56 protein-coding genes are annotated in these 55,496 nt (G+C 63.7%); 21 read left to right on the forward strand and 35 right to left on the reverse strand.

Annotated elements, in window-relative coordinates:
* Positions 1-228 precede the first annotated feature (228 nt).
* Complete coding sequence (gene ilvD, locus NKI70_RS23660; protein ID WP_352698252.1) at positions 229-2,073, reverse strand: dihydroxy-acid dehydratase; 1,845 nt, start codon at positions 2,071-2,073, stop codon at positions 229-231.
* Between the two features lie 288 nt (positions 2,074-2,361).
* Here ilvD and NKI70_RS23665 point away from each other — a divergent pair, with 288 nt between their 5' ends.
* Positions 2,362-2,835, forward strand: coding sequence for a VOC family protein (locus NKI70_RS23665; protein WP_023676360.1), 474 nt, complete (start codon positions 2,362-2,364; stop codon positions 2,833-2,835).
* A gap of 169 nt (positions 2,836-3,004) precedes the next feature.
* Here NKI70_RS23665 and NKI70_RS23670 read toward each other — a convergent pair whose 3' ends face one another.
* The 4 genes from NKI70_RS23670 to NKI70_RS23685 form a co-directional block, all read right to left on the reverse strand.
* Positions 3,005-4,603, reverse strand: coding sequence for a peptide chain release factor 3 (locus NKI70_RS23670; protein ID WP_502893745.1), 1,599 nt, complete (start codon positions 4,601-4,603; stop codon positions 3,005-3,007).
* Positions 4,604-4,686: 83 nt separating this feature from the next.
* The gene (locus tag NKI70_RS23675) at positions 4,687-5,049 is read right to left on the reverse strand and encodes a hypothetical protein (RefSeq protein WP_352458662.1); all 363 of its coding nucleotides are present in this window, start codon (positions 5,047-5,049) and stop codon (positions 4,687-4,689) included.
* Positions 5,050-5,315: 266 nt separating this feature from the next.
* Positions 5,316-6,224, reverse strand: coding sequence for a haloalkane dehalogenase (locus NKI70_RS23680; RefSeq protein ID WP_352698248.1), 909 nt, complete (start codon positions 6,222-6,224; stop codon positions 5,316-5,318).
* Between the two features lie 4 nt (positions 6,225-6,228).
* Positions 6,229-6,819, reverse strand: coding sequence for a TetR family transcriptional regulator C-terminal domain-containing protein (locus tag NKI70_RS23685; protein WP_352570213.1), 591 nt, complete (start codon positions 6,817-6,819; stop codon positions 6,229-6,231).
* Positions 6,820-6,936: 117 nt separating this feature from the next.
* Between NKI70_RS23685 and NKI70_RS23690 the strand changes: the two genes are divergently transcribed.
* On the forward strand, positions 6,937-8,013 hold the full coding sequence (locus tag NKI70_RS23690) for an NAD(P)/FAD-dependent oxidoreductase (RefSeq protein ID WP_352698246.1): 1,077 nt from the start codon (positions 6,937-6,939) through the stop codon (positions 8,011-8,013).
* Here NKI70_RS23690 and NKI70_RS23695 read toward each other — a convergent pair.
* Positions 8,007-9,380, reverse strand: a complete 1,374-nt coding sequence (locus NKI70_RS23695) for an amidase (RefSeq protein WP_352698244.1) — start codon at positions 9,378-9,380, stop codon at positions 8,007-8,009. The genes NKI70_RS23690 and NKI70_RS23695 overlap by 7 nt on opposite strands.
* Positions 9,381-9,551: 171 nt before the next feature.
* Positions 9,552-9,767 (reverse strand): DUF6356 family protein, encoded by a 216-nt coding sequence (locus tag NKI70_RS23700; protein WP_352469961.1) that lies wholly within the window; start codon positions 9,765-9,767, stop codon positions 9,552-9,554.
* A gap of 115 nt (positions 9,768-9,882) precedes the next feature.
* On the opposite strand from NKI70_RS23700, the gene NKI70_RS23705 reads away from it, so the two are divergent.
* From NKI70_RS23705 to NKI70_RS23715, 3 genes are all read left to right on the forward strand, one after another.
* On the forward strand, positions 9,883-10,353 hold the full coding sequence (locus tag NKI70_RS23705; protein ID WP_023676368.1) for an Lrp/AsnC family transcriptional regulator: 471 nt from the start codon (positions 9,883-9,885) through the stop codon (positions 10,351-10,353).
* Between the two features lie 84 nt (positions 10,354-10,437).
* A complete protein-coding gene (dut, locus tag NKI70_RS23710) occupies positions 10,438-10,923 on the forward strand; it encodes a dUTP diphosphatase (protein ID WP_023717930.1) in 486 nt (161 codons plus the stop codon).
* The gene (locus NKI70_RS23715; RefSeq protein ID WP_352570216.1) at positions 10,923-11,579 is read left to right on the forward strand and encodes an HAD family hydrolase; all 657 of its coding nucleotides are present in this window, start codon (positions 10,923-10,925) and stop codon (positions 11,577-11,579) included. Before dut ends, NKI70_RS23715 begins: the two co-directional genes overlap by 1 nt.
* A 33-nt stretch (positions 11,580-11,612) precedes the next feature.
* Here the strand turns inward: NKI70_RS23715 and NKI70_RS23720 are convergent, their stop codons facing one another.
* Positions 11,613-12,197: a TetR/AcrR family transcriptional regulator gene (locus tag NKI70_RS23720; protein ID WP_352698242.1), complete on the reverse strand. Its 585-nt coding sequence runs from the start codon at positions 12,195-12,197 to the stop codon at positions 11,613-11,615.
* 82 nt (positions 12,198-12,279) lie between these two features.
* Here NKI70_RS23720 and NKI70_RS23725 point away from each other — a divergent pair, with 82 nt between their 5' ends.
* From NKI70_RS23725 to NKI70_RS23740, 4 genes are all read left to right on the forward strand, one after another.
* Positions 12,280-12,690 (forward strand): SRPBCC family protein, encoded by a 411-nt coding sequence (locus NKI70_RS23725; protein WP_352570218.1) that lies wholly within the window; start codon positions 12,280-12,282, stop codon positions 12,688-12,690.
* 77 nt (positions 12,691-12,767) lie between these two features.
* On the forward strand, positions 12,768-13,625 hold the full coding sequence (locus NKI70_RS23730) for a hypothetical protein (RefSeq protein WP_352698240.1): 858 nt from the start codon (positions 12,768-12,770) through the stop codon (positions 13,623-13,625).
* 77 nt (positions 13,626-13,702) lie between these two features.
* On the forward strand, positions 13,703-14,506 hold the full coding sequence (locus NKI70_RS23735) for an isocitrate lyase/PEP mutase family protein (RefSeq protein WP_023676373.1): 804 nt from the start codon (positions 13,703-13,705) through the stop codon (positions 14,504-14,506).
* A gap of 14 nt (positions 14,507-14,520) precedes the next feature.
* Positions 14,521-15,519 carry a proline racemase family protein gene (locus NKI70_RS23740; RefSeq protein WP_352698239.1) on the forward strand — a complete coding sequence of 333 codons (999 nt, stop codon included), beginning with the start codon at positions 14,521-14,523 and terminating at the stop codon, positions 15,517-15,519.
* On the opposite strand, the gene NKI70_RS23745 is transcribed toward NKI70_RS23740, so the two are convergent.
* Positions 15,450-16,211, reverse strand: a complete 762-nt coding sequence (locus tag NKI70_RS23745) for a sulfate transporter family protein (protein ID WP_352591194.1) — start codon at positions 16,209-16,211, stop codon at positions 15,450-15,452. The genes NKI70_RS23740 and NKI70_RS23745 overlap by 70 nt on opposite strands.
* Before the next feature lie 213 nt (positions 16,212-16,424).
* Here NKI70_RS23745 and NKI70_RS23750 point away from each other — a divergent pair, with 213 nt between their 5' ends.
* Positions 16,425-17,417, forward strand: coding sequence for an adenosine kinase (locus tag NKI70_RS23750; protein WP_352698235.1), 993 nt, complete (start codon positions 16,425-16,427; stop codon positions 17,415-17,417).
* Positions 17,418-17,600: 183 nt separating this feature from the next.
* Here NKI70_RS23750 and NKI70_RS23755 read toward each other — a convergent pair whose 3' ends face one another.
* Positions 17,601-19,880, reverse strand: coding sequence for an NADP-dependent malic enzyme (locus tag NKI70_RS23755; protein ID WP_352448507.1), 2,280 nt, complete (start codon positions 19,878-19,880; stop codon positions 17,601-17,603).
* 203 nt (positions 19,881-20,083) lie between these two features.
* On the opposite strand from NKI70_RS23755, the gene mutS reads away from it, so the two are divergent.
* Entirely contained in the window at positions 20,084-22,774 is a 2,691-nt protein-coding gene (gene mutS, locus NKI70_RS23760) for a DNA mismatch repair protein MutS (protein WP_352698261.1), read from the forward strand.
* 96 nt (positions 22,775-22,870) lie between these two features.
* Here the strand turns inward: mutS and NKI70_RS23765 are convergent, their stop codons facing one another.
* From NKI70_RS23765 to NKI70_RS23775, 3 genes are all read right to left on the reverse strand, one after another.
* A complete protein-coding gene (locus NKI70_RS23765; protein ID WP_352698234.1) occupies positions 22,871-23,716 on the reverse strand; it encodes an aldo/keto reductase in 846 nt (281 codons plus the stop codon).
* A 109-nt stretch (positions 23,717-23,825) separates the two neighbouring features.
* A complete protein-coding gene (gene copM / locus NKI70_RS23770) occupies positions 23,826-24,212 on the reverse strand; it encodes a CopM family metallochaperone (protein WP_352577460.1) in 387 nt (128 codons plus the stop codon).
* Between the two features lie 43 nt (positions 24,213-24,255).
* Positions 24,256-26,760 (reverse strand): heavy metal translocating P-type ATPase, encoded by a 2,505-nt coding sequence (locus tag NKI70_RS23775; protein ID WP_352698231.1) that lies wholly within the window; start codon positions 26,758-26,760, stop codon positions 24,256-24,258.
* A 225-nt stretch (positions 26,761-26,985) separates the two neighbouring features.
* On the opposite strand from NKI70_RS23775, the gene NKI70_RS23780 reads away from it, so the two are divergent.
* Both NKI70_RS23780 and murJ read left to right on the forward strand, forming a co-directional pair.
* Entirely contained in the window at positions 26,986-29,784 is a 2,799-nt protein-coding gene (locus NKI70_RS23780; RefSeq protein WP_352724953.1) for a [protein-PII] uridylyltransferase, read from the forward strand.
* 46 nt (positions 29,785-29,830) lie between these two features.
* Positions 29,831-31,429 (forward strand): murein biosynthesis integral membrane protein MurJ, encoded by a 1,599-nt coding sequence (gene murJ, locus NKI70_RS23785; protein ID WP_352570229.1) that lies wholly within the window; start codon positions 29,831-29,833, stop codon positions 31,427-31,429.
* On the opposite strand, the gene NKI70_RS23790 is transcribed toward murJ, so the two are convergent.
* Positions 31,404-31,808 carry a type II toxin-antitoxin system VapC family toxin gene (locus NKI70_RS23790; protein ID WP_352698229.1) on the reverse strand — a complete coding sequence of 135 codons (405 nt, stop codon included), beginning with the start codon at positions 31,806-31,808 and terminating at the stop codon, positions 31,404-31,406. The genes murJ and NKI70_RS23790 overlap by 26 nt on opposite strands.
* Positions 31,808-32,053 (reverse strand): type II toxin-antitoxin system VapB family antitoxin, encoded by a 246-nt coding sequence (locus NKI70_RS23795; RefSeq protein WP_023676383.1) that lies wholly within the window; start codon positions 32,051-32,053, stop codon positions 31,808-31,810. Before NKI70_RS23795 ends, NKI70_RS23790 begins: the two co-directional genes overlap by 1 nt.
* Before the next feature lie 365 nt (positions 32,054-32,418).
* Between NKI70_RS23795 and trpS the strand changes: the two genes are divergently transcribed.
* The 3 genes from trpS to NKI70_RS23810 all read left to right on the forward strand — a co-directional run bounded on the left by trpS (position 32,419) and on the right by NKI70_RS23810 (position 34,887).
* Complete coding sequence (trpS, locus tag NKI70_RS23800; protein WP_023676384.1) at positions 32,419-33,501, forward strand: tryptophan--tRNA ligase; 1,083 nt, start codon at positions 32,419-32,421, stop codon at positions 33,499-33,501.
* A 186-nt stretch (positions 33,502-33,687) separates the two neighbouring features.
* Positions 33,688-34,179, forward strand: coding sequence for a universal stress protein (locus NKI70_RS23805; RefSeq protein WP_023717912.1), 492 nt, complete (start codon positions 33,688-33,690; stop codon positions 34,177-34,179).
* 138 nt (positions 34,180-34,317) lie between these two features.
* Positions 34,318-34,887 (forward strand): NifU family protein, encoded by a 570-nt coding sequence (locus tag NKI70_RS23810; RefSeq protein WP_023676386.1) that lies wholly within the window; start codon positions 34,318-34,320, stop codon positions 34,885-34,887.
* A 110-nt stretch (positions 34,888-34,997) separates the two neighbouring features.
* Here the strand turns inward: NKI70_RS23810 and NKI70_RS23815 are convergent, their stop codons facing one another.
* From NKI70_RS23815 to NKI70_RS23830, 4 genes are all read right to left on the reverse strand, one after another.
* Positions 34,998-35,615 carry a L,D-transpeptidase gene (locus tag NKI70_RS23815; protein WP_352591300.1) on the reverse strand — a complete coding sequence of 206 codons (618 nt, stop codon included), beginning with the start codon at positions 35,613-35,615 and terminating at the stop codon, positions 34,998-35,000.
* A 338-nt stretch (positions 35,616-35,953) separates the two neighbouring features.
* Complete coding sequence (locus tag NKI70_RS23820) at positions 35,954-36,079, reverse strand: hypothetical protein (protein ID WP_023676388.1); 126 nt, start codon at positions 36,077-36,079, stop codon at positions 35,954-35,956.
* The gene (locus NKI70_RS23825) at positions 36,080-36,208 is read right to left on the reverse strand and encodes a hypothetical protein (protein ID WP_023676389.1); all 129 of its coding nucleotides are present in this window, start codon (positions 36,206-36,208) and stop codon (positions 36,080-36,082) included. It lies immediately after the preceding gene.
* A gap of 159 nt (positions 36,209-36,367) precedes the next feature.
* Entirely contained in the window at positions 36,368-36,694 is a 327-nt protein-coding gene (locus NKI70_RS23830; protein ID WP_352476054.1) for a GYD domain-containing protein, read from the reverse strand.
* Between the two features lie 149 nt (positions 36,695-36,843).
* Between NKI70_RS23830 and NKI70_RS23835 the strand changes: the two genes are divergently transcribed.
* A complete protein-coding gene (locus tag NKI70_RS23835; protein WP_352570234.1) occupies positions 36,844-37,143 on the forward strand; it encodes a DUF1330 domain-containing protein in 300 nt (99 codons plus the stop codon).
* Positions 37,144-37,857: 714 nt separating this feature from the next.
* On the opposite strand, the gene NKI70_RS23840 is transcribed toward NKI70_RS23835, so the two are convergent.
* From NKI70_RS23840 to NKI70_RS23860, 5 genes are read right to left on the reverse strand one after another with little or no spacing between them, the layout of a single operon-like run.
* Positions 37,858-38,184 carry a hypothetical protein gene (locus tag NKI70_RS23840; RefSeq protein ID WP_352724954.1) on the reverse strand — a complete coding sequence of 109 codons (327 nt, stop codon included), beginning with the start codon at positions 38,182-38,184 and terminating at the stop codon, positions 37,858-37,860.
* A complete protein-coding gene (locus tag NKI70_RS23845; RefSeq protein WP_352724955.1) occupies positions 38,181-38,339 on the reverse strand; it encodes a hypothetical protein in 159 nt (52 codons plus the stop codon). Before NKI70_RS23845 ends, NKI70_RS23840 begins: the two co-directional genes overlap by 4 nt.
* Positions 38,336-38,857, reverse strand: a complete 522-nt coding sequence (locus NKI70_RS23850) for a type II toxin-antitoxin system VapC family toxin (protein WP_352724956.1) — start codon at positions 38,855-38,857, stop codon at positions 38,336-38,338. The genes NKI70_RS23845 and NKI70_RS23850 overlap by 4 nt, the downstream gene beginning before the upstream one ends.
* Positions 38,844-39,650, reverse strand: a complete 807-nt coding sequence (locus NKI70_RS23855) for a hypothetical protein (RefSeq protein ID WP_352724957.1) — start codon at positions 39,648-39,650, stop codon at positions 38,844-38,846. Before NKI70_RS23855 ends, NKI70_RS23850 begins: the two co-directional genes overlap by 14 nt.
* A 32-nt stretch (positions 39,651-39,682) precedes the next feature.
* Positions 39,683-40,615 carry an IS1595 family transposase gene (locus tag NKI70_RS23860; protein WP_352724958.1) on the reverse strand — a complete coding sequence of 311 codons (933 nt, stop codon included), beginning with the start codon at positions 40,613-40,615 and terminating at the stop codon, positions 39,683-39,685.
* A gap of 114 nt (positions 40,616-40,729) precedes the next feature.
* On the opposite strand from NKI70_RS23860, the gene NKI70_RS23865 reads away from it, so the two are divergent.
* Positions 40,730-41,230, forward strand: a complete 501-nt coding sequence (locus NKI70_RS23865) for an MmcB family DNA repair protein (protein ID WP_023676393.1) — start codon at positions 40,730-40,732, stop codon at positions 41,228-41,230.
* Positions 41,231-41,331: 101 nt separating this feature from the next.
* On the opposite strand, the gene NKI70_RS23870 is transcribed toward NKI70_RS23865, so the two are convergent.
* From NKI70_RS23870 to NKI70_RS23915, 10 genes are all read right to left on the reverse strand, one after another.
* Positions 41,332-41,463, reverse strand: a complete 132-nt coding sequence (locus NKI70_RS23870) for a hypothetical protein (RefSeq protein ID WP_352724959.1) — start codon at positions 41,461-41,463, stop codon at positions 41,332-41,334.
* Between the two features lie 185 nt (positions 41,464-41,648).
* Positions 41,649-42,011 (reverse strand): nuclear transport factor 2 family protein, encoded by a 363-nt coding sequence (locus NKI70_RS23875; RefSeq protein WP_352448516.1) that lies wholly within the window; start codon positions 42,009-42,011, stop codon positions 41,649-41,651.
* A gap of 85 nt (positions 42,012-42,096) precedes the next feature.
* Complete coding sequence (locus NKI70_RS23880) at positions 42,097-42,570, reverse strand: carboxymuconolactone decarboxylase family protein (protein WP_352724960.1); 474 nt, start codon at positions 42,568-42,570, stop codon at positions 42,097-42,099.
* A 111-nt stretch (positions 42,571-42,681) separates the two neighbouring features.
* On the reverse strand, positions 42,682-44,235 hold the full coding sequence (locus NKI70_RS23885) for an alpha/beta fold hydrolase (RefSeq protein WP_352724961.1): 1,554 nt from the start codon (positions 44,233-44,235) through the stop codon (positions 42,682-42,684).
* A gap of 105 nt (positions 44,236-44,340) precedes the next feature.
* Positions 44,341-44,649, reverse strand: a complete 309-nt coding sequence (locus NKI70_RS23890) for a formate dehydrogenase subunit delta (protein WP_352570237.1) — start codon at positions 44,647-44,649, stop codon at positions 44,341-44,343.
* The gene (gene fdhD, locus NKI70_RS23895) at positions 44,639-45,466 is read right to left on the reverse strand and encodes a formate dehydrogenase accessory sulfurtransferase FdhD (protein WP_502896638.1); all 828 of its coding nucleotides are present in this window, start codon (positions 45,464-45,466) and stop codon (positions 44,639-44,641) included. Before fdhD ends, NKI70_RS23890 begins: the two co-directional genes overlap by 11 nt.
* A gap of 202 nt (positions 45,467-45,668) precedes the next feature.
* The gene (gene fdhF / locus NKI70_RS23900; RefSeq protein ID WP_023676803.1) at positions 45,669-48,581 is read right to left on the reverse strand and encodes a formate dehydrogenase subunit alpha; all 2,913 of its coding nucleotides are present in this window, start codon (positions 48,579-48,581) and stop codon (positions 45,669-45,671) included.
* 12 nt (positions 48,582-48,593) lie between these two features.
* The gene (locus NKI70_RS23905) at positions 48,594-50,150 is read right to left on the reverse strand and encodes a formate dehydrogenase beta subunit (RefSeq protein ID WP_352698228.1); all 1,557 of its coding nucleotides are present in this window, start codon (positions 50,148-50,150) and stop codon (positions 48,594-48,596) included.
* Positions 50,147-50,626 (reverse strand): formate dehydrogenase subunit gamma, encoded by a 480-nt coding sequence (locus NKI70_RS23910; protein ID WP_352698226.1) that lies wholly within the window; start codon positions 50,624-50,626, stop codon positions 50,147-50,149. The genes NKI70_RS23905 and NKI70_RS23910 overlap by 4 nt, the downstream gene beginning before the upstream one ends.
* A gap of 133 nt (positions 50,627-50,759) precedes the next feature.
* The gene (locus NKI70_RS23915; protein WP_352698224.1) at positions 50,760-51,659 is read right to left on the reverse strand and encodes a LysR family transcriptional regulator; all 900 of its coding nucleotides are present in this window, start codon (positions 51,657-51,659) and stop codon (positions 50,760-50,762) included.
* 193 nt (positions 51,660-51,852) lie between these two features.
* Here NKI70_RS23915 and NKI70_RS23920 point away from each other — a divergent pair, with 193 nt between their 5' ends.
* The gene (locus NKI70_RS23920; RefSeq protein WP_352698222.1) at positions 51,853-52,494 is read left to right on the forward strand and encodes a DUF47 family protein; all 642 of its coding nucleotides are present in this window, start codon (positions 51,853-51,855) and stop codon (positions 52,492-52,494) included.
* Positions 52,494-53,498: an inorganic phosphate transporter gene (locus tag NKI70_RS23925; RefSeq protein ID WP_352698221.1), complete on the forward strand. Its 1,005-nt coding sequence runs from the start codon at positions 52,494-52,496 to the stop codon at positions 53,496-53,498. Before NKI70_RS23920 ends, NKI70_RS23925 begins: the two co-directional genes overlap by 1 nt.
* A 38-nt stretch (positions 53,499-53,536) precedes the next feature.
* On the opposite strand, the gene NKI70_RS23930 is transcribed toward NKI70_RS23925, so the two are convergent.
* The gene (locus tag NKI70_RS23930) at positions 53,537-53,914 is read right to left on the reverse strand and encodes a VOC family protein (RefSeq protein WP_352698219.1); all 378 of its coding nucleotides are present in this window, start codon (positions 53,912-53,914) and stop codon (positions 53,537-53,539) included.
* Positions 53,915-54,108: 194 nt separating this feature from the next.
* Between NKI70_RS23930 and NKI70_RS23935 the strand changes: the two genes are divergently transcribed.
* The gene (locus NKI70_RS23935) at positions 54,109-55,293 is read left to right on the forward strand and encodes an Mrp/NBP35 family ATP-binding protein (protein WP_352698217.1); all 1,185 of its coding nucleotides are present in this window, start codon (positions 54,109-54,111) and stop codon (positions 55,291-55,293) included.
* Positions 55,294-55,496 lie beyond the last annotated feature (203 nt).

The raw sequence follows: 55,496 nt of genomic DNA on the forward strand, positions 1-55,496 counted from the left end.
TGGCATCCCGAACCCCCTCGCGCAAAAGCGCAAAACTGTTCGCGATGTCCTCGCACATCTGTTCGCGATGTCCCCAGTCCAAACACCCTTGTGGGAGAAGGTAGCCGCGAAGCGGCCGGATGAGGGGTGTTCCAGCTTGGCGCCGACGACACTCCGTCCAGCACCCCTCAACCGTCTTGGCGCTGCGCGCCAATCCACCTTCTCCCAGAAGGGGAGAAGGAAAAGCCTCTATTCCGGCACGTACCGCACCGCCCCCTTGGCGGCACTTGTCGCCATCGCCGCATAGGCGCGCAAGGCCGTCGTCACCTTGCGCTTGCGCTTTTCTTCGGGCTTCCAGGCAGCCGTTCCCCTGGCCTCCATCGCGGCGCGACGGGCGATGAGTTCGGAGTCGTCGACAGCAAGCCTGATGGTGCGGTTGGGGATATCGATCTCGATCGTGTCGCCTTCCCTGACCAGCCCGATCAGACCGCCTTCCGCGGCTTCCGGCGAGACATGGCCGATCGACAGGCCGGAGGTGCCGCCGGAAAAACGACCGTCGGTGATCAGTGCGCAGGCTTTGCCGAGGCCTTTCGACTTCAAATAGCTGGTCGGGTAGAGCATTTCCTGCATGCCGGGTCCGCCGCGTGGCCCTTCATAGCGGATGACGACGACATCGCCGGCCTTGATCTCGTTCGACAGGATCGCCTTGACGCTGGCGTCCTGGCTTTCGAACACTCTTGCCGGACCGGTGAATTTCAGGATCGATTCATCGACGCCCGCCGTCTTCACGATGCAGCCATCGAGTGCCAGATTGCCTTTCAGCACGGCAAGGCCGCCATCCCTGGAGAAAGGATGTTCGGCCGAGCGGATGACGCCCTTCTCGCGGTCGAGATCGAGATCGTCCCAGCGGCGGTCCTGGCTGAACGCGACTTGCGTCGGCACGCCGCCGGGTGCCGCCAGGAAGAAATCGCGGACATTCTGGCTGGTGGTGCGCGAAATATCCCAATGATCGAGCGCTTCGCCGAGGCTTGCGGTGTGCACCGTCGGCAGGTCGCGGTTGATCAGCCCGGCGCTATCCAGCTGGCCGAGGATGGCCATGATGCCGCCGGCGCGGTGGACATCCTCCATGTGGACGTCGGCCTTGGCCGGCGCCACTTTGCAAAGCACCGGCACCCGCCGCGACAGCCGGTCGATGTCCTCCATGGTGAAGTCGACCTCGCCCTCATGTGCCGCGGCGAGGATGTGCAGCACGGTGTTGGTCGAGCCGCCCATGGCGATGTCGAGTGTCATGGCGTTCTCGAAGGCGCCCTTCGAGGCGATGCTGCGCGGCAGCGCGGTGTCGTCGTCCTGCTCGTAATAGCGCTGGGCAAGATCGACGATCAGGTGGCCGGCCTCGACGAACAAGCGCTTGCGGTCGGCATGCGTCGCCAGCGTCGAACCATTGCCGGGCAAGGACAGGCCGAGCGCCTCGGTCAGGCAGTTCATCGAATTGGCGGTGAACATGCCGGAGCAGGAACCGCAGGTCGGACAGGCCGAGCGTTCGATGGTCCTGACGTCCTCGTCGGACACCTTGTCGTCGGCGGCCGCGACCATAGCGTCGACCAGATCAAGCGCCTGGCTCTTGCCGGCGAGCACCACCTTGCCGGCCTCCATCGGCCCGCCGGAGACGAAGACGGTCGGGATGTTGAGGCGCAGCGACGCCATCAGCATGCCGGGCGTGATCTTGTCGCAATTCGAGATGCAGACCATCGCGTCGGCGCAGTGCGCGTTGACCATGTATTCGACCGAGTCGGCGATCAATTCGCGCGACGGCAGCGAATAGAGCATGCCGTCATGGCCCATGGCGATGCCGTCATCGACCGCAATGGTGTTGAACTCCTTGGCGACGCCGCCGGCTTTTTCGATCTCGCGGGCAACCAGCTGGCCGAGATCCTTCAAATGGACATGGCCCGGCACGAATTGGGTGAAGGAATTGACCACGGCAATGATCGGCTTGCCGAAATCCGAATCCTTCATGCCGGTAGCGCGCCACAGGCCGCGGGCGCCGGCCATGTTGCGGCCATGGGTGGTGGTGCGGGAACGGTAGGCGGGCATTGAACTGTCCTTGCTGTCTGCGTCGCGCCCAAAGGTGCGGAAAACCGGAATTGAGCCGCAGGCCTTATAGACGGCACACTCTGGTCTGGCCACAATTTTGCGCTGCGCCAGGGTGCGGAACGAGCGGCCAGCCAAAGACGCAGCCGGTCCAGGCCGTAAAAAAGTCAGAAGTGCTGTCGGATCGTGTTTTGCTCGAGCGTCCTTGAGCAGACGGCGGGACCGGGCATCAATTGCCAGCCGGCCGTTTTGCGAGTGAAACAAGCCAAAACCAGCCCGAGGAGCAAGAGAATGCAAAAGATCACCCCCTGCCTGTGGTTCGACGACCAGGCCGAGGAGGCCATGAACCATTACATCTCCATCTTCAAGAATTCGAAGGTGCTGAGCGTGATGCGCTGGCCCAAGGGCAGCGGCGATAATGAGGGCAAGGTGCTGATGGTCTCATTCGAGCTCGACGGCGTTCAGTTCCAGGCGCTCAACGGCGGCCCGCAATTCAAGTTCACCCAGGCAGTCTCGCTCTCCATCGACTGCAAGACGCAGGAAGAGGTCGACTATTTCTGGGACAGGCTCATCGCGGGCGGTGGCCAGCCCAGCCAGTGCAGCTGGCTGAAGGACAAATTCGGCCTCTCCTGGCAGGTCGTTCCCGAACAGCTGCCCAGGCTGCTGCTGGACCCCGACACGGAAAAGGCCGGCCGCGTGATGCAGGCGATGATGCAGATGAGCAAGATCGACATCGCCAAGATCGAAGAGGCAGCGAAAGGGTGAACGAACGCGATCTTTCCTTCTCCCCCTGTGGGAGAAGGTGGATCGGCGCGAAGCGCCGAGACGGTTGAGGGGTGCTGGACGGAATGAGACGTTGGTGTTTCCTGGAACACCCCTCATCCGTCGCCTTCGGCGACACCTTCTCCCACAAAGGGAGAAGGGAAGGGGCGCATCAAGCCGCTCTGTCGCGGACCTGATAATCCTTGACCGCGGTGAAGCGGATCGCCTTCCAGCGCTCGGCCTCGTAGTTGAGCGAGAAGGCGTGCTGGGCGAGGAACACCGGATCGTTGTCGAGATCGCGCGCGATGTCGCCGCGATGCGCCTCGATGAAGCGCTGGAGTTCGGCCCTGTCGTCGGCCGATATCCAGCGGCAGACGGAAAAGCGCGACATCTCGAAATCGACCGGCAGTGTGTATTCGAAGTTTAGCCGCTCCTTCAAGACGTCGAGCTGCAGGGCGCCGACGACGCCGACGATGGCTGGCGAGCCGTCCTCCGGCGAGAACAATTGCACGACGCCTTCCTCGGCCATCTGGTGCAGCGCTTCCTTGAGCTTCTTGGCTTTCATGGCATCGCCGAGGCGAACGCGGCGCAGGATTTCAGGCGCGAAATTCGGCACGCCGCGAAACAGGATCTCCTCGCCTTCGGTCAGCGTGTCGCCGATGCGCAGCGTGCCGTGGTTGGGGATGCCGACGACATCGCCGGCGAACGCCTCGTCGGCCGTGACGCGGGTGCGGGCGAAGAAGAATTGCGGTGCCGACAGGCTCATCGGTTTTCCCGTGCGCACCAGCTTGGCCTTCATGCCGCGCTCGAGCTTGCCGGAGCAGACGCGGACGAAAGCGATGCGGTCGCGATGGTTGGGGTCCATATTGGCCTGGATCTTGAAGACGAAGGAGGTCATCTTGTCCTCGGTCGCCTCGACCTTGCGGCTGTCGGCCTCCTGCGCGCGCGGCGGCGGCCCGTAGGCGCCGAGCGCCTCGATCAGATCGCGCACGCCGTAATTGCGCAGCGCCGAACCGAAATAGACCGGCGTCAAATGGCCCTCGCGGAAGGCATCGAGGTCGAGCGGGCGACAGGCCGCGCGCGCCAGCTCCAGCTCCTCGATGAAGGCCTCCCGCTCGTTCTCCGGCAACAGGCCGGCAACGCGGTTGGAATCGGGACCGTTGACCGGCGTGCGCTCCTTTTCGGCGTCGCCCTTGCGCACCGCGTTCAGCGCCAGATGGTAGGTCCCGGAAAAGGTCTTGCCGCGGCCGATCGGCCAGGTGATCGGCGCTGTATCCAGTGCCAGCTTCTGCTCGATCTCATCGAGGATGTCGAATGGGTCTCGGCTTTCGCGGTCCATTTTGTTGACGAAGGTGATGATCGGGATGTCGCGCAGCCGGCAGACCTCGAACAGTTTCAGCGTGCGCGGCTCGATGCCCTTGGCGGCGTCGATCACCATGACCGCGCTGTCGACCGCCGACAGCGTGCGATAGGTGTCGTCGGCGAAATCCTCGTGGCCGGGCGTGTCGAGCAGGTTGAAGACGGTGTCCTCGTATTCGAAGGTCATCACCGAGGTGACCACCGAAATGCCGCGCTCGCGTTCGATCTTCATCCAGTCCGAGCGGGTCTGGATGCGGTCCTTCTTGGCCTTGACCTCGCCGGCAAGCTGGATGGCGCCGCCGAACAAAAGCAGTTTTTCGGTGAGCGTCGTCTTGCCGGCGTCGGGGTGGGCAATGATCGCGAAAGTGCGGCGGCGCGATACCGCTTGTTCGATGTCTTCAGCCAATTTCATGGAATCCTGTCTGTGGCGCGGGCTTCTAGCAGCGCTTTTCCGGCCTGTCGAACGGAAACACCGCTGATACCCCGGCAGCAGGTTCAGTCTCTGACGATAGCCGCCTGCGTGACCGAGCCAGCGTCATCCAGGCGCATAACCAGCCATTCAGAGTCGATCGAAAAAAATCCTCTTTCCGAACCAAGAATATAAACCAGACTCCAGTCCTCGAAATAGTCCGTCTTCGGCGGCTCGCCGAGCATGGCAACAACTTCTGCCCGCGATTTCCCAACCAACGCCCCGGTCAGCACCAAACCGTCAGCAATGCGATGGCGCTTATGCAAAGGATCCAGCCAGTTGTCGTCCTGCCACCAAGATCGAACGATCGGCAGCGGGCCGAAGAAGACGGCATAAACAATGGCGGCTCCGGCTGCAGCAAAAACCAGCCCTTTTATCCAGCGGCGCAAATGACCCTCATGTGATTGAGCTGAACGTTTCCATCGAGGCGATCGTCATCGACCCGCTTCGAGAGCGGTCCCGGCAACGCTCTTGGCAAGTCTGTAGCATGGTGGCAATGAGGGCAAGAAGTCCTGGGCGTTTGAAGGTACACGGCCGCGAGCAAGAACATCATCGTCATTGGATCCGGCATCATTGGCGCCTCCATCGCTTGGCACCGGCAGAGCTAAGCTGTCGACCTCTCCGCCGGCCGCGGCCGCCGGTTCACGTCCCGACGTCAGGCCGCATGGCTCTCGAACGCTATCTCGGGAACCCACTCGGCAATTGCGGCGCCGATCTTGTCGGCATGGTCCTCCTGCAGATAGTGCGCACCGGGTCCGAGATCGATCAGGCGGCAGTTCTTCAGCCCAGCCGCGAAGCCCCGTGCCGCCTGCGGCGAGACGAGGGCGCCGGGATCGCCTGAGAAAAGCAGCTTCGGGTAGGAGGATGCCCGGAGCGCCCGATGGTCGTGCTCACTGATGGCGGCGACATCAGCGGGCTGGCCTTCGATCGGCAGGTCGCGCGGCAGCCGCAGGATCGGCTTGCGCGATTGCGGCGTCGGGAACGGCACCCGGTAGGCGGCCATTTCCTCATCGCTCATCGTGCGCAGCACAGCGGCCGGCAGCACCTTTTCGACGAAGACGTTGTCTTCCAGAACAAGCTTCTCACCGATGCCCGGCGTGCGCATTGCCTTGAACAATTCGCGCGCCTGTGGACGCTGGTGAAAATCGTCCCAGCTCTCGAAGGGGCGGATGAACTCCATGAAGGCGAGGCCGAGGATCCGCTGCGGCCGCCGTGCGGCGAGATGGAAGGCGAGCGCGGTGCCCCAGTCCTGCGCGACGACAACCATGTCGGTGATGCCAAGCGTCTCGATGAAGGTGTCGAGATACCGGACGTGGTCGAAGAAGCGATAGTCGATGTCCGGCTTGCCGGACTGGCCATAGCCGATCAGGTCGGGCGCTATGCAGCGGCCGAACGGCGCCACATGCGGGATGATGTCGCGCCAGATGTAGGACGACGTCGGGTTGCCGTGCAGCAAGAGTACCGTCGGGCCAACCGTGCCTGCCTCGACATAGGAGATGGTGGAATCGAGCACCGCGACTTGCGAGCGTGGCAACATTGTGCGCTTTTCGAGTTTCGGGTTCATCGGATCAGCTCCTTTTTGCGAAGACTGTTTTGAAGACGATATTCTTGAAACGCTCGAGCGGTTCGGGACTGCGCTCCACCTTCATGCGCAGCATCGCGCCTTGCCAGGAACTCAACAGGAAATCGGCGAGGTCCTCGGCATCGAACGCGTCGGTGATGTCGCCAGCCGCCTGGCCCTCGGCGATGCATTCGGCAAAGGGCTTACGCCAGCGTTCGAAAATGGCGACGAGTTGCAGCCTCAGCGCCTCGCTGTGAGCCGCCGTCTCGAGGCTGAGATTGCCGATCATGCAGCCCCGTGCCCAATCATGCGCCTCCAGCTTCGACGTGATGATTTCGAGATAGCGGCGCAAGCGCCCGACCGGGGGCGTGCCGTCCCGAGCAAGGGCCTGCTCCACCAAACCGCTCACATAGGCGAAATAGCGGTCCAGCACCTCGCCGGTGAACGCCTCCTTGGAGACAAAATGATTGGTGAAGGACCCCGGGCGGGCATCGGCCGCGGCGACGATGTCGCGTACGCCGGCGGACGAATAGCCGGAATTCCAGATGGTGTTGAAACCGGCGTCGAGAAGTTTTTCGCGAAGTGAATGTCTAGCCATGCCGGTATAATACGTACGTACGTATTAAAGTCAAGAAGCATATTTTATACCGCGCGCTCTTGGCAGAACCCACGGGCAATGGCATCGCAGTGGTGGCGTTGGAACGAGGAGTGAAGCATGACAGCGGCGAAACAAGTCATCGTCATCGGCGCCGGCATCATCGGCGCCTCCATCGCCTGGCACCTGACCAGGGCCGGAGCAAAGGTGACGGTCATTGCCGGCAGCGGCGCCGGCGGCGTCGCGACACCGAATTCCTTTGCCTGGATCAATGCCAGCTGGGGCAATCCGGAGGTCTATTTCCGCCTACGCATTCGGTCGATGGCCGAATGGACGCGGCTGGCGAACGAGGTGCCCGGCATCCCGTTGCAGTGGTGCGGTGGCTTGTGGTGGGACCTGCCACGTCCCGAGCTTGAGGCCTATGCGGCCGAGCACTCCGCATGGGGCTGCGGCATCGAGCGTGTCGACCGTGCCGGAGCGGCGCGTATCGAGCCCAATCTGGCCGAACTTCCCGATTTCGCCCTTTATGTCGCCGAGGAAGGTGTCGCCGAGCCGGTCGCCGCCACGCAAGCACTGCTGGCCGACGCCGAACGGCGCGGCGCGCGAATTGTAGCCGAGACGACCGTCACCGCTCTGGTGCAAGCCAACGGCAGGATTGCCGGCGTCGATACATCCGGCGGGCGGATTGCTGCCGACGAGGTGGTGATCGCGGCCGGAGCCGGCTCTCCGGCACTAGCGGCAACAGCCGGGATAGAACTGCCGATCGAGACGCCACCCGGCCTGATCGTGCATTCGCGCCCCTACGAAAAGCTGCTCAACGGCCTGGTGATCGGCGACCGCCTGCATATGCGCCAGACGGCGGAAGGCCGCATCATCGCGGGCTCGGATTTCGGCGGCGCCGATCCCGGCATGGATGCTGCGGCCACCGCCCGCGACCTGTTTGCGGCGATGAAGGCGATGCTGCGCGGCGCGGATGAGCTGGAACTCGATTTCCACACCATTGGCTATCGGCCGACGCCGGTCGATGGCTTTCCGATCATTGGCCGCGCCGAAGGCACGAGCGGCGTCTACGTCGCGGTCATGCATTCCGGCATCACGCTGGCACCGGCCGTCGGCCTGTTCGCCGCCCGCGAAATCCTCGATGGCGAGCGCGATCCGCTGCTTGATCCCTACGGGCTGGGGCGGTTTACTCAATAACCGGGCGGACGGCGAAAGCCGCCGGCCAGCGGCTCGATTGCCCTGGCGATCCCGAGCAGGCGCGACTCCGACCAGCGTTTGCCAACAAGCTGTAGTCCGATGGGCAGGCCATTGCTGTCCTGTCCGCAGGGCAGCGACAGTGCGGGGTGGCCGCTGTAATTGAACACCGCGCCATAGGCCGGCAGCATCCAGTAGGTTTGCTTCTCGCCGTCGACCTCGATCGACGTTCCCGGATCGCAATGCGGGAAGGCGGTGGCCATGGCGACCGGGCACAGCAAGGCGTCGCAGCCGTCGAAGAACCGTTCCCACGCCAGGATGGAGCGGTCGCGGCGGGCGAGCGCCTCGAACCAGCGCGAGACCGGTGTCGGCTTCTCCCGCGGTTCGGGCTGGGCCGCCTCCAGCATCATGCCGATCAGCGCGCCGCCTTGCTCCAGATCGTCGTGCAGGTCGAGCTTCGGCAATTTGGCCTCCTCGACGATCGCGCCTGCCGCCTGAAGCTCCTTTGCCAGGCTTTCGACCGCAGCCCTGATCTCGCCTGCCACCGGAAAACCTGGGAAGGACGGCGCGAAGGCAATGCGCAGCGTCGTCAGATCCAGCTCCGGCATGTCTTCGACCGGTACCGGCGCAAGGTCGGTATCGCTTCCATCCGGCCCGGCAATAAGGCGGTAGATCAGTACCAGGTCTTCGACGCTGCGTGCCATCGGTCCGAGGCAGGAGATCAGCCTCACGCTGCGCGGCGCCCCGCCTGGATCGGGGAAGGCGCCGGCGAGCGAGACGCGGTGCTCGGTCGGCTTGAGGCCGCAGACGCCGCAAAAGGCAGCGGGCAGCCGGATCGAATCCTGCATGTCGGTGCCGACCTCGAACGGCGTCATTCCGGTGCCGAGCGCCGCCGCCGCACCGCCACTGGAGCCGCCGGCGGTGCGCTGGAGATTCCAGGGATTGCCGGTGCGGCCGAACAGCGGATTGCTCGACTGCCAGTCACCGAGCATTGTCGCCACGTTCGTCTTGCCCACCAGTATGCCGCCTGCCGCCTTCAGCCAGGCAACGACCGGACTGTCTGCCCTCGGGGCAAAGTCGGCGAAAGCCGGGAAGCCGACAGTGGTTCTCATGCCCGCTGTTTCGTGCGTGTCCTTCAGTGTGAACGGCACGCCGTGTAGCGGCCCAAGGGCCTCGCCGCGCGCCTGGGCTTCGTCGGCCTTGCCAGCGCGTTGCCGCGCACCGTCCCGATCGAGGGTTACGACTGCGTTGACCGCCTCATTGTGCCTGTCAATCTGCGCCAGATGCTCGTCCAGCACCTCTATTGCGGAAACCGTACGGTCGCGGATGGCCGCGGCCAGATTGGTGGTCGAGGAAAAGACGATATCCATGGTGAATGCTCCGGGCTATCGCGCCGCGCTCCTCAAAATGGCGGATTGGCGCGTGGATGCAAGCCTGGCTCGACATTTCGACGATGGCGGCGCTTGATCGGGATTGCGCTGCGGGGCCCGTTGAGGGGCGGCCCTGTCCAGCGGCCTCGCCGCGCTCGGCGCCTCTACGGCCTACCGTCCCCTGTTGTGCGTCCGCTCATAGAGCTCACGGATGATGCCGCTTGCCGTGGTCTCGAACAGAAACGGCAAGAAAGCATGAACGAGCGCGGCAAACGCCGCCATGAACAATCGCGACGAGAACCATGCGGCGAAAGCCATATGGCCGAAATAGCTCTCGCCGACCGCGGCCGGGTGAGAGGTGAAAAGTCTTGCGAGCCGTGCCGTCATGTCGATCCCTCCTGCCGGCATGAAGAGCCGGCGATGAGTATACTGGCATGGGTGTTCGGTTCATCGGTCTCAAATTGTCCTTGTGAAAGGCTGAATTTTGGGACAAACATCCCACATGGCGCCGGAAATCGACGAAATAGACCGGAGATTGCTGGCCGAGCTGCAACGCGACGGCACGCTGTCCGTCGACCAGCTCTCGGCAAGAATATCGCTGTCGCGCAATGCCTGCTGGCGCCGGGTGAAGCGGCTGGAGGAAGACGGCGTCATCACCGGCCGGGTGGCGCTGGTCGACGCCGACAAGCTTGGGCTCGGCCTTTCGGTGTTCATCCTGATCCGCACCTCGAACCACGATCCCGACTGGCTGCAAAGATTCCGAGCGGCGGTGACCGGCTTTGCCGAGATCACCGGCGCCTACCGCATGTCCGGCGATCTCGACTATGTCCTGCGCGCCCGCGTTGCCGATGTGAAGGCCTATGACCGGCTCTACCAGCGGCTGATCGCCAAGGTGGCGCTGTCGGACGTTTCGGCCTCCTTCGTCATGGAGGAGATCAAGGAGACCACGGTCGTTCCGATGGAACTGCGCTGAAGCGGAACTGTGCTGAAAGAAAGCCGTTGATAGCATTGCCGCCGAGTTGACTGAACCGGCGTTCGCGACGATAGGATCAGCCTCATGCGCGCAGCACTTTATCCCACCTCCGTCATCGGTCCGGCTGTCGGCTTCGTCAGGCTGCCGCATGGCGAGGGCTTGCCGCTTCCGGCCTATGAAAGCTCGGGCGCCGCCGGCATGGACCTGCGCGCCGCCGTCCCGGACGACAGGCCGCTTTTGATCCTGCCGGGAAAGCGTGCGCTGGTGCCGACCGGGCTGGTCCTGGAAATTCCGGAGGGCGTCGAAGGCCAGGTCCGGCCGCGTTCGGGCCTCGCCTTCAAGCACGGGCTCACCTGCCTCAACACGCCGGGCACCATCGACAGCGACTATCGCGGCGAGGTCAAGGTGCTGCTGATCAATCTCGGCGACGAGGATTTCGCGGTGACGCGCGGCATGCGGATCGCCCAGATCGTCTTCGCCCCGGTGACGCAGGCGACCGTCGAGGAGCGCACATTGGCTGGCGGCACAACGCGCGGCTCGGGCGGCTTCGGATCGACCGGCACGGCCTGATGAAAATACCCAAGCTCGTCATCTTCGATTGCGACGGGGTTCTGGTCGACACCGAGAACCTGGCCAATCGGCGCCTCGCCGAATGGCTGACCGCGGCCGGCTTTCCGGCCAGCTTCGAATATTGCCGCAAGAATTTCTCCGGCCGCAGCATGGTCTCGGTGCAGAAGGAAGTTGAGGCGACCGGCGTCAGCCTCGGCGCCGATTTCGTCGAGCGCTGGAACGCCGGCCTGCCGGACCTGTTCGCGCATGGCGTCGAGGCCATCCCCAACGTTCGCGAGTTCATCGAAACCGTGCACGCCGCCGGCATCGCCACCTGTGTCGCCTCGTCGGCACGGGTGTCCAAAATGCACATCACGCTCGGCCAGACCGGGCTGCTGCCGCTTTTCGAGCATGCGCTGTTCAGCTCGACCATGGTCTCGCGTGGCAAGCCGTTCCCCGACCTCTTCCTGCATGCGGCAGCGACGATGGGCTTCGCGCCCGCCGACTGCATCGTCATCGAGGACAGCGTCGCCGGCACGGCAGCCGGCATCGCCGCCGGCATGCGCGTCTATTCCTACCACGGCGACCCGCTTTCCGACCGCGATGGACTGATCGAAGCCGGAGGCATCCTGTTCGACGACATGCGTAAACTGGCCGGGCTGGTGCCGATCCACTGATCGCCTTTGCGCAGGCTGCATGCGCGCCAGATCTCAGACCGGGCGCGGCGCCCCAAGTACTCGGTCGACCGTGTCGCGTATGAGAGTGCGCAGATTGGCCGGCCTGTCGAGATGACTGACGACAAGCAGGCCGTCGGCCGCCACTGTTAGCGCGTCCGCGGTGCGGTCCGGATCGGGATTTGCGTCAGCGATCAGCAGATCCCTGAGGATGCCCCACTTCCAGTGACGATGCTTATCGATTGCCTCGCGAACCGGGCTCCTCGGGTCGGGGTATTCGGCCGCGGCATTTTGGAACGGGCAGCCGCGGTAGCCCGGCTGATCCGCCGCATCGGCAATGAGATCGAATACGGCAAGGATCATCAGGCGAGGTGGCCGCCGGCCAAGGCTCGCGATTGCCGCCCGTCCTCCCTTGCTGATCTCCTCGATATAGGCGCGGACGAGGTCGTCCTTGGCCGCGAAGTGATGATAGAACGTCGCCTTCGCAACGCCGGCCTCGGCGATGATGCGGTCGATGCCGACTGCACGGACCCCCTCCAGAGAAAACAGCGCGGTCGCCGTTTCGAGGATGCGGCGGCGCGCAAGACTTTCGGGACGATCGTTGATTCGGGCTGCGGACATGCCTTGACCGTATAGCAGACAGGTCTGTATACATCCATATGTATACAGACAGGTCTACCTGTTAACGAAGGGAAGGCGAAACATGGCTTCGATAGTCAGGGAAATCATCGTAGATGCTTCACCGGAAAGCGTATGGGCGACGGTGGGCGACTTCGCCGGCGGCGCCCAACGGATAGCCCCAGGCGTTTTCGTCGATTGCCGGGTGGATGAGGGCGACGTACGGGTCCTTACTTTCGCCGACGGCAAGATCGTGCGAGAGCGGCTCATCGCCCGCGACGAGCAGGGCCGGCGGATCGTGTGGGGATGGCTCGGCGACGAGGTCACTCACGATAACACCTCCATGCAGGTCTTTGCCGAGGGCGAGGGCCGGAGCCGCCTGGTCTGGATTCACGATACTCTGCCCGACGAACTCGGCACGTGGCTCGCAGCCGCCATGGATCAGCTGGTGCCGGTTTTCCAGCAGACCCTGGCGAGCCAAGCCAAACCAACATAGTGAGGCAACGCCAAGTGTTTCCTCTTGGCCGCAAAATGCTATAGCTTGCGCGCGCCCGACATAACGAGCGCGCGCGCATGACCTTCTCCCTGCTTCGTTTCATCGTTGCTTGCCTGCTGCTGCCCTGTCTTTGGACGACGGCCAGCGCGGAGGCCGTCAGCTTCCCGGAGCTCGGCAGCGCTGTCCCCGGCCACGGCGATGTCACCTATCTCGATCTCGCCAGGATGGTCATTCCCGATCTGGCCGCGGACAAGGCCGGCTTTTTCCGGGGTTCGATGCCGATCGAGATGCGCCACATCGCTGGACCGGACTACGACGGCTCGCCGCCGGCGACGTCGGGTCTTTCCAGCGCCGACGTGCTCGACATCAAGGCCGGCGGCAAGGACCGGCTGGCGATGCTGCTCGACCTCGGCGACTCGCCTGACAGCGCCGAGGGTTATGCAGTGCTGGCACTCTACGACATCACCGGCAAGCCGGCCTTGCTCGACGCGGTCAATGTTGCCGTCGACCGCAGCACCTACTTTCGCGATCCGGGCAAGCTGTCGATCGGGCCCGGCGATGACGTCATCATCACCACGAGCACGCATTTCAATTCGAGCCAGGGCTATGTGATCGCGCCGCTGGTCATGGTCCGCAACGACAGGTTCGAGCTGATCGACATGATCTATACGTTCGACGAAAACCTCTGCACCAACCGAAGGACGCAGAATGCGGCCTTCCAGGCGATTGCCGACGGCCAGCCCTATGCAGCCATCAAGGTTACGGTGACCGACGCGACAGTGCCGGGCGATGAAAGCTGCGACGGCCAGCCGCCGCCAGAGGCGTCTTCGCGCGACATTTCCGTCACCTATCATTGGGACAAAAACGCTTCGCGTTACGTCAAGGATTCCGATGCGCTGGACCGATTGGCAGGAGAGAACGCCAAACGCTTCTGAGCCAACCGCATTTGTTTGCCCGGCGCGTTCCGCCGGGCTAGAATTTGCCTCACATTCTGCACTGGAGGGGAGCATCCATGGACAAGGGCAAGATTTTTCGCGACCTGCATACATCGATCTTCGTTATGGCCAATTCATGGGACGTCGGCACGACCAAGCTCTTGGCCTCGTTCGGCTTCAAGGCGCTGGCCACGACCAGCGCCGGCTTTGCCTTTTCGCGCGGCCTGCCGGACGGCGCGGTGACGTTCGAGGCGATGATCCATCATTGCCGTGAAGTGTCAGCGGCGACCGGGCTGCCGGTTTCGGCGGACCTCGAAAAGGGCAAGGGCGACAGCGCGACAAGTGCCGGCGAGACCATCTTCGCCGCCGAGGCGGCTGGCCTCGCCGGCTGCTCGATCGAGGACCATACCGGCGAGCCCGCCAAGCCGATCTATGATTTTTCGCATGCCGTCGATCGCGTCGCGGCGGCGGCGGAAGCGGCACGGGCACTGAAACGCGATTTCGTTTTCACCGCGCGGGCCGAGAATTTCCTGTGGGGCAAGCCCGATCTCGACGACACGATCAAGCGGCTGCAGGCCTTCGAGAAAGCCGGTGCCGACGTGCTCTATGCACCGGGCCTGGGCGACATCGAGATGGTGCGAACCGTCTGCTCGGCGCTGACCAAGCCCGTGAACGTCATGGCTAGGCCCGGCTTCACCATCGCCGATCTTGCCATGGCTGGGGTAAAGCGCATCTCGCTCGGCCCATGGCTGACCAATTTTGCTTTCGGCATGCTGGAGACCGCGGCGCGCGAGATCCAGCAGGATGGCACCTTCGGCTTCACCCGCGCCGCCATGCCGTTCGGCAAGCTGCAGGCGCTGTTTGCCAAATCTTCCGCCTAGGCGGGGCCCGGCGAATGACGCTCACCGTCGTCGACATGCACACCGGCGGCGAGCCGCTGCGGATCGTCACCGGCGGCTACCCCGACATTCCCAAGGGCACGATCCTCGAAAAGCGTGCCTATGTGCGCGACCATCTCGATCATCTCAGAAAGATCCTGATGTTCGAGCCGCGCGGCCATTACGACATGTATGGCGCGCTGCTGGTGGAGCCCGACCTGCCGGGCGCCGACCTCGCGGTGCTGTTCATGCACAATGAGGGCTATTCGACGATGTGCGGCCACGCCATCGTCGCGCTCGGCCGCTACGCCGTCGACGAGCGGCTGGTGGCGCCACGCGAGCCGATGACGACCGTCAATATCGAGGCGCCATGCGGGCTGATTTCGGCTGCGGTCGAGGTAAGGGACGGCAAGGCCGGCGCGGTGTCCTTCGAAAGCGTGCCGGCGTTTCTGTTCGCCGGCAACCAGCGGATCGAGCTGCCGGGCTATGGTCCGGTCGGCTTCGACATCGCCTATGGCGGCGCCTTCTATGCACTGGCCGACTGCCGCCAGTTCGGGCTGGAATTCGGCCAGAACCGGGTGCGCGATTTCGTCGATGCAGCGACCGCGCTGACCAATAAGCTCAAGGCCGAATTGCCGCTGTCGCATCCCGACCATGCCGATCTCGCCTTTCTCTACGGCACCATCCTGACCGACGGACAGGATGCGTTCTCCGATACGCCGACCAAAAACATCTGCGTTTTCGCCGAGGCGGAGGTCGACCGTTCGCCGACCGGCTCCGGCGTCACCGCGCGGCTGGCGGCCATGCACGCCAAGGGCCAAATCGAGATTGGCCGGACGCGGCTGTTCGAGAGCATCGCCGGCTCGCGCTTTTCCGGCGCCGTCGTACGCACGGCCACAGCCGGGCCGCATGACGCCATCATCGCCCGCGTCGGCGGCCGCGCCTATTACTCAGGGCGGGCCGAATTCATCGTCGAGGACGACGACGAACTGGGCAGGGGTTTTCTGCTGAGATAGCTCCCTTCCCGTGCCGAGATCGCCTTGTGCAGGTGCACCATCATGACGGCGGCGAACAGCGGCGTCAGAAGATTGAGTAGCGGCACGGCGAGGAAAGCGGCGACCACCAGCCCGGCCAGGAACACGGTGATGGAGTGCTTTCTGCGCAGCGCCTTGGCCTCGGCCTCCGGGCGAAAGCGCATGGCGGCGAATTCGAAGAACTCGCGTCCGAGCAGATACCCATTGACGATGAAGAAAGCGGCGATGTTCACGCCCGGCACCAAGAGCAGCAGCAGGGCGACGATGTTGCCGAGGATAACGACGCCGAAAAATCGGATCGCCAGCACCAGCGAGCGCAACGCCGGCACGGCGCGGCCGGGCGGGTCGTTTGGATAATCCGTGCGCTCGACCACTTCGGCGACGTCGTCGAGGAACAGGCCGGCGATGATCGCCGTCACCGGCGCGATGAGCAGCGCCAAGCCCAGCGCAAGGCCGATGCCTGCGACGACGGCGCCCAGCCATCCGGCCCAGGAGGGTAGGGCGGGGAGCCATGCATCGATCCACGGCCAGGCCAGCCATTCGAACAAGCTCTTGATCCCGAACCAAAGCGCCGCCAGCGCCAGCAAGGTCAGCCCCAGCGTCTTCAGGAACACAGAACGGAATTCGGGCGAGAACAGCCGGCTCAAGGCGGCACGGGCGGCGTCGAGGATCACGGCGTTTCCAATTCCATGTCAAACGAGGCCCATGGGCGATATTTCGGGATAGGCGGAGACAGGTCGCGAGACAAGCGCAAACCGCGCGATACGAAGCATGCGTTCTGCCCGGATTTATAACTCGCGGCCTAGGCAAAGCCGCATCAAACCGCTAGACCCGCCCGCGCCCGGCGTGGCAGAAAGCCGGTGGGTTTTTGGCGGAGACATGAATTGATGCCGGACTATGACGTGCTTTGTGTCGGAAATGCCATCGTCGACATCATCGCCCAGTGCGACGAGGCGTTCCTGGAGACGAACGGCATCATCAAGGGCGCGATGAATTTGATCGACACGAGGCGCGCCGAACTGCTCTACAGCCGCATGGGCCCGGCCATCGAAGCCTCGGGCGGCAGCGCCGGCAACACGGCGGCGGGCGTCGCCTCCTTCGGCGGCCGCGCCGCTTTCTTCGGCAAGGTCTCCAACGACGCGCTCGGCGAAATCTACGCGCATGACATCCATGCCCAGGGCGTCGCCTTCGACACCCGGCCGCTCAGCGGCGAGCCACCGACGGCGCGCTCGATGATCTTCGTCACGCCGGACGGCGAGCGCTCGATGAACACCTATCTCGGCGCTTGCGTGGAGCTCGGCCCGGAGGACGTCGAGGCCGACAAGGCGTCGGGCGCCGCCGTCACCTATTTCGAAGGCTATCTGTGGGACCCGCCGCGCGCCAAGGAGGCGATCCGGCAGACGGCGAAACTCGCCCACGCCGCCGGGCGCGAAGTGTCGATGACATTGTCGGACTCGTTCTGCGTCGACCGCTACCGCGACGAGTTCCTCGATCTCATGCGCTCCGGCACCGTCGACATCGTCTTTGCCAACAGCCACGAGATTAAGTCGCTCTACCAGACCGCTTCCTTCGACGAGGCGCTGGCGCAGATCCGCAAGGATTGCAAGATCGCCGCCGTCACCCGCTCGGAAAAGGGCTCGGTGATCGTGCGCGGCGACGAGACCGTCACCATCGAGGCGACCAGGATCCGCGAACTGGTCGACACGACCGGCGCCGGCGACCTCTACGCCGCCGGCTTCCTCTATGGCTACACGCAAGGCCGCAGCCTGAAGCAGTGCGGCGATCTCGGCTCGCTGGCGGCCGGGCTGGTCATCCAGCAGATAGGCCCAAGGCCACGGCAGAATTTGCGCAGAGAGGCCGAGCAGGCCGGGCTGCTGTAGCGGCATCTCTTCCTTCTCCCCCTGTGGGAGAAGGTGGATCGGCGCGCAGCGCCGAGACGGTTGAGGGGTGCTGGACGGAGTGCTGCCGGTGCCAAGCTGGAGCACCCCTCATCCGACCGAGCTTCGCTCGGCCACCTTCTCCCACAGGGGGAGAAGGAAAGAGGTGCTGCCGCTACGCGCTCCTCAAGCCCCCGCGCTATACGCCGCGATCGCCGCCATATTCACGATGTCGCTGTCCTTGGCATTCAGCGAGACGATCTGAACCGGCTTGTTCAGGCCGACCAGCAGCGGGCCGATGACGGTCGAGCCGCCGAGCTCCTGCAGCATCTTGGTCGAGATGGAGGCCGAGTGGAAGGCCGGCATGATCAGCACATTGGCCGGGCCGGTCAGCCTGATGAACGGGTACTGCGCCATGGCGCGGGCGTTGAGCGCCACGTCGGCGGCCATCTCGCCGTCATACTCGAAATCGACGCGGCGCTTGTCGAGGATGCGCACCGCTTCCTGGACGCGCTCGGAGCGTTCGCCCTGCGGATGGCCGAAGGTCGAATAGGCGAGCATGGCGAGCCTCGGCTCGTAGCCCATGCGGCGGGCGAAGCCGGCGGCCTCCTCGGCGATGTCGGCGATCTCGACGGCATCAGGCATGTCGTGCACCGCGGTGTCGGCAACGAGGACGGTGCGACCCCGCGCGAGCACGATCGACACGCCGATGACGCAGTGGCCGGGCCTTGCGTCGATGACGCGGCGGATGTCGTCGAGCGCCGTCGAATAGTTACGGGTAACGCCGGTGACGATGCCGTCGGCATCGCCCAGCGCCACCATGCAGGCGGCGAAATGGTTGCGGTCGTTGTTGATCAGCCGCTGGCAGTCGCGGAACAGAAAGCCTTTGCGCTGCATGCGCTCGTAGAGATAGTCGGTGTAGACCGAGTTGCGCCGCGACAGCCGCGCATTGATGATCTCGATGCCTTGCTTGCCGAGATCGATGCCGGCATTCCTGGCGTTTTCCTTGATGATGTCGTCGCGGCCGAGCAGGATGGCGGTGCCGAGCCGCTGGTTCACATAGGAGACGGCGGCGCGCATCACCTGCTCCTCCTCGCCCTCGGCAAAGACGATGCGCTTGGGCTGGCGGCGGACGCGGTCGTAGATGCGCTGCAGCGTCGAGGCGATCGGGTCGCGGCGGGCGGAAAGCTCCTGCGCGTAGCGGTCGAGATCGAGGATCGGCTTGCGCGCGACGCCGGAGTCCATCGCCGCTTTGGCCACCGCGATCGGAATGGCCGAGATCAGGCGCGGGTCGAACGGCACCGGGATGATGTAGTTGGGGCCGAATTTCGGCCGCATGCCCTGATAGGCGGCGGCGACGTCGTCGGGCACGTCCTGGCGCGCCAGTTCGGCGAGCGCTTTGGCCGCGGCGATCTTCATGTCGTCATTGATGGTGGTCGCCCGCACATCGAGCGCGCCGCGGAAGATGTAGGGGAAGCCAAGCACGTTGTTGACCTGGTTGGGATAGTCGGACCGTCCCGTCGCCATGATGGCGTCGGTGCGGATCTCGGCGACCTCCTCAGGCGTGATCTCGGGGTCGGGATTGGCCATGGCGAAGATGATCGGGTTCTTGGCCATCGACTGCACCATTTTGGTGGTCAGCGTGCCTTTGGCCGAGAGGCCGAGGAACACGTCGGCGCCGTCCAGCGCCTCGGCCAGCGAGCGCGCGCCGGTTTTCACGGCATGCGCCGATTTCCACTGGTTCATGCCTTCGGTGCGGCCCTGGAAGACGACGCCCTTGGTGTCGCAAAGGATGATATTCTCAGGCGCAAAGCCCATCGCCTTCATCAATTCGATGCAGGCGATGCCGGCAGCACCGGCGCCGTTGCAGACCATTTTCGTGGTCTTCATGTCGCGGCCGGTGATTTCCAGCGCGTTGATCAGGCCGGCAGCCGAGATGATGGCGGTGCCGTGCTGGTCGTCATGGAAGACCGGTATGTCCATCAGCTCGCGCAGCCGCTGCTCGATGATGAAGCATTCCGGTGCCTTGATGTCCTCGAGGTTGATGCCGCCGAAGGAGGGTCCAAGGAAACGCACGCAGTTGATGAATTCGTCGGCATCCTCGGTGTCGACCTCGAGGTCGATGGAATCGACATCGGCGAAGCGCTTGAACAGCACCGCCTTGCCTTCCATCACCGGCTTCGATGCCAGCGCGCCGAGATTGCCGAGGCCGAGGATGGCGGTGCCGTTGGAGATGACGGCGACCATGTTGCCGCGAACCGTGTAGTCGAAGGCGCGGCTCGGGTCCTCGGCGATGGCGAGAACCGGAACCGCGACGCCCGGCGAATAGGCGAGGCTGAGATCGCGCTGCGTCGCCATCGGTTTTGTGGCGACGATCTCCAGCTTGCCCGGACGCCCCATGGCGTGGAATTCCAGCGCCTCCTGGGCGCTGACGGAGGGCCCGTTGCTCTCGGTTTTCTTGGCCATGGTACTTTTGGTTTCCTCGCCCGTACGGCACCGCTTGAGATGGGTGCGCATGCTTTCTTTTGTGGAAGGTTCGGGATTAAGGCTACACTTCGCCGCTGTAAACCGCCAAGCATGGCTTGGAAAATTTTGGAAGCAGCTTCTTGAACGACGAGACGCCCATTCGAAGCGACAACGCCACGCCGGCCTTCGCGCCGGCGACGCCGATGATGGAGCAGTATATCGAGATCAAGGCGGCGAACCCGGATTCGCTGCTGTTCTACCGCATGGGCGATTTCTACGAACTGTTCTTCGACGATGCCGAGAAGGCAAGCCGGGCGCTCGGCATCGTGCTGACCAAGCGCGGCAGGCACCAGGGGCTCGACATCCCGATGTGCGGCGTACCGGTGCATGCCGCCGACGATTATCTGCAGAAGCTGATCGGCCAGGGGTTCCGCGTCGCTGTCTGCGAGCAGATCGAGGATCCGGCGGAGGCCAAGAAGCGCGGCGGCAAATCGGTGGTGCGCCGCGACGTGGTGCGGCTGGTAACGCCCGGCACCATCACCGAAGACAAATTGCTGGCGCCGTCGGAATCGAGTTTTCTGATGGCGCTCGGACGGGTCAAGGGCGGCAGCAGCGATACAAGAGGCGGGGAGCGCGGAAGCGCGACAGGGAACCAAGGAAGTTTCGCCCTAGCCTGGATCGAGATCTCGACCGGTGTCTTCCGCGTCGCCGAGACAACCGCCGACCGGCTGCTCGCCGATGTCTTCCGCGTCGATCCGCGCGAGCTGATCGTCGCCGAACCGGTGTTTTACGACCCGGAGCTGAAACCGGTCTTCGACGTGCTCGGCCGCGTCGCCAGCCCGCAGCCGCCGTCGCTGTTCGATTCGGCTTCGGCCGCCGGCCGCATCGCCCGCTTTTTCGAGGTGGCAACGCCGGATAGTTTCGGCACGTTTTCGCGCGCCGAACTGTCGGCGATCTCAGGCGTCATCGCCTATGTCGAGAAGACGCAGAAGGCCGAGCGGCCGCCGCTGTCGCGGCCGCAGCGCGAGGAGCAGGGTTCGACGCTGTTCATCGACCCGGCGACGCGCGCCAATCTGGAGCTGCTGCGCACGCTGTCCGGCAGCCGCGACGGGTCGCTGTTCAAGGCGATCGACCGCACGGTGACCGGCGGCGGCGCAAGGCTGCTCGCCGACCGCTTGATGGCGCCGCTGACCGACCCGGCGGCCATCGCCGCAAGGCTGGACTCGGTGTCGTTCTTCCGCTCCGAAACGCGCCTCTGCCAGGCGGTGCGGGCAAGCCTGAAGAGCGTCGCCGACATGCCGCGGGCACTGTCCAGGCTGGCGCTCAACCGCGGCGGTCCGCGCGACCTCGGCGCGCTGCGCGCCGGTTTCGAAGCGGCCGGCGCCATCGCCGAACTGTTCGGCCAAACCGCCTTGCCGGGCGAACTGGCCGCGGCGTTGGGAGCTATCAAGGCACTGCCCAGTGAACTGGCGACGCATCTGGCACAGGCGCTCAGCGACGAGCTGCCGTTGCTCAGGCGCGACGGCGGCTTCGTCCGCGGCGGCTACCACGCCGAACTCGACGAGATGCGGGCACTGCGCGACGAGTCGCGAAAGGTGATCGCCGGGCTGGAGCGTTCGCTGATCGACGAGACCGGCATCCGCTCGCTGAAGATCAGGCACAACAATGTGCTGGGCTATTATATCGAAGTCACCGCTAACCACCATGCGCTGATGACCGGCAGCGACGGCGCCAAGGCGCGCTTCATCCATCGCCAGACCATGGCCAACGCCATGCGCTTCACCACCACGGAACTCGCCGAACTGGAAACCAAGATCGCCAACGCCGCCGACCGGGCGCTGGCGATCGAGCTTGCCGCTTTCGAGGCGCTGACGGCGGAAGTGGTCGGCCAGGCCGACACGATCCGTGCCGGCGCCGAAGCGCTCGCCGTGCTCGACGTTTCGGCCGCACTTGCCTTGCTTTCCGAGAGCGAGGCCTGGTGCCGGCCGCTGGTCGATGCGAGCCTTGCCTTCGAGATTTCGGGTGGACGTCATCCGGTGGTCGAACAGGCGCTGCGGCGTTCCGGCGAAGGCCCGTTCGTCGCCAATGATTGCGATCTGTCGCCGCAAGGCGATGCCAAGGCCGGCGCGATCTGGCTGCTGACCGGCCCCAATATGGGCGGCAAATCGACCTTCCTCAGGCAAAACGCGCTGATCGCCATCCTCGCCCAGACCGGCTCCTTCGTGCCGGCGGCATCAGCCCATATCGGCGTCGTCGACCGGCTGTTTTCGCGGGTCGGCGCCTCCGACGATCTGGCGCGCGGCCGCTCCACCTTCATGGTCGAGATGGTCGAGACGGCGGCGATCCTCAACCAGGCAGGCGAACGCGCACTGGTCATCCTCGACGAGATCGGCCGCGGCACCGCCACTTTCGACGGCCTGTCGATTGCCTGGGCGGCGGTCGAATATTTGCACGAGAAAAACCGCTGCCGCTCGATCTTCGCCACGCATTTCCACGAGATGACGGCGCTGGCCGGAAAATTGCCGCGGCTCTCCAACGTCACCATGCGGGTCAAGGAATGGGAGGGCGACGTGGTCTTCCTGCACGAGGTCGGCAAGGGTGCGGCCGACCGTTCCTACGGCGTCCAAGTAGCGCGGCTGGCCGGCCTGCCAGAGGCCGTCGTCGGCCGGGCCAAGGAAGTGCTGCACCAGCTTGAAGCAGGCGAGGTCTCGGGCAAGGCCAACCGTCTGGTCGACGACCTGCCGCTGTTTTCCGTGGCAGCGAAGCGGGAGGCGTCGAAGCCGGTGAAGAGTGATGGGCTGGGTTTGGCGCTAGCGGAGATCAATCCCGACGAGATGACGCCAAGGGAAGCGCTGGAGGCGCTGTACCGGCTGAAGGGGATGGTTGGGAAGTAGTGCTCGTCCGATAGCGCTCTACGGCACCCCCCTCTGTCCTGCCGGACAGAGGGGGTGTGACGGAACGCTGCTTTGGCTTGCCTTCCGCCCCACCCCTCAAATCATCGCCAGGCCCGACTTCCGCCTCGGCGGTGGGAAGGCGCGGTCAATTTCGGCGAAATCTTCGCTCGTGAGCTCAATCTCCAACGCCGCGACATTCTGCCGGATATGCTCCGGGCGGCTGGCCTTCGGAATGGCGATCACGCCCTCCTGCGCCATCACCCATGCAAGTGCGATCTGCGCCGGCGTCGCACCGTGGCGGGCGGCGATGGCATCTAACCTGGCGTTGCGCGCCAATACCCCCTGATCGACCGGCGAATAGGCCATCAGCGGCATGCCGCGTTGCCGGCTCCACGGGGCGAGGTCGAACTCGACGCCGCGCTGCGACAGATTGTAGAGCACCTGGTTGGTCTGGACGTTGCCGCCGGCCGGCAACCGGACCAGCTCCTCCATCTCGCCGGTATCGAAATTGCTGACGCCCCAATGGCGGATCTTGCCGGCCGCCTTCAACGCTTCGAACGCCTCTACCGTTTCCATCAAAGGCACGCTGCCCGGCCAATGCAAGAGATAGAGATCAATGCGGTCGGTGGCGAGATGCCTCAGGCTGTTCTCGCAGGCCCGTTTCACGCCGGCGCGTGAGGCATTGGACGGCAGCACCTTGGAGACCAGGAAAACCTCGTCGCGGCGCCCGGCGATGGCCTCCGCCACCACCTCCTCGGCGCCGCCGCTGGCATACATTTCGGCGGTGTCGATCAGCGTCATGCCGAGATCCAGCCCGAGCTTCAGGGCATTGGCCTCGTCGCCACGGCGGCGAGCGTCTTCGCCCATCTTCCAGGTGCCCTGGCCGAGCACCGGCACAGCTTCGCCGCAGGGCAGGGAGGTCGTTCTTATCGTCGATGGCATGGCATGCTCCAGTCCGAGGCCCGGATAGCACCATAGCCGCCAAGGGAAATCCAGGCGAAGCAGAAATCCAGGTGAAGCCTCTCGCCCGGATTCCTCGACAGCGTGACGCCTACTTCGCCGGATGGGAGGCAAGCCAGTCCTGCATCTGCTTGATCTCGGCTTGCTGCGCGGCGATCACCGCTTCCGCCAGCTTGCGGATTTCCGGATCCTTGCCATTGGCGAGCTCGATCTTGGCCATGTCGATGGCCGCCTGGTGATGCGGGATCATGCCGCGGGCGAAATCGACATCGGCATTGCCGGAATATTCGATTGCCATCATGTCGGTATGCATCTTGTCCATCGCCGCCTTGTAGCCCTCGCTCGAGGGGCTCTGCGCGCCCATTGCGCCCATCTCGTGCTTCATCTCCTCGGCTTGTGCCGGAACACTTTCGAGGAAAACGGCAAGCAGCATTCCTGCCGCCATCATCAGCAGCACGATCTTCTTGGCCAAGGTCATTCATCGTCTCCTTTTTTGAACAGGGTCTATCTGGAAGTTTTACTCAGAGTTTCAACGTCCTGAGCCGCAATGCGTTGGCGATCACCGAAACCGAAGACAGGCTCATCGCCGCCGCCGCGAGCATCGGCGACAGCAGCGTGCCGGTGAGCGGATAAAGCACGCCGGCAGCAACCGGCACGCCGAGCACATTGTAGAGGAAAGCGAAAAACAGGTTCTGGCGGATGTTGCGGATCGTCGCGCGGGCGAGCGTCCTCGCCCTGACGATGCCGTTGAGATCGCCCTTGACCAGCGTAATTCCCGCACTTTCGACCGCAACATCGGCGCCTGTGCCCATCGCGATGCCGACATCGGCGGCGGCAAGTGCGGGCGCATCGTTGACGCCGTCGCCGGCCATGGCAACGCCGGCACCGCCGGCGCGCAATTCCTCGACCAGCGCGTTCTTCTGTTCGGGCAAGAGCCCGGCACGCACCTCGTCGATGCCAAGCTTGGCTGCGATGGCCTTGGCAGTACGCTCGTTGTCGCCGGTCGCCATGACGATCTTCAGCCCGCTGTAATGCAGTGCCTTGATCGCCTCGGCGGTGGTCGCCTTGATCGGGTCGGCGACGGCGACGAGGCCGGCGAGCCGGTTGCCGACAGCAACGAACATCGCGGTCTTGCCGTCGGCCTGCAGCGCCTCGGCGCTGGCCAGGACCGCCGCCGTGTCGATGCCGAGATCGGCCATCATCGCGGCATTGCCGAGCGCCACCTTCTGCCCCGAGACCGTGCCGGAAACGCCCTTGCCGGTGACGGCCTCGAAACCGCTCGCGTCGGGGACCTTCACGCCGCGTTCGCGGGCGCCGTCGACGATCGCCTCGGCCAGCGAATGCTCCGAGCCTTTTTCCAGCCCGGCGGCGAGCGCCAGCAGATCGTCTTGCGCCATGCCTTCGACCGCGATGACGTCGGTCAGCCGCGGCCGGCCTTCGGTCAGCGTTCCCGTCTTGTCGACGATCAGCGTGTCGACCGAGGCAAAGCGTTCGAGCGCCGCCGCTTCTTTGATCAGCACGCCGGCATGCGCGCCGCGCCCGGTGGCGGTCATGATCGACATTGGCGTGGCAAGGCCGAGCGCACACGGACAGGCGATGATCAGCACCGAGACCGCCGAGACGATGGCAAACACCAGGCTGGGTTCCGGTCCGACGATCGCCCAGGCGACGAACGCTATGATTGCGACCAGCACGACGGCCGGGACGAAGTAGAACGAGACGCGGTCGGCCAACCCCTGGATCGGCGCGCGCGAACGCTGCGCCTTGGCGACCAGCTCGACGATGCGCGCCAGCGTCGTCTCGGCACCGATCCTTTCGGCGCGCATGATCAGCGAACCGTTCCTGTTCAGCGTGCCGCCGGTGAGGTTGTCGCCTTCGGTCTTCTCGACCGGCAGCGGCTCGCCTGTGATCATCGATTCATCGATGGAAGAGCGTCCTTCGAGCACAATGCCGTCGACCGGCACGGCGTCACCGGGGCGGATGCGCAAGCGGTCGCCGGCCTTGACCGTATCGAGCGGCACGTCGTTTTCAGAACCGTCCGCACCGATCAGCCGCGCCGTCTTCGGCGCCAGGTCGAGCAGCGCACGGATCGCCGACCCGGTTTTCTCGCGGGCGCGCAATTCCAGCACCTGGCCGAGGAACACCAGCGCAACGATCACCGCCGCCGCCTCGAAATAGACCGGCACGGTGCCGTCATGGCCGCGGAACTGGTGCGGAAAGAGGCCTGGAAACAGCGTGGCGACGACGCTGTAGAGATAGGCGGCACCGACGCCGAGCGAAATCAGCGTCCACATATTGGGGCTGCGGTTGAGGACCGAGTCCCAGCCGCGGTGGAAGAACGGGAATGCCGCCCACAGCACCACCGGGCTGGCCAGCGCCAGCTCCAGCCAGACCTTCGCGCGGTCGTCGATGAAGGCCTGAAACGTCAGGCCGAGCATCGGCGCCATGGCGATGAGCAGCAACGGCACGGACAGCACCGCGCTCACCCAAAAGCGCCTGGTGAAGTCGACCAGTTCCGGGTTAGGTCCCTCGTCGCCGGTCGGCACGCCCATCGGCTCCAGCGCCATGCCGCAGATCGGGCAGGAGCCGGGCTTGTCGCGGATGATTTCCGGATGCATCGGGCAAGTGTATTGCGTGCCCTTGGGCATCGGCTGCGGCGCCGGCCTGTCGCCGAGATATTTTGCCGGCTCGGCTTCGAATTTCGCCTGGCAAGCGGCCGAGCAGAAATAGAAGCCCCGGCCCTCGTGCCGCAAAAAGTGCTTGGCCGTGGCGCGATCGACGCTCATGCCGCAGACGGGATCGGTTGCGGTCAGGTATTTTTCCGGCTCGGCGACGAATTTCGCGCGGCAGCTCTCGCTGCAGAAATGATAGCGATGGCCGTCATGCTCGGCCATCGGCTTGCCGGCAGCCGGATCGACGGTCATGCCGCAGACCGGATCGCGGACGACGGCGTCCGCAGCAGAGGAGACGCCCTTTGCCGAGCAGCAGCTGCCATGGGCGTGATGATGGTGATCGGAATGCGTCATGCCGAAAGCCCCTGTAGTTCGGTGTTGCGGCGGAGGTAGTGCTTCCAGTAACTGGAAGGTCAAGGGCTGTTTCGATTTTTCGCGCCTAAGCCCTAACCGAACCGGCCGCGGGCGCGAGATGATCGTCCTGTCGGCGGCCGTGGAGAACGCGTCCGTCCGCCCCATACCCAGCGCCGCGAAAACGCGCTATAGACGCCGCCGAAACGGCGAGGCCGAACGGCATTTATGGCAAGAATATCCCTGAAGCTCGAGGAACTGATCGACGGCGAAGCCTTGCGCCGCGAGATGACCGAACTGACCGAGGCGTCGGCAGGCGACGGCTCCGGCAAGGCCGCGCGCAGCGGCGTTCTCAAGCTTCTCAAAAGCCGGCTCGCCGACGGCCGCACGGTCGCCGAACGCATGCTGATGGACGATGGCAGCGGTACCGCCTGCGCCGCCCGGCTGTCGCATCTGATGGATGAGATCATCCGCGCGCTCTACGACTTCGCCGCCACCCATGTCTATCGCGTCAAAAACCCGTCATCGGCCGAGCGCATGGCGGTCGTGGCCGTCGGCGGCTATGGCCGTGGCACGCTGGCGCCCGGGTCCGACATCGACCTGCTGTTCCTGCTGCCCTACAAGCAGACGCCATGGGGCGAGCAGATCGTCGAATACATGCTCTACATGCTGTGGGACCTCGGGCTGAAGGTCGGCCACGCCACCCGCAACATCGACGAGTGCCTCAGGCTGTCGCGCACCGACATCACCATCCGCACCTCGATCCTGGAGGCGCGCTTCCTGTGGGGCGAGCAAAAGCTCTATGACGAGCTTTTGCAGCGCTTCGACCACGAGGTGGTGCGCACCACCGGCCCCGAATATGTCCAGGCCAAGCTCGCCGAACGCGACGAGCGCCACGCCAAGGCCGGCGAGAGCCGTTACCTGGTCGAACCCAACGTCAAGGACGGCAAGGGCGGCCTGCGCGACCTGCAGACGCTGTTCTGGATCGCCAAATATTTCTACCGCGTGCGCACCGGCGAGGAACTGGTCGACAAGGGCGTCTTCACCGACGCCGAATACAGGGAATTCCAGAAGGCCGAGGATTTCCTGTGGGCGGTGCGCTGCCATATGCATTTCCTCACCGGCAAGGCCGAGGAGCGGCTGCATTTCGACATCCAGCGCGACATTGCCGAGCGGCTGGGTTACACCACCCATCCCGGCCTGTCGGCGGTCGAACGCTTCATGAAGCACTACTTCCTCGTCGCCAAGGATGTCGGCGACCTAACCCGCATTTTCTGCGCCGCGCTGGAAGAAGAGCAGGCCAAGCATGTGCCGGGCTTCAACCGCATCTTCCTCACCTTTTCGCGCCGCAAGCGCAAGCTCGCCGGCACGGCCGATTTCATCGTCGACAACCACCGCATCAACATTGCCGACGACGAGGTGTTCGAGCGCGATCCGGTCAACCTGCTCAGGCTGTTCTGGTTTGCCGACAAGCATGGCCTGGAATTCCACCCCGATGCGCTGAAGCTGTTGACCCGTTCGCTCGGCCTCGTCGGCAAGGCGCTCAGGCGCGACGAGGAGGCCAACCGGCTGTTCCTCGATATCTTGACCTCGGACCGCAATGCCGAGCTCAATCTGCGGCGCATGAACGAGGCCGGACTGCTGGCAAAGCTGATCCCGGACTTCGGCAAGATCGTCGCCATGATGCAGTTCTCGATGTACCACCACTACACCGTGGACGAGCATTTGATCCGCTGCATCGGGGTGCTGGCCGAGATCGAGCGCGGCGACGGGGAAAAGATCCATCCACTCGCCCACTCGCTGATGCCGGGGCTGAAGAAGAGCCGCGAGGCGCTCTATGTCGCGGTGCTGCTGCACGACATCGCCAAGGGCAGGCCGGAGGACCATTCGCAAGCCGGCGCCAGGATCGCCCGGCGCATCTGCCCGCATATGGGGCTCTCGCCGGCCGACACCGAAACGGTCGCCTGGCTGGTCGAGAACCACCTCGTCATGTCGATGACGGCGCAGACCCGCGACCTCAACGACCGCAAGACGATCGAGGATTTTGCCGCCATCGTGCAGTCGGTCGAACGGCTGAAGATGCTGCTGGTGCTTACCGTCTGCGATATCCGTGGCGTCGGGCCTGGGGTCTGGAACGGTTGGAAAGGCCAGCTGCTGCGCACCCTCTACTACGAGACCGAGCTTTTGTTGACCGGCGGGTTTTCGGAGGTGTCGCGCGCCAAGCGGACGGCGGCGGCGCGCGAGCAACTGGCCGAGGCGCTTGCCGACTGGCCGGAAAAGGCCCGCAAGCGTTATGTCGGCCAGCACTACGAGAACTATCTGCTGGCGGTCGATCTTCCCGACCAGCTCCGCCATGCCGAATTCATCCGCGAGGCCGATCACGCCGGCAAGAAGCTCGCCACCATGGTGAAAACCCACCAGTTCGAGGCGGTGACCGAGATCACCGTGCTGGCGCAGGACCATCCGCGCCTGCTCTCGGTGATTGCCGGCGCCTGCGCGGCGGCCGGCGGCAACATCGTCGACGCGCAGATCTTCACCACCTCGGACGGCCGCGCGCTCGACACCATCCTGATCTCGAGGGAGTTCGACCTCGATGAGGACGAGCGCCGCCGTGCCGAGCGCGTCGGCCGGCTGATCGAGGACGTGCTGTCGGGCAAGAGCTGGCTGCCCGAAATGATCGAGAAGCGGACCAAGCCGCGGCGCGGCGCCAGGGTTTTCCGTATTCCGCCACGCGCCGAGATCCGCAACACGCTGTCGAACCGTTTCTCGGTGATCGAGGTCGAGGGGCTGGACAGGCCGGGCCTTCTGTCGGAGATCACCGGCATGTTGTCGGACCTGTCGCTCGACATCGCCTCGGCCCACATCACCACCTTCGGCGAAAAGGTCATTGACACGTTCTACGTCACCGATCTCACCGGCCAGAAGATCGACAGCCCGTCGCGCACCGCGACTATCCGCAACAGGCTGATCGCGGTGCTCGAGGGCACGGCGTCCGAGCGCGGCAAGACCAAAACGGCCGCCGAGTGACTGTTACCTTCCATTTGCCCCAATCGCACAGGCAGTCTTCAAGCGCATGAGCCTTGTCAAGAAATTCGCCACGGTCGCTTCCGGCACGCTGATGAGCCGCGCCCTCGGTTTCGGCCGCGAGATGCTGATGGCTGCCGCACTCGGCACCGGGCCGATCGCCGACGCCTTCAACGCCGCCTTCCAGTTTCCCAACACCTTTCGCCGGCTGTTCGCCGAAGGCGCCTTCAATGCCGCCTTCGTGCCGCTGTTCGCCAAGGAGATCGAGACGCACGGCACCGACGGCGCCAAGCGCTTTTCCGAAGAGGTGTTCGGCGTCTTGTTCACGGCGCTTCTGGCGCTGACCATCGCCATGGAACTGGCGATGCCGTTGATCGTGCGCTATCTGGTGGCGCCGGGCTTTGCCGACACGCCGGGAAAATTCGAGACGACGGTGGCGCTGGCGACCGTCATGTTCCCCTACCTGATCTGCATGTCGCTCGGCGCCATGATGGCCGGCATGCTGAATTCGCTGCGCCGCTATTTCGCCGCTGCGGTGGCGCCGGTGTTCCTCAACGTCATCCTTATCGCCGTGCTCGCCTATGCCTGGTACAAGGGTTCGGACGCCCGCACCGTCGGTTTCGGGCTGGCCTGGGGCGTGCTGGCGGCCGGCTTGGTGCAGCTGGCGATCGTCTGGGCGGCGGTGCGCCATGCCGGCATTTCGATCGGCTTCCGGCGGCCGAAGATGACGCCGAACGTCAAGCGGCTGCTGATCCTGGCGCTGCCGGCGGCGATCACCGGCGGCATCACCCAGATCAACCAGCTGATCGGCACGGCGATCGCGTCGGCGCAGGACAGCGCGGTGTCGTCGCTGGCCTATGCCGACCGCGTCTACCAGCTGCCGCTGGGCGTCGTCGGCGTCGCCGTCGCCATCGTGCTGTTGCCGGAACTGTCGCGGGCGCTGAAATCAGGCAATCTGGTCGAGGCCGCCAATCTGCAGAACCGCTCGGTCGAGTTTACCCTTTTCATGACCTTGCCGGCGGCGGCCGCGCTGCTGGTCATGTCCGAGCCGATCGTGCGGCTGGTCTATGAGCGCGGCGCCTTTGCCGCCAACAATTCGACGCCGACGGTCGCGGCAATCCTGGCGATCTTCGGCCTCGGCCTGCCGGCCTTCGTGCTGATCAAGGCGTTCACCCCCGGCTATTTCGCCCGCGAGGACACGCGCACGCCGATGATTTTCGCCGCCATCTCGGTGGCGGTTAACATTACGACGGCGCTGACGCTGTTTCCGACCATGGGCGCGCCCGGCATTGCCGTTGCCTCCGCCGTCGCAGGCTGGGTCAATGCGGCGATGCTGCTCGCCGTGCTGATCCGGCGCGGCCATTGGGGCCGCGACGTGCCGCTCATGAAACGCATCCCGCGGCTGGTGCTGTCGGCGGCGGTGATGGCCGCGGCGCTCTATTTTGCCGAACACTGGTTCGCCGCAAGTCTCGGCTCCGGCTCGCCGCTGGTGATCAAGGCGGTAACCCTGCTTGCGCTCGTCGCCGGCGGGGCGCTGCTTTACTTCGTCACCGCCTTCGCCACCGGCGGCGCCGATTTCGGCATGATCCGCCGCAATATCGGGCGCAAGGGCTCCCAGCCGGTCAAGCAACAGTCTCCAGATCCGTGAAGCGGAATTCGTCCGCCGTCGAAAGCATCGGAACGGCGTAGTAGCGCGCGCAAGCGTAATGGAAACAGTCGGCCATGTTGAGGCGGCCAGCGTTGTTGCGAAACCGCGATGCAGCCTCAACAGCCAGAGATGCCGCGTCAGAGGCAGGCGGAAGCTCCCGCAAGGTGATTCCACGCTCTTCGAGAAAACGGCTGACTATCTTGAAGCTTGTGGCGATCGGTACGGCCAGCTTTTCCGATCGCGAAAGCGCCATCGCGGCTTCCCAAACCGCGATCGCCGACGTGAACGGAGCCGACGCCTTCATGACCGCCTGCGCGCAGCGCGGGGCTTCGGTCTCGTTGCTCAGTATTGCAACGATAGCGGCTGCATCGATGAACATCAGTCTTCGCCGGACAATTCGTCGTAGACCGAGCGCGGCAGCGGCTTGCGCGCCTGCTCGCTCAGCTCAATCCCGAACTCGGCCCGGAGCCGTGCCGCCGTTTCCAGCGGCGTCTCGCGATTGCGTCGGCGCTCCAGAGCTTCGCGCATGGCGATCACGATTGCCTCGGTGATGCCGACACCTTCAAGCCTGGCAAAAGCCCGCGTCAGGCTGTCCGCTTCCTTGTTGTTGATGTTGATCGTCATTGTTTTGCTTCCGCTGTGTAGAAAATATTATGTAGCTATCTACATCAATCCGTCAATGTGACCCTAAGCAAAACGAAGCGATTGCCGAGGCGAGCTATTTTGTTCTTGCTTTGTGCCGACAGCTATGCTACTAATTTCGGTGTGGTGCTGATTGGCGCCGAAGACCCGCCGCAAGGCGGGTTTTTGTTTCTGGTCGGCGCCATCCCCCTCAAACAGCCTCCTGCGGCGTCTTGCTCGGCCGAAGCCAAAGCCTGCGCGCCCAGTCAATACCCCCTCTTGATCGCCTCCTCGCTCTCGTCCATAAGCGCGCCGTCGCAAGACTTTCGCCGCGCGCGAAACGGCCCTCCACAAGCCAGGGAAACACTATGACCGACCTCAACCAGCCCGCCTTCAAGCCGCTCGTCTTTTCCGGCGTCCAGCCAACCGGCAATCTGCATCTCGGCAATTATCTCGGCGCCATCAAGAAATTTGTCGCCCTGCAGGACACCTCCGACTGCATCTATTGCGTCGTCGACCTGCATTCGCTGACCGCACAGCTCGTCTATGAGGATCTTCAGGACCAGACGCGTTCGATCACCGCGGCGTTTCTCGCCTCCGGCATCGACCCGACCAAGCACATCGTCTTCAACCAGTCGCGGGTGATGCAGCACGCCGAGCTTGCCTGGATCTTCAACTGCGTGGCGCGCATCGGTTGGATGAACCGCATGACGCAGTTCAAGGACAAGGCCGGCAAGGACCGCGAGAACGCCTCGCTCGGCCTGCTTGCCTATCCCTCCCTGATGGCCGCCGACATCCTTGTCTACCGCGCCACCCACGTGCCGGTCGGCGACGACCAGAAGCAGCATCTGGAACTGACCCGCGACATTGCGCAGAAATTCAACAACGACTTTTCAGACCGCATCGCAGCGCTTGGCGTCGGCGTCGAGATGCAGGTCGGCGAGGAGACGGTGAACGGCTATTTCCCGCTGACCGAGCCGGTCATCGGCGGCCCAGCGGCGCGCATCATGTCGCTGCGCGACGGTTCGAAAAAGATGTCGAAGTCGGACCCGTCGGACCTGTCGCGCATCAACCTGACCGACGACGCCGATGCCATCTCGAAGAAGATCCGCAAGGCCAAGACCGACCCAGAGGCTTTGCCCGGCGAACTGGACGGGCTTGCCGGCCGGCCGGAAGCGGAAAACCTCGTCGGCATCTATGCCGGCCTCGCCGAAATCTCGAAAGAGGCCGTGCTGAAGGAATTCGGCGGCCAGCAGTTTTCGGTGTTCAAGCCGGCGCTGGCCGATCTCGCCGTGGAAAAGCTGGCGCCGATCGCCGGCGAGATGCGCCGCATCTCCGCTGACCGCGCCTATGTCGACGCGGTGCTGCGGGATGGCGGCGAGCGTGCCGGCACACTGGCCGAAGCGACCATGAAGACCGTGCGCGACATTATCGGCCTGCTGCAAGGCTAATGCATGTCGCGCAAAAGTGTGCAGCGGTTTTGCGATAACGACATGCATAAAACAAGAACCTAAAGCGCGTCGCTGGTCGAACGCGACGCGCTTTAAGCTGCACCAGCATTGCCACAGCCGCCGGTCGCTTGCGGGCGGGCTGTGGCGGTGGCAGATTGCGAACCGAAACCATCGAACAGGGTGAATATGGTCTCCAAACGCCTCAGCCGCGAAGCCGGTCATCGTCGCAAGTTCCTGGCGATCATCGACGATACGCCAGAATGCGAGCGCGCCGTCGCCTACGCCTCGAAGCGGGCGCAAAGCACGGGCGGCGTACTGGTGCTGCTCTATGTCATCGAGCCGGATGATTTCCAGCACTGGCTGGGCGTCGAGAAGATCATGCGCGAGGAGGCGACCGCCACGGCGCGTGCGGCACTCGACAGCTACGCCAACAAGGTGCGCCAGAAGCTCGGCATCGAGCCGGAACTGGTGGTGCGCGAAGGCAAGCCGACCGAAGAGATCCACAAGCTGATCGAGGAAGACCAGGACATCGCCATCCTGGTGCTGGCGGCAGGCGCCGGCAAGGAAGGGCCTGGGCCGCTGGTCGGCGCGGTCGCCGGCAAGGGCGCCGCCTTTCCGATTCCGGTCACGGTGGTGCCGCAGAACCTGTCGGACGAAGAGATCGACAGCCTCGCCTGAGCGCGCCTCGCTCAAGGCAGGGGTAAAACATTCCGCCTGCCGCTTCCGCCGACGATGCCTTTCGCTTGAATGTCGGGCGGATAAAGCCTAATTAGAATTATTCCAAACTAGCTGCCCGAAACGGGCACGGAGACGGCCATGTTCATCCAGACCGAGTCGACGCCAAACCCGGCGACGCTGAAATTCCTGCCCGGCAAGGAAGTGCTGCAAGAAGGCACCGCCGATTTCCGCGATGCCGATAGCGCCGCGACGGCTTCGCCGCTCGCCGGCCGGCTGTTCGAAATCCCCGGCGTCACCGGCGTCTTCTTCGGCTATGATTTCATCACCGTGACCAAGGACGGCCCCGACTGGCAGCATCTGAAGCCGGCTATCCTCGGCGCCATCATGGAGCATTTCATGTCCGGCGCCCCGGTGATGGCCAAGGCCGGCCCCGCCGCCGAGACCAGCCAGACCGGCGAATTCTACGACAAGGCCGACGAGGAGTTGGTCGTCACCATCAAGGAGCTGCTCGACACGCGGGTGCGCCCGGCGGTGGCCCAGGACGGCGGCGACATCACCTTCCGCGGCTTCGAGAACGGCACCGTGTTCCTGCACATGAAGGGCGCCTGCGCCGGCTGCCCGTCGTCGACCGCGACGCTGAAGCACGGCATCCAGAACCTGCTCCGGCACTTTGTGCCGGAAGTGCAGCACGTCGAACAGGTCTCCTGACGCACCGTTCCATCGTCAACATCGATAGACAACAAAAAACCGGGCCAAAGTGCCCGGTTTTCTGTTTGCGACGTCTGTGTTGTTGCCTAGACGGTCCGCGTATAAGGGTCTTATATCACGATGACCTTGGCGCCGACCGAGGTGCGGTCGTAGAGGTCGATAATGTCCTGGTTCATCAGCCGGATGCAGCCCGACGACATCGCCTTGCCGATCGAATTCCATTCCGGGCTGCCATGCAGGCGATAACCCATGTCGCCGCCCTTGTTGAACAGGTACATGGCGCGCGCGCCGAGCGGGTTCTTCAACCCCGGGTCCATGCCACCGGCAAACTTGGCCAACTCCGGCTGGCGCTTGATCATCTGCGAAGGCGGTGTCCAGGTCGGCCATTCGCGCTTCAGCGCGATATGGGCGGTGCCGTGCCATTCGAAACCCTCACGGCCGACGCCGATGCCGTAGCGCATCGCTTCGCCGTCGCCCATGACGAAATAGAGGAACTTGTTCTGCGTATCGACGATAATGGTGCCCGGCTTTTCCTTGGTGTCGTAGTCGACGATCTGCCGGCGGTATTTGAACGGCACCTTTTCGATCGGAACGCGCGGCAGGTGATAGCCGGCGTCGGTCACCGCGCCGTAGTTGTTGGTGAAGATCTGCGAGCCGATGGTGCTGCAACCGGCGACAGCCGTCGACAGCGCCAGGGCCGCGACGATTGCAAGTGACTTCATGCGCATGAAAAGGTCCGATGCCTGCCCAAACAACAGCGGCTCGAGTCGGCCGCTTTTTTCATCTTCATTCATGCTGGCATTTGCTTTGCTTGCCAAGCGGGCGATGCCTATATCCTTGGACTTGTGTGCTGGTAAACCTGCGACTATGGCATTTCGGCAACAGCCCCCGCAGGATTATGTTGCAAAATCAATGGGCCAAGAACAAGAACCAGGAGACGAAGAAATCACCCATGAATGTCGGTGACGCTGCCCGGCGCTCTGGCCTGCGGCCAAGACCATCCGTTGCTGCGAGGAGATCGGACTGAGACGCGGCCGCTGCAGGAGAAAGTCCAGACGGGCCGGGTTTAATAAAGGACGCCGCGAAGCACGGTCCAAGCCAGAAGCCCGAACGTGCCGATCACCACCAATGCACCCAGGACCGTGCCGATCGTTTCAGGCAGTCCATCGGGGCGACCAGGACCGTCGGCCATTCAACTATCGATCATGACGTAGGCCGCACCAAACACGGCAACGATAATTGCCCCAAGCACCGCCCATCCTCTGATGGCCGGGCGGATTTCCTCCGGCGTCGCTGATTTCCGGTCGTCATCTTCCGTCATCTAATGCTCCTCGTAAAACACCGTAGCCGACATTGAAAGCGCAAGCTGCCGGCGCTGCCAAGAGCCGCAGTGGACTCTTTTGCGCAAAAGTTTAGGAACGTGCGCAGTTCGCGAGCAAGCGTTACCAGCCTTCGACACTCCGCAAAGCGCGGGCGGCGGTCACGATCCCGGTGGGCGATACCGGATCGACTTGGCTTTCCCAAGGGCTTCCATCGTCTCTTCGACACTTAGCAGCACGGTGGTCTCGTAAGAGCTGAGCGCGCCTCCCGCACCGATGGCGAGCATGACGGATGCCATCGACACGTTGTCCGGCGCCTCCCATAGGTTCCAGCCATCGTACTCTCCGAAGGCATACCAGAACCCGTGCAGCTTTCCGCCGACCGACTCGATGTAGGAACGGGCAGCCTCGCGTCTATCCTCGGGATTATCCATCAAGCGCGCCCAGGTTTCGGGCCTGTAGCTGAATCGCGTGAGATACATCGGCATGGTTCGTCTCTCCCAGAGCTGCCCCCACCAAGACAGTTAAGCGCCCCAATCCGGGAGAACGCGAGTCGTTTCCGAGGCGTAGTACCGCTGGCTTAGTTGCGGGGCCGCTAATAGACCTGTTTCAATGTTTTTTTCAGGGAGTAAGGTCAATGGCCGCATATCTCATTGCTGATGTAGACATAACCGACGCCGCCGTTTTCGAGGAATACCGCCGGGATGTGCCGGCAACCGAAGCCCGCTATGGGGGGAGGTACATCGCTCGCGGCGGAGCCACCAAAGTTCTGGAGGGCGATTGGGAACCTCATCGCCTCGTCATTGTCGAATTCCCGGACATGGCGTCCCTCCTGGCATGGTACGACTCTCCAGAATACAGCCGCCTCAAAGCCATCCGCGAACGCTGCGCAAAGACGAGAATTATTGCCCTGGAAGGGATGATGCCGATTAGCTGAGGGCCGGGTCGATGACAATGGCAAATCTGAGTTGCCATATCTGGTGCGGCCCGGCGACGGGACAGGAGCATTCTGATATGAATCAGCAAGCTTTAAACTTGCGGGCGGGAAATGACGGCCAATGATGGGAGGATGACGCCGGAAGCACTCATTGACGGGACCTACAAATCAATATGACCCAACACCAGATCGGCAGGCGGTGTTGCAGCGTGACCTAGGGTTGTGTCATGGCATTGAAAATGCCGGCGCCAACTATCGCACATAAGGCTGCGGCCCCAAGCCCTCCCACAATGATGCACCACCAGGCGCGGCCATTTCCCCGAAGCACGGGATTCATTTTTATCATCCGTCGCGCCAGAAGCCCCTGGTAGAGTGCATAAGAAGACCCGAAACCGGCGAGCCAAATGACGGAAAATACGACGCCCCGCGTGAGCATCCTATTGAGCCTAGTCTGCTCGACCGTCAAACTTGCATTCTCAGTAACCATGCTTCGCCACCTTTTTGATTATGCTGCGACCACTATCGGGCCTGCAGCGGTGAATATTAGATCAACCGCGACGCCTCGCGAAAACATAGCTCCCCTCACCAGTAGGAAACGCATTCATAACGCGAGCGGCCCGCCTTGTGGAAGGGCGGGCCTTGTAGCGCCCGCTCCACAGTATTTTGCAGATTAGGTTTGTCAGCCAGATAATCGCCGCGAGGCGATTATGTACTTTACAAACAGGGAGGTCTGAAGACGCGGGTAGCCCCATCTTCGGGGTCGATCACCAACACAACGTTTTCTGGGTTTTGCCAAGGCAGCGACATCACGTAGGCCGCAAAGTCGTCTTCGGAGAAATGGTTGAAGCCGCCGCCAGCTACAAACATTTGCGGATGCTTGCTGCCGCCAAAGCTAGCCTCGACGCTGTTAAGTTGTTGGAAGGGGCCGGCGCGCTCCGCTAGCCACTCCTGTATGCGCTCGAAAAGAACGGGCTGACCGTTCGGGCTCGAACAATCTTCAGCAATAGATGTACAAAGCACCACACCGCTGACGACGCTCATCGTGCCTTCTTGCCCTTCGGCTTTTGCTTGTGGTCAGCCGGGGTACGCGCCAGCTTGCCCATTAGGGCATCGGCATCGGATTTCCCTTCGTCCGCTTCGATTTCGCGCGCCTTTTCGATGAAAGCCGCCGACTGAGAACGATTGTCCGTCTTCATTTGCTTTCGGGCTTTTTCAGATCGAGCTGCGGGCTTTTTGCTTCTGGTTTGCATATCTTGAGCTTGTGTCCTCCAATGTTTCCCGACAATGGCAAGAGCCCTAGGCTTTTGGCGCTGCCGCCATTGTCGAACGTATGAAACTCATCGGCGCGATAATGGATGGCTGTGGCTAGATGGATCGCATCCGGAGTAGAAAGTGTCTTCCCGGCGTGGGCTGCGGCATTTGCCGAATAGTGGTCACGTAGATCATGCGAAAGCCCGGCAACTTTGATGTCCATTCCCAATTGCGTCATCCGCTTTATCAGGTCGGTGAAGCTGCTGCCAACGCCGACCGGTATCCTGGATTGCAGCACTTCGACCCGCGTCAGGACGGAAGTGACCAGCTTTACCTCGCGTCGTTTATGACGGGCGATTACCTCGCGCACGCCATCCATTTCGCCAGACTTCCGGTTCTCATCGTTGAGCCACGCGAGGAAAAGGCAGGTATCCCAATAGTAGATCGGACTAGCGCCAGCCATCGCGAAGCTCCCGGACAAAGGCTTCAGAACTCAAGCCGCCAGTCGCGTCCGGGGCGCGGCCTCTCAGATCTTCCCAATCGGGCAGATCGGATTCGGGGGGGTAGGCTTCGATGCTTGTTACCTCAATCTGGTGCGGGAAGTCGGTTCGCGCACGATAGAGAAGTGTGCCAAAGACCTCCACTTTGCGGCCAACCGCAGAGACGGCTTCGTCATATAAGCGAGCCGGAAAATGGCAGGTTACCTTCTTTGGCCCAACGTCGGGATAGATTTGGAACGTGTTGACCCCTAGGTGAAGGTTGATCTGTTCAAGGTTCCCCTGAAGAAACCCTTCACATTCCTCATCGACCGCAAGAGCGGCGTCAACGCGGCTGACGATCTGCGGCGTAAGGTCGATGCGACTATCGTCGAAAAGCAACGTCGCGCTTTTGACGGTCGCCCCAACCGGGCGTGCTAGGTTCCGGAGGTCCCCGAGCAATTCAGCATCAAGGTCAAGCAGGTCGCCGCCGCTCGCCAACGCCGCAGAAATCCGGTTCAGACTATCAATCACGATTAGGCCGGTAGGCGGCTTACCCGGCAATGGATGTGGACCGAGAGTGACGCGAACCGGACTATTGTAGGACAGCTCGGCGATACGAAAATAGCTGGCCGTCTTGCCCGCGTTTGCATCGCGATCAAGCCGATTGAGCGTGGCGTTTAGGTTCTGGAGTTCGGACAGAAACGCGGCGAGCCGCACTTGTCCGTCATCCTCGGGCAAGCCCTCAATGACAAGCGTAATGTGGTCTTCAGTAGCCATCAATCGCACCACCACATGAACGGACTTGGAGCTTACCCGGCGAACGAGTCCCGGTATTTCAAACGCTTTCCAACGATGCCAGCCATGGCCTTTACCGTCCTGTTGTTGTCATCGACGCCAAGCGCAATGCGGTTACTGTAGCGGAAATCGAACTCGGCAAGGTAGCGGTGCAAATGCTGCTCACCGCAATGCTGATAGATGCCTTTCATGCCACGTTTGAAGATGCTGTAATAGCCTTCGACGGTGTTCGTATGAATGGTCTTTTCGCCTTCGTAGCGGACGTATTCATCCTTGGAATGCGTGACGACATCGTGAGAGGCAAATTCCTGGCCCACGCGGCGATACATGCCAGCTTCGTCGGTCATGAGCGCACTCTCGCGCGCGATGTTGGCTCGAACTAGCGGCATGACAGTGCCAATGCGGGCGGTATCGACGTGGAAGGAACGGGCGCGGCCACCACGTTCCACCAGCGTTACGACAGAGTTCTTGTGAGCGCCACCGCCGCGCCTTACCGGAGCGCCTTTCAGGCGACCGATGTACGTTTCGTCAACTTCGACATGCTTGCCTTCGCCGCCCATCGGAGAAAGGACGCCATCGCGCATTGCCTCACGCAAGCGATGGAACATGAACCATGCGGTCTTGTACTGGACCTGCAACGTCCGGTGCAGTTGGTGAGCGCTGATACCCTTCTTGCTGGACGCGAGAAGGTGCGCCGCCTGCCACCACTTGTGCAGCGGAACGTGGCTGCTTTCGAACACGGTGCCGACCTTCACGGTGAACTGCTTCTTGCATTCCAAGCAGCGACGAAGACCGGTGCGAGCGGTTGCGCCAGTGACGCGGGTAATGCGCGTCTGTTCGCAGTTGCCGCACTTGGGGCAGACTGGACCTTCCGGCCAAACAATCGCTTCCAGCCGCTCAAAAGCAGCTTCTTCGTTGTGGAAGTGTGGTTCGGAAAGGACGCTCATAACCCGGAATCCTAGTGTGGATTCAACGTATCAGGCATCGCCGTGTTTGTAAAGTACATAATCGCCCGCCGCGACCGGGTTCAAACCGTGAACAAAATCTGGCATGGTGCGGTAATGCCGATCATCTCACCTCTACCCCTCAATCCGCTCATCGACGGCCGCCAGTCGGAGCGCGCCATGCTGGTCAGGCGCGGCGTGCAGCGGCTGCTCAGGCAGATGGGCGCGCATGTCTTGCCCGAACTGTCGCTGGCCACCGGCCGGCGGGCCGACCTGGTTGCGCTGACCCGCCAGGGCGACATCTGGATCATCGAGATCAAATCCTCGATCGAGGATTTCAGGGTCGACCGCAAATGGCCGGACTACCGGCTGCATTCCGACCGGTTCTTCTTCGCCACCCATCCCGGCGTACCCCAGGAAATTTTTCCGCAGGAGTGCGGCTTCATTCTCTCCGACGGTTACGGCGCCGAGATTTTGCGCGATGCGCCCGAGCACCGCATGGCGGCGGCAACGCGCAAGGCGCTGATGCTGAGGATCGCACGCGCCGGTGCGTCGCGGCTGCTGGCGGCGGAGCTTGCCGGCGTGTCGGTGCCCGCGCTGGACGGCGAGAGCGAATAGAGGTTTGCGCTCTCCGTAATTATAGACGTCGCGCTGCCCCTCATCCGGCTGCCGCCACCTTCTCCCCGTAAGTGACGGGGAGAAGGGAGTAAGCCGGACTGCTATTCCACGATGCGGTAGATGTTCCACAGGCTGGTGCCCGACACGACATAGGGCTCCATCTCCTTGCCCCATTTGGCGTGCGCGTCGATCTTGCCGATCCTGGCGAAGAACGCCTCCAACTGGCGAGGCATTCGACCTGGTGATGTGACCCGACCGTCGCTTCCCGCGCGTCGATCGATCCGGTCATGATCTGGAACTTGAGGTCGTCGAGACCGGCCTGCGAGCCGATCTCGCGTTCCCATTTCTTCAACAGAGCACGGTCTGCTTGTGGTCGAACTTGGCGTCGATCTGCCATCTGGCACTGAACATCGCCGCCTCACTCGTCCCAGGCCTGCACGACCGTCTGCCGTGCGATCTGGCCGTTCTTCAGCTCCAGCATCGCCGCGCAGAATACCTTGGTCCCGTCCGGATAGGAGCAGGCCTGGGTGAAGGCGAGGTTGTTGCCGTCGGCAATGGTGGTGTCGACCTTGTGGGTCATCGCCCGGCTGCAAATGTCGTCCCAGAATGTGGTGATCGCAGCGCGCCCGCGGATTTCGCGCGGCTTGCTCGGCGGGTTGTTGCGGTCGATCACCCGCACCAATGCGTCGTCGGCATAGAAGCTCGCCAGCAATTTTCCATCACGGCCCTCAATCGCCTTCTTGATCGCAGCGCCGTCTATCGTCTGTGTCTTGGTCAGCATTTTTTCCTCCATAGGCCCGTTTTCTCGGATCGGGTGGTTGCTTGATCAGGCACTGCCCGGCGCTCGCCGCCGGGCAGTGGCTTTTTCACTGCGACTTCGCCTTGACGGCCGCGAACACCTCGTCGGACTGCTTCTTGAAAGTGGCGAGATCGACCTGGCTGCCGTTGAGCATCGTCGACCAGTGGCGCACGATCGCCGCCATCGCCACCGCCTCCTTGATCTCCTCGTCGCTGGCGCCATTGAGCTTGGCCGCCTGCGTGTGGAAATAGATGCAGTACTGGCAGGGGATCTGCGAGGCGACGGCGAGGCCCATCAATTCCTTGGTCTTGCCGTCGAGCGCGGTGTTCGGGTTGAGCTGCACGCCCTTGATCTCGGCCCAGGCGCCGGCAACGGCGACGTCCGGCAGCGTCTTGAACATGTCCGGTACCGAGCCGAGCGTTGCCTGGATGTCCTTGTAGGCAGCCGTCGCCGAGGCGTCTTCGGCCTTGGCAGGAACGATCGCCAACAGCGCGTCAACGCCTGCCGCTAGCACCAGTGATTTGAGTGTCAACTTCAGCATTTTATTCCTCCCTTCGCAGCGCCTTTCCCGGCGATATCCGCCTGGCCTGCATGGGACGAAGTGATAGCGCTTACGCATGCCCGGCCGCTTCGCCCGAAAGCGCCATGGCTCCTATGGCCCGTGCGGGCCAGCGTGCCGGGCCGAGAACGCCGCCGCCGCCGCCCGCGACGGCAGGTCCAGCTTGAGCAGAATATTGGCGACGTGACGCTTGACGGTGTGTTCGCTCAACCCGAGTTCGGCGGCGATCGCGGCATTGCTCTTGCCATCGGCGATGAGGTTCACCACCTCGCTTTCGCGCGCCGTCAGTGCGGCCGGCTCGGCAGCCTTGGCCTTCGGCCGGCAGGCCGGCTCCAGATGCTGTTCCGAGGTCGCCTGCACCAGCGCCAGCGGCTCATCCAGCTCGTCAAGCGCGATGCGCCCGGCGTCATTGAAATGAAGGCCTGAACCGGCGGCGAGGTCGGCGACCAGCCGCGAAGCGAGGATATCGCCGCGCCCGGCATGCGCGGCAAGCTGCATCGTCACGCGCGCCGTCAACCCCGTCGGCGGCCCACGCAACTCGACCTCGCCGACATGCACGCCCTGCGCGCTGGCGACGCCGATCTCCTGCGCCGCATCGCGCAGCGCCGCCGCGCAGCGTACGGCCCGCGCCGGGCCGTCGAAGCGCGCCATCATCAGCTCGCCATGCGTGCCGGCCGGGCGGCCGCCATGGCGCCCGACCAGCAGCCGCCATGTTTCCTGGAAACGCTGGCTGCGCTCGCTCCACATGCGGTCGCCAAGCCGCGCCGTGTCGTAGATCCGGGTGACCAGCAGTGCAGCCAGCACGCGCTCGGCCTCGGCAACGGCGCGCGCTCCGGTCAGGAATTCCTCGATCAGATCGGCCACCCGGTCGACATCGCCGGTCCAGATCGGGTGGTCGCGCCCGGCCACCTCGACCAGCCGCGAATTCGGGATATTCCTTGCCAGGAAGCGGCTGGCCTCCGGGTCGACGCGCGCATCGTTGCGGCGATGGACCAGCAGCGTCGGTGCGCTGATCGCCGCCAGCACGCCGCGCACGTCGATAGCTGCATTCATGCGGGCCAGGGCGATTGCCGCGGTCGGGCTCGCCGACAGCCGCTCGAAGCGCGCCCACCATGTGGCGAAACGCGGATCGTCGACGCGGCCGGGCGCGAAATGCGGCAGGGTGGCGCCGGTACCCCATGCGGTCTCCGCCGTCGCGATGAACGCCTCAAAGCGTTCCGGCGGCATCACCCATTTGTGGAAATGCGCATAGCCGCCATAAAGCGCCAGCGCCCGCGTCCGCTCCGGGTAGGTGGCGGCGAACAGCATTGCCATCGGCGCGCCTTCCGAAGCGCCGAGCAAGGCGGCGCGGCCGCTGCCGGTCGCATCCATCACCGCGCGTACATCGTCCATGCGGGTTTCGAGGCTGGGCAGGTGGTGGACATCGACGCGGTCGGACAGACCGGTGCCGCGCTTGTCGAACAGGATCAGCCGTGAGAACGCGGAAAGCCGCTTCAACAGCCGGGTGTAGCCCTCGTCTTCCCAGTGCAGGTCGAGATTGGAAATGAAACCCGGCACGAAGACGAGATCGAGCGATCCCTGGCCGACCACCTGATAGGCGATCCGCACGTCGCCACTGGGCGCGTATCGAGTTTCGATCGGCCTCACGAGTTGTCCGCCCGACCCGACGATTTCTTATCGCCGGATCATAGCAGAGGCGCGCAGCTTGCGGCAGATGAAACTTTAGAGAGCGTGAATGTGGGCCTGCGGCGCCTACTTCTGTGACGCGGCGGTCGTCTCGGTGTTCGCTCCGCCAGCGCTGAAACCTGCGCCCTCCGGCGCGCCCGGCCGCTTGATGTGTGGCGCGGCCGCGACGACAAGTTCATTGAACCCTTCGCCGCCGCTGTCAAGCATCTCGAACAATTGCCGGCGCATCCTCGGCTCCCAGAACTTGTTGATGTGCTCGGCGACGCCGGCAATGCCTTGCTCGCGCGGCTTGGAGTGGAAAAAGGCGGCGATCTGGTTGGCCATGCGAACCAGCTTTTCGCTGGTGCTCATGAGGTGGCCCTCGTCATGCGACATGCTTGGCAACTCCGGAAACCACTCGGTCAGGATGGGTGAAAATATCGAAATCGTCGCCGCGCACCAGCGCCACCAGCGTCATGCCGGAATCGTCCGCGGTGCGGATGGCAAGTGCGGTCGGCGCCGAGACGGCAATGATGACGGCCGAGCCGATCGCCGCGGTCTTCTGCACCATCTCGACCGAAACGCGCGACGTCACGACGACGGCCCCCGACCTGCCGTCGATACCGGCTTTGGCCAGCGCGCCAGCCAGCTTGTCCAGCGCGTTGTGGCGGCCGACATCCTCACGCGCCATGACGATGCCCTTGCCGGGGAGGTAAAAACCGGCGGCGTGGACGGCACCGGTCTCGGCGTGCAGCGGCTGCAGCTTCGACAAAAGCTTGACCGAGCGGACGATGTCATTGGCCTGAAGTGTAAGTTGCGACGCACCGACCGGGTTTACCGAGCGCATTGCCTCTTCGATGGATTCGATGCCGCACAGCCCGCAGCCGACCGGCCCAGCGAGCCTGCGCCGCCGCGCTTCGAAGCGGGTGTTGGCCTGGTCCTTCAGCCGGATCTGGATATCGATGCCGGCGCCGTGATCCTCGACCTCGATCGCTTCGATTTCGTCCGGCGAGGCAATGATGCCTTCGGTCAGCGAGAAGCCGAGCGCGAAATCCTCGAAATCAGCCGGGCTTGCCATCATCACCGCATGCGTGGTGCCGGCAAAGGAGAACGCCACCGGCGTCTCTTCCGGCACCATGCGGTTGGCGGCCGCAGTACCGCCGGCGCGGCGCGCCAGGCGGCTGATCTGTGTGACAGCACGACGTTTGGGCATCACGCGGCATCCCCCTCTGGCCTGCCCTCTTTGTCATCATTTGGCATCTCCCCCTCAAGGGGGGAGATCGGCAGTTCAGGCGTCGCAGCGCACCTTTCGACTTTGGTGATTGGCGAAAGTCGAGATGACATCCAATCTCCCCCCCTGAGGGGGAGATGGCCGGCAGGCCAGAGGGGGGTACTCCGGCACGAAACCAAAACCGCTACTCCGCTGCTTGCAGCGGGGCGATGCGGCGGCTTTGCTTTGCCTGCTCGTCATAGTCGCGCTGCCATTCCGACGGGCCGTTGGATGCACCCACCTGCACCGCGGTCACCTTGTATTCCGGGCAGTTGGTCGCCCAGTCGGAGAAGTCGGTGGTGATGACGTTAGCCTGGGTGTCGGGATGGTGGAAGGTCGTATAGACGACGCCCGGCGACACCCGCTCGGTGATCAGCGCGCGCAGCGTCGTCTCGCCGGAGCGGCTGGTCAGCCGCACCCAGTCGCCGTCGCGCAGGCCGCGATTTTCGGCATCGTGCGGATGGATCTCCAGCCGGTCCTCGCTATGCCAGACCACATTGTCGGTGCGCCGGGTCTGCGCGCCGACATTGTATTGCGACAGGATGCGGCCGGTGGTCAGCAGCAGCGGGAAGCGCGGTCCGGTCCTTTCGTCGGTCGCGACGTATTCGGTGCGGATGAACTTGCCCTTGCCGCGCACGAAGCCGCCGATATGCATGATCGGCGTGCCTTCCGGCGACTTCTCGTTGCAGGGCCACTGCACCGAGCCCACCCGGTCGAGAAGGTCGAAGGAAACGCCGGCGAAACTTGGTGTTGTCTTGGCGATCTCGTCCATGATCTGGGACGGATGCGTGTAGTTCCAGCCGAGGCCGAGCGCCTTGGCGAGCTCCTGCGTCGTTTCCCAGTCGGCATAGCCGCATTTCGGCTCCATCACCTTGCGCACCATGTTGATGCGGCGCTCGGCATTGGTGAAGGTGCCGTCCTTCTCGAGGAACGTCGAGCCGGGCAGGAACACATGCGCGTAGTTGGCCGTCTCGTTGAGGAAGAGGTCGTGCACGACGACGCATTCCATCGCGGCGAGACCGGCGGCGACATGCTTGGTGTCGGGGTCCGACTGCAGGATGTCCTCGCCCTGCACATAGAGCCCCTTGAACGAGCCGTCGACGGCCGCATCCAGCATATTGGGGATGCGCAGGCCGGGCTCGTCGTCGAGCTTGACGCCCCACAGGCTCTCATAGATGGCGCGCACCGCGTCGCCTGAAATGTGGCGATAGCCGGGAAGCTCGTGCGGGAACGAGCCCATGTCGCAGGAGCCCTGCACATTGTTCTGGCCGCGCAGCGGGTTCACGCCGACGCCCGGCCGGCCGATATTGCCGGTCGCCATGGCGAGGTTGGCAATGGCGATGACGGTGGTCGAGCCCTGGCTGTGCTCGGTCACGCCGAGGCCGTAATAGATCGCGCCGTTACCGCCGCGGGCGTAGAGCCGCGCCGCGCCGCGTATGTCGTCGGGATCGACATTTGCAAGCTGGCCGACCACTTCCGGGCTATTTTCCGGCAGCGCCACGAACGATGCCCAGTCCTGGAACTCGTCCCAGTCGCAGCGCTCGCGGATGAAGGCCTCGTCGAACAGGCCCTCGGTGACGATGACATGGGCAAGTGCGGTCAGCATGGCGACGTTGGTGCCCGGCTTCAGCGGCAGATGGAACTGCGCCTCGACGTGGGCCGAGCGCACGATGTCGGTGCGGCGCGGATCGAGCACGATCAGCTTGGCGCCCTCGCGCATGCGCTTCTTCATGCGCGAGGCGAACACCGGATGCGCATCGGTCGGATTGGCGCCGATCAGCAGGATCACGTCCGTCTGCTCGATCGAATCGAAGTCCTGCGTGCCGGCGGAGGTGCCGAAGGTCTGGCCGAGACCATAGCCGGTCGGCGAATGGCAGACACGGGCGCAGGTATCGACATTGTTGTTGCGGAAGCCCTGCCGGACAAGCTTCTGGACGAGGTAGGTCTCCTCGTTGGTGCAGCGCGAGGAGGTGATGCCGCCGATCGAGGTGCGGCCGTACTGGTACTGGATGCGGCGGAATTCATTCGCCGTATGGGTGAGCGCCTCTTCCCACGACACTTCGCGCCACGGATCGCTGACCTTCTCGCGGATCATTGGTTTCAGGATACGGTCCTTGTGCGTCGCGTAGCCATAGGCGAAGCGGCCCTTGACGCAGGAGTGGCCGTGGTTGGCCTTGCCTGCCTTGTAGGGCATCATGCGGATGACCTCGTCGCCCTTGACCTCGGCCTTGAACGAACAGCCGACGCCGCAATAGGCGCAGGTGGTGACGGTCGAGCGCTCGGGCAGGCCCTTCGCCAGCACGGTCTTTTCCCTCAGCGCATCGGTCGGGCAGGCCTGCACGCAGGCCCCGCACGACACGCATTCGGAATCGACGAACGCCTCGTGCATGCCGGCCGAGACCCTGGATTCGAAGCCGCGGCCCTCGATGGTCAGCGCGAACGTGCCCTGCACCTCCTCACAGGCGCGCACGCAGCGCGAGCAGACGATGCACTGCGTCGGATCGTAGGTGAAATACGGGTTCGATTCATCGCGGGCGATGTAATCGATGGTCAGCGAGCCATGGCCGGGCGCCACGCCGTTTTCCTGCTTGACGTGGTTGCGGCCGTCCACGCCATAGCGGTTCTCGGTCAGGCCGACCGTCCTGACGACCTTGTCGAACTCGCTGGCGCCAGTGCCGGCCTTCTCGCCCCACGCCGCAGGATGGTCGGAGACGTAGAGTTCCATCACGCCGCGGCGAATGGCGTCTAGCCGGTCGCTCTGCGTATGCACGACCATGCCTTCGCCGACCGGCGTCGTACACGAGGCCGGCGTGCCGCCGCGCCCGTCGATCTCGACGAGGCAGACCCGGCAGGAGCCGAACGAGTCCAGCATGTCGGTGGCGCAGAGTTTCGGGATTTCGACGCCCGCTTCCATCGAAGCGCGCATGATCGAGGTCCCCGCCGGCACCGTCACCGACTTGCCGTCGACCGTCAGCGTTACCTTTTGTTCTGCTTCAGAGGCGGGTGTGCCGTAGTCGATTTCCTGGACCAGCGATTTGATGTCGAATGCCGCGTTCATACCTGTCCGCTCCTATTCCGCTGCTTCGGCGACCGGCGTCGGCCGAAAGTCGTCCGGGAAATGGTTGAGTGCACTCATCACTGGATATGGGGTGAAGCCGCCGAGAGCGCAAAGCGAGCCGAACTTCATCGTGTTGCAAAGGTCGGTGACCAGCGCGATCTGCTTTTCCGGTTCGACGTTCTGAGCGAGCCGGTCCAGCACCTCGACACCGCGCGTCGAGCCGATGCGGCACGGCGTGCACTTGCCGCAGCTCTCGATGGCGCAGAATTCCATGGCAAAGCGTGCCTGCTTCAGCATGTCGGCGCTGTCGTCGAAAACGACGATGCCGGCATGGCCGATCAGCCCGTCCTTGGCGGCAAACGCTTCGTAGTCGAACGGCGTGTCGAACAGCGCGCGCGGGAAATAGGCGCCGAGCGGGCCACCCACCTGCACCGCTTTGACCGGGCGTCCCGTCGCCGTGCCGCCGCCGATATCGTCGACGATCTCGCCCAGCGTCATGCCGAACGCCGCCTCGTAGAGACCGGGATACTTGACGTTGCCGGCAATCTGGATCGGGATGGTGCCGCGTGAACGGCCCATGCCGAAATCCTTGTAGAAGGCGGCGCCCTTGTCCATGATCACCGGCACCGAGGCCAGCGAGATGACGTTGTTGATCACTGTCGGCTTGCCGAACAGGCCCTTGTGCGCCGGCAGCGGCGGCTTGGCCCGCACCTGTCCGCGCTTGCCTTCGAGGCTGTCGAGCAGGGCGGTTTCCTCGCCGCAAACATAGGCGCCGGCGCCGACGCGCACTTCCATGTCGAATGAATTGGCCGAGCCGAGCACATTGATGCCGAGCACGCCGGCCTTGCGGGCGATCTCGACGGCCTTCTGCATCACCGCCACCGCGTGCGGATATTCGGAGCGGATATAGATAAAGCCCTTGGTCGCGCCGGTGGCGATGCCGGCGATCGCCATGCCTTCGATCAGCACGAAGGGGTCGCCTTCCATGATCATGCGGTCGGCGAACGTGCCGGAATCGCCTTCATCGGCATTGCAGACGATGTATTTGCGGTCGGCCGACGTATCGAGCACAGTTTTCCATTTGATGCCGGTCGGGAAGCCGGCGCCGCCACGACCGCGCAGCCCGGACTCGGTCACCTGCTTGACGACCTCGGCCGGCGTCATCGCCACTGCATTCTGCAGGCCCTTCAGCCCGCCATGCGCCTTGTAGTGATCGAGCGACAGCGGATCGGTGACGCCGCAGCGCGCAAAGGTCAGCCGCGTCTGCCTGGCAAGGAACGGGATCTTGTCCGGTGCGCCCAGCCAGCGCTTGTGGTGGCCGCCGGTGAGGAAGCCGCAGTCGAACAGGCCTTTGACGTCGGAGGGCTTCACCGGCCCATAGGCGACGCGGCCATTAGCTGTTGCCACTTCGACCATCGGCTCGAGGAAATAGGCGCCCCGCGAGCCGTTGCGCACGATCTTGGCCTCGATGCCGCGCTCGGCCAGTTCCGCCCGAATCGCCTTGGCGACCTTTTCCGCACCGAGCGCCAGCGCGCCGGAATCGCCGGGAATATAGATACGCGGGATCATGAGCGCACCTCGGCAGCGATCTCGTTGAGCTTTTCGTCGTCGAGCCGACCGATCACCTCCCCGTCCAGCATCGCCGACGGCGAGCAGGCGCAAAGGCCGAGGCAATAGACCGGCTCCAGCGTCACCGAACCGTCACGGGTTGTCTCGTGGAAGCCTATGCCCAGCAATGATTTGAGCTTGGCGGCGATCGCATCCGAACCCATCGACTGGCAGGCTTCCGCCTGGCAGAGCTTCAGCACATGGCGGCCAGCCGGCTGTCTGCGATAATCGTGATAGAAGGTCACGACGCCGTGCACCTCGGCCCTGGAAATGTTCAGCGCCTCGGCGATGACCGGCAGCGCGTCCTGCGGCACATAACCGAACTCTTCCTGGATACCGTGCAGGATCGGCAGCAGCGGGCCTTCGAGGCCTTTCAGCTCGTGGATGATCGCCGCGGTGCGCGATGCGATCTCGGTACTTGCAGGCTGCATCGTCATGCAGCGCCCTCCCTGGTCGTGGCGGTCTTCCGCTAAGTGGTTAGGAAATCAGAGGAAACCCGCTAAATCAATAAAGCCGATCCGTTGCTCGATAGAAATTTTCTATCGTTCGCGGTCACCAGCCTTGTCTAGCCTAGCGGCGGGCGCGGAAATCGTCCGCCAGCGCCATTGCCTCGTCCAACAGCGCCGAGACCAGTGGCGTGTGCGGTTCGCGCCGTGCCGCCACCAGCCCGACGGTGTGGCTGGCATCCGGCTCGACGATCGGGATAGCCCGGATCGGCTCGGAAAAACCGAAGGTTTCCGAGAGGTTAAGGGGCATGATCGACGACCATTTGCCGGTGCGGATATGCGAAAACAGCACGATCATCGAGTTGGATTCCAATGTCGGCCGCACCTGCACGCCGGCTTCGGCCAGATGCTGGTCGATGATGCGGCGGTTCTGCATGTCGGGCGTCAGCAGGCAGAGCGGCAGCTGACTGAGTTCCGCCCATGTCACTTTGTCGCGGTCGAAATAGGGGTTCCCGACGGCGGTGATCAGCTGGTAGCGCTCGTCGTAGAGCGGCACGCTGGTGACGCGTCCGAGCGGCTCGTTGTCGAGATAGGTGACGCCGGCGTCGATGTCGAAATTGCCGAGCAGCGACAGCACCTCGATCGAGGTCCGCGACAGCACCGAGAAGGTGACGCCGGGGTGCTTTGCCCGAAACGGCGTCGTCAGTCGCGCCACCATGGCCAGCGCCGTCGGGATCGCGGCGATGCGGATGCGCCCTGACAGGCCGTGGCGTGCCGCCCGCATCTCCTCGCGCATGGTCCTGCTGTCGCCGACGATGCGGCGCGCCCACACCAACACCTGCTTGCCTTCCGGCGTCAATCCCTGGAAGCGCGAGCCGCGCAGCACCAGCATCACGCCGAGCTGGCCTTCCAGCTGCTTGATGCCGGCCGAAAGCGTCGGTTGGGTGACGCCGCACACCTCCGCCGCCCGGCCGAAATGTTCTTCCTTGGCAAGTGCTATGAAGAATTCCAGCTTATCGATCATGCCGTCGGGAGCCTGTCACGGACGCTGTGTCCGATTGTAGCGCGCAACGTCGTGGAAATCGCCTTCGGCCGCAAGCCGCGTGTGTAAATCGTCCGCATCCACATCTTTCAGCCGGCTTACTGTTTCCCGCGATGGAATGCAGCGCTATGTGGATGAGACGGGGTCGTGGACTGGACACGACGGGAGACCGAACATGCTGGGCTGGTTCCGCAAGCTGCTGCCGCGCGAAGATCGCTTCTTCGACCTGTTCGAGCGGCATTCCCGCACCGTGGTCGGTGGCGCCGAGGCACTGCAGCAGCTTTTGCAGGGCAACGACATCGACCGCTGGTGTCAGACGATCATCGATCTCGAGGACGAAGCCGATCAGATCACCGCGGAAGTGCTGCTGGCCGTGCGCCGCTCCTTCATCACGCCCTTCGACCGCGGCGACATCAAGGACCTGATCCAGTCGATGGATGATGCCATCGACATGATGCACAAAACCGTCAAGACGGTAAAGCTGTTCGAAAAGAAGGAATTCGACCCGCTGATGCAGGAAATGGGGGGCGTCATCGTCGAGGCCGCCAAGTTGGTGGCCGAGGCGATCCCGCTGCTCGGCAAGGTCGGGGCGCATACGGTGCGCCTCAACGCCATCGCCGAGGAAGTCATGCACGCCGAAGGCCGGGCCGACGACCTGCACGAACAGGGCCTGAAGGACCTGTTCAAGCGGCACGGCCGCAGCGATCCTATGGCCTATCTGATCGGCAGCGAGATCTACGGCCAGCTGGAAAAGGTGGTCGATCGCTTCGAGGACGTCGCCAACGAAATCAGCGGCATCGTCATCGAGAACGTATAGTGGAAGCCGCGATAGCCTATCCGGTGCTGGTCGGCCTTGTCGTCGTCGCGCTGTTCTTCGATTTTCTCAACGGCCTGCACGATGCCGCCAACTCCATCGCCACTATCGTCTCCACCCGCGTGCTGAGGCCGCACTATGCGGTGTTCTGGGCGGCTTTCTTCAATTTCATCGCCTTCATGTTCTTCGGTCTCCACGTAGCGGAGACGCTGGGAACCGGCATCATCGACGCCAGCATCGTCACGCCGGCAGTGATCTTCGCAGCACTTGTCGGCGCCATCGTCTGGAATATTGTCACCTGGCTCGTCGGCATCCCGTCCAGCAGCTCGCACGCGCTGATCGGCGGTTTGGTCGGCGCCGGCGTTGCCAAGGCAGGCACCGGCGCCATCGTCTGGACCGGGTTGGGTAAAACGACGGCGGCCATCGTGCTATCGCCGGCGGCAGGTTTTCTGCTGGCGCTCGTCCTGATCCTCGCGGTCTCCTGGCTGTTCGTGCGGCGGACGCCGTTCGCCGTCGACAGCACCTTCCGCGTCATGCAGTTCTTTTCCGCCTCGCTCTATTCGCTCGGCCATGGCGGCAACGACGCGCAGAAGACTATGGGCATCATCGCCGTGCTGCTCTATTCGCAAGGCATGCTCGGCGCGAATTTTTACGTGCCGCTGTGGGTCGTCATCACCTGCCAGTCGGCGCTGGCGCTGGGCACGTTGCTCGGCGGCTGGCGCATCGTCCACACCATGGGCTCGAAGATCACCCGGCTGAACCCGATGCAGGGTTTCTGCGCCGAGACCGGCGGAGCGATCACCCTGTTCGCCGCCACCTGGCTCGGTATTCCTGTATCGACCACGCACACGATCACCGGCGCCATCATCGGCGTCGGCGCCGCCCGCCGCGTCTCCGCCGTTCGCTGGGGCATTGCCGGTAACATCGTGGTGGCATGGATCGTCACCCTGCCGGCAACCGCGGCGATCGCGGCTCTCACCTACCTCGCGGTCGGCCTGGCATGGTGACAGCACCGTAGCACTGCGCGGCAGGCGATGCGCCGTATCTACCTATCCACAAGGTTCAGGATGTTGCCGTCCGGATCCTTGAACCATGCGACCTTCATGTCCTGACCGACATGAACGTCACCCTCCAGCGTCAGGCCTGGCATGTCGTAATGTTCGAAGGTCACGCCCTTCGATTTCAATGCCTCAACGATCTTGCCGAGTTCGTCGCCGACCGTCCATGTCACAGCCGTCGCCTTGTTGGTCCCAGCGAAGTTCGAACGGTAGACGTTGATGCTGGTGTCGCCGCTTTTATAGACGATCAGTTCGCCACCTTCATTGTGCACCTCTTTCAGGCCAAGGACCCCTTCGTAGAATGCCCTGGCCTTGGCCAGGTCCTTCACGGCGAGATTGGCCGTCGCGTTGCTGTTTGCGAGCATGATTCGTCTCCTTCCCTGGCTGTCATTCCATGCTCATGAAATAGGCTGCGTTGACGATTTGGCGACGGCTGCTCCCACTGGAAATGCCGTCATATGCTCGCTGCCTCCCCGATACGCCGCTGCAATTGGTGGTCCATCGCTTGGTTCTGTTCCGGAACTGCATTATCTGGAGCGGAAGAGTAGAGGAAAAACTCATGCCCGCCGCCAATGAAAACGTGACCAAGGAAATCGTTATCGAGCGCCTGAAGACGGTCAATGGGCCGGATTTCACCGGCAATATCGTCGACCTCGGCCTGGTTTCCGAGATTTTCATTGCCGATGCCAAGGTGTTCTTTTCGATCACCGTTCCCGCTGCCCGTGCCCAGGAGATGGAACCGCTGCGTGCGGCGGCCGAACGTGTCGTCAAAGCGATCCCCGGTGTTGCCGGCGCCGTGGTCGCGCTGACGGCGGAAAAGAAGGGCGGCGGCATGGAGGCGCCGGTTCCGCAAAGACCGGCTCAGAGGCCCGCTCCGCCGGCCGCACCTGCGCGTCCCGCGCCGCAGGCGCCCGCCTCGCACAGCCAGGGCAAGCGCGGCGTACCCGGCATCGAAGCGATCATCGCCGTCGCTTCCGGCAAGGGCGGCGTCGGCAAGTCGACCACCGCCGTCAATATCGCCCTTGGGCTTGCCGCCAACGGGCTGCGGGTCGGGGTGCTCGATGCCGACATTTATGGCCCTTCCATGCCGCGTCTGCTCAACATTTGTGGCAGGCCGCAGACCGTCGACGGCAAGATCCTGAAGCCGATGCAGAATTATGGCCTCAAGGTCATGTCGATGGGCTTCCTCGTCGATGAGGAGACGCCGATGATCTGGCGCGGGCCGATGGTGATGTCGGCATTGACGCAGATGCTGCGCGAGGTCGAATGGGGACCGCTTGATGTGCTCGTCGTCGACATGCCGCCCGGCACCGGCGACGCCCAGCTGACCATGGCCCAACAGGTGCCGCTGGCCGGCGCCGTCATCGTCTCGACGCCACAGGACCTGGCCCTGATCGATGCGCGCAAAGGCCTCAACATGTTCAGAAAGGTCGACGTGCCGCTATTGGGTATCGTCGAAAACATGAGCTATTTTCTCGCCCCCGATACGGGAAAACGCTACGACATCTTCGGCCATGGCGGCGCCCGCCGCGAGGCCGAGCGTCTCGGCGTCACCTTCCTTGGCGAAGTGCCGCTCGAGATGGGCATCCGCGAAAGCTCCGATGCCGGCACGCCAGTGGTGGTCTCCAAGCCGGATGGCGCTGAGGCGAAAATCTATCGCGACATCGCCGCCAAGGTCTGGGACCGCGTCAATGAAGAGCGCGGCGCGGCCGAGGCTGCAGTGCCGAGCATCGTGTTCGAGTGATGCGGATGTCCCTCCCCCAAGTGGGCCCCTTGAGGGGGAGGGTGGCCGGAAGGGTCAGGTAGGGTCCGCGGCGACGCGCTCCAACTCTCCGGGATAGCGGGCTGACAAACCACGATCCCGTCTAGCGCAGAGGCAGATGTATGTCTTTCGCACCAAAGAGCGGATTCGGATGGCGCGTGCCCCTTGCCTGCTCCCGCGCGTTG

Origin of the sequence: Mesorhizobium sp. M0500 (assembly GCF_040321165.1) — a bacterium.
GTDB lineage: Bacteria > Pseudomonadota > Alphaproteobacteria > Rhizobiales > Rhizobiaceae > Mesorhizobium.

Coding starts and splice junctions, on each gene's coding strand:
- ilvD (WP_352698252.1), bottom strand. CDS start 2,073: ATGCCCGCCTACCGTTCCCGCACCACCACCCATGGCCGCAACATGGCC.
- NKI70_RS23665 (WP_023676360.1), top strand. CDS start 2,362: ATGCAAAAGATCACCCCCTGCCTGTGGTTCGACGACCAGGCCGAGGAG.
- NKI70_RS23670 (WP_502893745.1), bottom strand. CDS start 4,603: ATGAAATTGGCTGAAGACATCGAACAAGCGGTATCGCGCCGCCGCACT.
- NKI70_RS23680 (WP_352698248.1), bottom strand. CDS start 6,224: ATGAACCCGAAACTCGAAAAGCGCACAATGTTGCCACGCTCGCAAGTC.
- NKI70_RS23685 (WP_352570213.1), bottom strand. CDS start 6,819: ATGGCTAGACATTCACTTCGCGAAAAACTTCTCGACGCCGGTTTCAAC.
- NKI70_RS23690 (WP_352698246.1), top strand. CDS start 6,937: ATGACAGCGGCGAAACAAGTCATCGTCATCGGCGCCGGCATCATCGGC.
- NKI70_RS23695 (WP_352698244.1), bottom strand. CDS start 9,380: ATGGATATCGTCTTTTCCTCGACCACCAATCTGGCCGCGGCCATCCGC.
- NKI70_RS23700 (WP_352469961.1), bottom strand. CDS start 9,767: ATGACGGCACGGCTCGCAAGACTTTTCACCTCTCACCCGGCCGCGGTC.
- NKI70_RS23705 (WP_023676368.1), top strand. CDS start 9,883: ATGGCGCCGGAAATCGACGAAATAGACCGGAGATTGCTGGCCGAGCTG.
- dut (WP_023717930.1), top strand. CDS start 10,438: ATGCGCGCAGCACTTTATCCCACCTCCGTCATCGGTCCGGCTGTCGGC.
- NKI70_RS23715 (WP_352570216.1), top strand. CDS start 10,923: ATGAAAATACCCAAGCTCGTCATCTTCGATTGCGACGGGGTTCTGGTC.
- NKI70_RS23720 (WP_352698242.1), bottom strand. CDS start 12,197: ATGTCCGCAGCCCGAATCAACGATCGTCCCGAAAGTCTTGCGCGCCGC.
- NKI70_RS23725 (WP_352570218.1), top strand. CDS start 12,280: ATGGCTTCGATAGTCAGGGAAATCATCGTAGATGCTTCACCGGAAAGC.
- NKI70_RS23730 (WP_352698240.1), top strand. CDS start 12,768: ATGACCTTCTCCCTGCTTCGTTTCATCGTTGCTTGCCTGCTGCTGCCC.
- NKI70_RS23735 (WP_023676373.1), top strand. CDS start 13,703: ATGGACAAGGGCAAGATTTTTCGCGACCTGCATACATCGATCTTCGTT.
- NKI70_RS23740 (WP_352698239.1), top strand. CDS start 14,521: ATGACGCTCACCGTCGTCGACATGCACACCGGCGGCGAGCCGCTGCGG.
- NKI70_RS23750 (WP_352698235.1), top strand. CDS start 16,425: ATGCCGGACTATGACGTGCTTTGTGTCGGAAATGCCATCGTCGACATC.
- NKI70_RS23755 (WP_352448507.1), bottom strand. CDS start 19,880: ATGGCCAAGAAAACCGAGAGCAACGGGCCCTCCGTCAGCGCCCAGGAG.
- mutS (WP_352698261.1), top strand. CDS start 20,084: ATGATGGAGCAGTATATCGAGATCAAGGCGGCGAACCCGGATTCGCTG.
- NKI70_RS23765 (WP_352698234.1), bottom strand. CDS start 23,716: ATGCCATCGACGATAAGAACGACCTCCCTGCCCTGCGGCGAAGCTGTG.
- copM (WP_352577460.1), bottom strand. CDS start 24,212: ATGACCTTGGCCAAGAAGATCGTGCTGCTGATGATGGCGGCAGGAATG.
- NKI70_RS23775 (WP_352698231.1), bottom strand. CDS start 26,760: ATGACGCATTCCGATCACCATCATCACGCCCATGGCAGCTGCTGCTCG.
- NKI70_RS23780 (WP_352724953.1), top strand. CDS start 26,986: ATGGCAAGAATATCCCTGAAGCTCGAGGAACTGATCGACGGCGAAGCC.
- murJ (WP_352570229.1), top strand. CDS start 29,831: ATGAGCCTTGTCAAGAAATTCGCCACGGTCGCTTCCGGCACGCTGATG.
- NKI70_RS23790 (WP_352698229.1), bottom strand. CDS start 31,808: ATGTTCATCGATGCAGCCGCTATCGTTGCAATACTGAGCAACGAGACC.
- NKI70_RS23795 (WP_023676383.1), bottom strand. CDS start 32,053: ATGACGATCAACATCAACAACAAGGAAGCGGACAGCCTGACGCGGGCT.
- trpS (WP_023676384.1), top strand. CDS start 32,419: ATGACCGACCTCAACCAGCCCGCCTTCAAGCCGCTCGTCTTTTCCGGC.
- NKI70_RS23805 (WP_023717912.1), top strand. CDS start 33,688: ATGGTCTCCAAACGCCTCAGCCGCGAAGCCGGTCATCGTCGCAAGTTC.
- NKI70_RS23810 (WP_023676386.1), top strand. CDS start 34,318: ATGTTCATCCAGACCGAGTCGACGCCAAACCCGGCGACGCTGAAATTC.
- NKI70_RS23815 (WP_352591300.1), bottom strand. CDS start 35,615: ATGCGCATGAAGTCACTTGCAATCGTCGCGGCCCTGGCGCTGTCGACG.
- NKI70_RS23820 (WP_023676388.1), bottom strand. CDS start 36,079: ATGGCCGACGGTCCTGGTCGCCCCGATGGACTGCCTGAAACGATCGGC.
- NKI70_RS23825 (WP_023676389.1), bottom strand. CDS start 36,208: ATGACGGAAGATGACGACCGGAAATCAGCGACGCCGGAGGAAATCCGC.
- NKI70_RS23830 (WP_352476054.1), bottom strand. CDS start 36,694: ATGCCGATGTATCTCACGCGATTCAGCTACAGGCCCGAAACCTGGGCG.
- NKI70_RS23835 (WP_352570234.1), top strand. CDS start 36,844: ATGGCCGCATATCTCATTGCTGATGTAGACATAACCGACGCCGCCGTT.
- NKI70_RS23840 (WP_352724954.1), bottom strand. CDS start 38,184: ATGAGCGTCGTCAGCGGTGTGGTGCTTTGTACATCTATTGCTGAAGAT.
- NKI70_RS23845 (WP_352724955.1), bottom strand. CDS start 38,339: ATGAAGACGGACAATCGTTCTCAGTCGGCGGCTTTCATCGAAAAGGCG.
- NKI70_RS23850 (WP_352724956.1), bottom strand. CDS start 38,857: ATGGCTGGCGCTAGTCCGATCTACTATTGGGATACCTGCCTTTTCCTC.
- NKI70_RS23855 (WP_352724957.1), bottom strand. CDS start 39,650: ATGGCTACTGAAGACCACATTACGCTTGTCATTGAGGGCTTGCCCGAG.
- NKI70_RS23860 (WP_352724958.1), bottom strand. CDS start 40,615: ATGAGCGTCCTTTCCGAACCACACTTCCACAACGAAGAAGCTGCTTTT.
- NKI70_RS23865 (WP_023676393.1), top strand. CDS start 40,730: ATGCCGATCATCTCACCTCTACCCCTCAATCCGCTCATCGACGGCCGC.
- NKI70_RS23870 (WP_352724959.1), bottom strand. CDS start 41,463: ATGCCTCGCCAGTTGGAGGCGTTCTTCGCCAGGATCGGCAAGATCGAC.
- NKI70_RS23875 (WP_352448516.1), bottom strand. CDS start 42,011: ATGCTGACCAAGACACAGACGATAGACGGCGCTGCGATCAAGAAGGCG.
- NKI70_RS23880 (WP_352724960.1), bottom strand. CDS start 42,570: ATGCTGAAGTTGACACTCAAATCACTGGTGCTAGCGGCAGGCGTTGAC.
- NKI70_RS23890 (WP_352570237.1), bottom strand. CDS start 44,649: ATGTCGCATGACGAGGGCCACCTCATGAGCACCAGCGAAAAGCTGGTT.
- fdhD (WP_502896638.1), bottom strand. CDS start 45,466: ATGCCCAAACGTCGTGCTGTCACACAGATCAGCCGCCTGGCGCGCCGC.
- fdhF (WP_023676803.1), bottom strand. CDS start 48,581: ATGAACGCGGCATTCGACATCAAATCGCTGGTCCAGGAAATCGACTAC.
- NKI70_RS23905 (WP_352698228.1), bottom strand. CDS start 50,150: ATGATCCCGCGTATCTATATTCCCGGCGATTCCGGCGCGCTGGCGCTC.
- NKI70_RS23910 (WP_352698226.1), bottom strand. CDS start 50,626: ATGACGATGCAGCCTGCAAGTACCGAGATCGCATCGCGCACCGCGGCG.
- NKI70_RS23915 (WP_352698224.1), bottom strand. CDS start 51,659: ATGATCGATAAGCTGGAATTCTTCATAGCACTTGCCAAGGAAGAACAT.
- NKI70_RS23920 (WP_352698222.1), top strand. CDS start 51,853: ATGCTGGGCTGGTTCCGCAAGCTGCTGCCGCGCGAAGATCGCTTCTTC.
- NKI70_RS23930 (WP_352698219.1), bottom strand. CDS start 53,914: ATGCTCGCAAACAGCAACGCGACGGCCAATCTCGCCGTGAAGGACCTG.
- NKI70_RS23935 (WP_352698217.1), top strand. CDS start 54,109: ATGCCCGCCGCCAATGAAAACGTGACCAAGGAAATCGTTATCGAGCGC.